This is a genomic window from Lonsdalea quercina subsp. quercina (genome assembly GCF_000688655.1).
Classification (GTDB): Bacteria; Pseudomonadota; Gammaproteobacteria; order Enterobacterales; family Enterobacteriaceae; genus Lonsdalea; species Lonsdalea quercina.
The window spans coordinates 115343-173013 of the sequence record NZ_JIBO01000007.1; the positions used below are offsets into that span (position 1 = coordinate 115343).

At 54.1% G+C, this 57671-nt stretch carries 51 protein-coding genes and 1 other RNA gene (2 of these 52 running past the window's edge); 27 read left to right on the forward strand and 25 right to left on the reverse strand.

Annotated features, from left to right (window positions below):
* Positions 1-1423 carry the 5' portion of a mechanosensitive channel MscK gene (gene mscK / locus RZ35_RS08060; RefSeq protein WP_036152997.1) on the reverse strand. 1856 nt of this gene lie to the left of the window's left edge, so only the first 1423 of its 3279 coding nucleotides appear in the window; its start codon is at positions 1421-1423; its stop codon lies off the left edge, out of view.
* Positions 1424-1616: 193 nt separating this feature from the next.
* On the reverse strand, positions 1617-2273 hold the full coding sequence (gene acrR, locus RZ35_RS08065; RefSeq protein WP_026742845.1) for a multidrug efflux transporter transcriptional repressor AcrR: 657 nt from the start codon (positions 2271-2273) through the stop codon (positions 1617-1619).
* 142 nt (positions 2274-2415) lie between these two features.
* On the opposite strand from acrR, the gene RZ35_RS08070 reads away from it, so the two are divergent.
* The 6 genes from RZ35_RS08070 to RZ35_RS08085 all read left to right on the forward strand — a co-directional run bounded on the left by RZ35_RS08070 (position 2416) and on the right by RZ35_RS08085 (position 8572).
* The gene (locus RZ35_RS08070) at positions 2416-3603 is read left to right on the forward strand and encodes an efflux RND transporter periplasmic adaptor subunit (protein ID WP_026742846.1); all 1188 of its coding nucleotides are present in this window, start codon (positions 2416-2418) and stop codon (positions 3601-3603) included.
* A gap of 16 nt (positions 3604-3619) precedes the next feature.
* Positions 3620-6766: an efflux RND transporter permease subunit gene (locus tag RZ35_RS08075; RefSeq protein ID WP_026742847.1), complete on the forward strand. Its 3147-nt coding sequence runs from the start codon at positions 3620-3622 to the stop codon at positions 6764-6766.
* A gap of 142 nt (positions 6767-6908) precedes the next feature.
* On the forward strand, positions 6909-7160 hold the full coding sequence (locus tag RZ35_RS17320; RefSeq protein WP_071999777.1) for a type B 50S ribosomal protein L31: 252 nt from the start codon (positions 6909-6911) through the stop codon (positions 7158-7160).
* A gap of 18 nt (positions 7161-7178) precedes the next feature.
* Positions 7179-7322: a type B 50S ribosomal protein L36 gene (ykgO, locus tag RZ35_RS17325; protein WP_071999778.1), complete on the forward strand. Its 144-nt coding sequence runs from the start codon at positions 7179-7181 to the stop codon at positions 7320-7322.
* Between the two features lie 624 nt (positions 7323-7946).
* A complete protein-coding gene (tomB, locus tag RZ35_RS08080) occupies positions 7947-8315 on the forward strand; it encodes an Hha toxicity modulator TomB (protein WP_026738849.1) in 369 nt (122 codons plus the stop codon).
* Between the two features lie 53 nt (positions 8316-8368).
* A complete protein-coding gene (locus RZ35_RS08085; protein WP_009114000.1) occupies positions 8369-8572 on the forward strand; it encodes an HHA domain-containing protein in 204 nt (67 codons plus the stop codon).
* A gap of 348 nt (positions 8573-8920) precedes the next feature.
* On the opposite strand, the gene ffs is transcribed toward RZ35_RS08085, so the two are convergent.
* Positions 8921-9017: signal recognition particle sRNA small type (gene ffs, locus RZ35_RS17330), an RNA gene on the reverse strand.
* A 164-nt stretch (positions 9018-9181) separates the two neighbouring features.
* On the opposite strand from ffs, the gene RZ35_RS08090 reads away from it, so the two are divergent.
* Complete coding sequence (locus RZ35_RS08090) at positions 9182-9502, forward strand: MGMT family protein (protein ID WP_026742848.1); 321 nt, start codon at positions 9182-9184, stop codon at positions 9500-9502.
* A gap of 32 nt (positions 9503-9534) precedes the next feature.
* Here the strand turns inward: RZ35_RS08090 and RZ35_RS08095 are convergent, their stop codons facing one another.
* Positions 9535-10107 (reverse strand): YbaY family lipoprotein, encoded by a 573-nt coding sequence (locus tag RZ35_RS08095; RefSeq protein WP_071999779.1) that lies wholly within the window; start codon positions 10105-10107, stop codon positions 9535-9537.
* A 206-nt stretch (positions 10108-10313) separates the two neighbouring features.
* Between RZ35_RS08095 and tesB the strand changes: the two genes are divergently transcribed.
* The gene (gene tesB, locus RZ35_RS08100) at positions 10314-11177 is read left to right on the forward strand and encodes an acyl-CoA thioesterase II (protein ID WP_026742849.1); all 864 of its coding nucleotides are present in this window, start codon (positions 10314-10316) and stop codon (positions 11175-11177) included.
* A 101-nt stretch (positions 11178-11278) separates the two neighbouring features.
* Here tesB and amtB read toward each other — a convergent pair whose 3' ends face one another.
* From amtB to RZ35_RS08125, 5 genes are all read right to left on the reverse strand, one after another.
* Positions 11279-12571 (reverse strand): ammonium transporter AmtB, encoded by a 1293-nt coding sequence (gene amtB, locus RZ35_RS08105; RefSeq protein WP_026742850.1) that lies wholly within the window; start codon positions 12569-12571, stop codon positions 11279-11281.
* Between the two features lie 39 nt (positions 12572-12610).
* The gene (gene glnK / locus RZ35_RS08110; RefSeq protein WP_026742851.1) at positions 12611-12949 is read right to left on the reverse strand and encodes a P-II family nitrogen regulator; all 339 of its coding nucleotides are present in this window, start codon (positions 12947-12949) and stop codon (positions 12611-12613) included.
* 313 nt (positions 12950-13262) lie between these two features.
* Complete coding sequence (locus tag RZ35_RS08115) at positions 13263-15038, reverse strand: SmdB family multidrug efflux ABC transporter permease/ATP-binding protein (protein ID WP_026742852.1); 1776 nt, start codon at positions 15036-15038, stop codon at positions 13263-13265.
* Positions 15031-16800, reverse strand: a complete 1770-nt coding sequence (locus tag RZ35_RS08120; protein ID WP_026742853.1) for a SmdA family multidrug ABC transporter permease/ATP-binding protein — start codon at positions 16798-16800, stop codon at positions 15031-15033. The genes RZ35_RS08115 and RZ35_RS08120 overlap by 8 nt, the downstream gene beginning before the upstream one ends.
* 81 nt (positions 16801-16881) lie before the next feature.
* Complete coding sequence (locus RZ35_RS08125) at positions 16882-17343, reverse strand: Lrp/AsnC family transcriptional regulator (RefSeq protein WP_026742854.1); 462 nt, start codon at positions 17341-17343, stop codon at positions 16882-16884.
* A 120-nt stretch (positions 17344-17463) separates the two neighbouring features.
* Here RZ35_RS08125 and RZ35_RS08130 point away from each other — a divergent pair, with 120 nt between their 5' ends.
* Both RZ35_RS08130 and queC read left to right on the forward strand, forming a co-directional pair.
* Positions 17464-18537 carry a PLP-dependent cysteine synthase family protein gene (locus RZ35_RS08130; RefSeq protein ID WP_026742855.1) on the forward strand — a complete coding sequence of 358 codons (1074 nt, stop codon included), beginning with the start codon at positions 17464-17466 and terminating at the stop codon, positions 18535-18537.
* Between the two features lie 110 nt (positions 18538-18647).
* A complete protein-coding gene (queC, locus tag RZ35_RS08135) occupies positions 18648-19343 on the forward strand; it encodes a 7-cyano-7-deazaguanine synthase QueC (protein ID WP_026742856.1) in 696 nt (231 codons plus the stop codon).
* 251 nt (positions 19344-19594) lie between these two features.
* Here queC and RZ35_RS08140 read toward each other — a convergent pair whose 3' ends face one another.
* The 8 genes from RZ35_RS08140 to bolA form a co-directional block, all read right to left on the reverse strand.
* The gene (locus RZ35_RS08140) at positions 19595-19963 is read right to left on the reverse strand and encodes a ComEA family DNA-binding protein (protein WP_026742857.1); all 369 of its coding nucleotides are present in this window, start codon (positions 19961-19963) and stop codon (positions 19595-19597) included.
* A 138-nt stretch (positions 19964-20101) separates the two neighbouring features.
* Complete coding sequence (gene ppiD / locus RZ35_RS08145; protein ID WP_026742858.1) at positions 20102-21982, reverse strand: peptidylprolyl isomerase; 1881 nt, start codon at positions 21980-21982, stop codon at positions 20102-20104.
* A 236-nt stretch (positions 21983-22218) separates the two neighbouring features.
* Positions 22219-22524: a nucleoid-associated protein HU-beta gene (gene hupB, locus RZ35_RS08150; protein ID WP_051625511.1), complete on the reverse strand. Its 306-nt coding sequence runs from the start codon at positions 22522-22524 to the stop codon at positions 22219-22221.
* Between the two features lie 161 nt (positions 22525-22685).
* Positions 22686-25046 (reverse strand): endopeptidase La, encoded by a 2361-nt coding sequence (gene lon / locus RZ35_RS08155; RefSeq protein WP_026742859.1) that lies wholly within the window; start codon positions 25044-25046, stop codon positions 22686-22688.
* Positions 25047-25234: 188 nt separating this feature from the next.
* A complete protein-coding gene (clpX, locus tag RZ35_RS08160) occupies positions 25235-26509 on the reverse strand; it encodes an ATP-dependent protease ATP-binding subunit ClpX (RefSeq protein ID WP_026742860.1) in 1275 nt (424 codons plus the stop codon).
* Positions 26510-26673: 164 nt separating this feature from the next.
* Complete coding sequence (gene clpP, locus RZ35_RS08165; protein ID WP_026742861.1) at positions 26674-27297, reverse strand: ATP-dependent Clp endopeptidase proteolytic subunit ClpP; 624 nt, start codon at positions 27295-27297, stop codon at positions 26674-26676.
* Positions 27298-27675: 378 nt separating this feature from the next.
* A complete protein-coding gene (gene tig / locus RZ35_RS08170; RefSeq protein ID WP_026742862.1) occupies positions 27676-28980 on the reverse strand; it encodes a trigger factor in 1305 nt (434 codons plus the stop codon).
* Between the two features lie 287 nt (positions 28981-29267).
* On the reverse strand, positions 29268-29582 hold the full coding sequence (gene bolA / locus RZ35_RS08175; protein WP_026742863.1) for a transcriptional regulator BolA: 315 nt from the start codon (positions 29580-29582) through the stop codon (positions 29268-29270).
* A 346-nt stretch (positions 29583-29928) separates the two neighbouring features.
* Here bolA and RZ35_RS08180 point away from each other — a divergent pair, with 346 nt between their 5' ends.
* From RZ35_RS08180 to putA, 11 genes are all read left to right on the forward strand, one after another.
* A complete protein-coding gene (locus tag RZ35_RS08180) occupies positions 29929-30507 on the forward strand; it encodes a lipoprotein (protein ID WP_026742864.1) in 579 nt (192 codons plus the stop codon).
* A gap of 51 nt (positions 30508-30558) precedes the next feature.
* Positions 30559-32028: a muropeptide MFS transporter AmpG gene (ampG, locus tag RZ35_RS08185; protein WP_026742865.1), complete on the forward strand. Its 1470-nt coding sequence runs from the start codon at positions 30559-30561 to the stop codon at positions 32026-32028.
* Positions 32029-32447: 419 nt separating this feature from the next.
* Positions 32448-33395, forward strand: coding sequence for a cytochrome o ubiquinol oxidase subunit II (gene cyoA, locus RZ35_RS08190; protein ID WP_026742866.1), 948 nt, complete (start codon positions 32448-32450; stop codon positions 33393-33395).
* A gap of 20 nt (positions 33396-33415) precedes the next feature.
* Entirely contained in the window at positions 33416-35410 is a 1995-nt protein-coding gene (cyoB, locus tag RZ35_RS08195; protein WP_026742867.1) for a cytochrome o ubiquinol oxidase subunit I, read from the forward strand.
* On the forward strand, positions 35400-36014 hold the full coding sequence (locus tag RZ35_RS08200) for a cytochrome o ubiquinol oxidase subunit III (RefSeq protein ID WP_026742868.1): 615 nt from the start codon (positions 35400-35402) through the stop codon (positions 36012-36014). The genes cyoB and RZ35_RS08200 overlap by 11 nt, the downstream gene beginning before the upstream one ends.
* On the forward strand, positions 36014-36346 hold the full coding sequence (locus tag RZ35_RS08205) for a cytochrome o ubiquinol oxidase subunit IV (RefSeq protein ID WP_026742869.1): 333 nt from the start codon (positions 36014-36016) through the stop codon (positions 36344-36346). Before RZ35_RS08200 ends, RZ35_RS08205 begins: the two co-directional genes overlap by 1 nt.
* A gap of 16 nt (positions 36347-36362) precedes the next feature.
* Complete coding sequence (cyoE, locus tag RZ35_RS08210; RefSeq protein ID WP_026742870.1) at positions 36363-37253, forward strand: heme o synthase; 891 nt, start codon at positions 36363-36365, stop codon at positions 37251-37253.
* Positions 37254-37398: 145 nt separating this feature from the next.
* The gene (locus tag RZ35_RS08215; RefSeq protein WP_026742871.1) at positions 37399-38778 is read left to right on the forward strand and encodes an MFS transporter; all 1380 of its coding nucleotides are present in this window, start codon (positions 37399-37401) and stop codon (positions 38776-38778) included.
* Positions 38779-39245: 467 nt separating this feature from the next.
* Entirely contained in the window at positions 39246-40082 is an 837-nt protein-coding gene (locus RZ35_RS08220) for an ABC transporter substrate-binding protein (protein WP_081825707.1), read from the forward strand.
* A 259-nt stretch (positions 40083-40341) separates the two neighbouring features.
* Positions 40342-41883, forward strand: a complete 1542-nt coding sequence (locus RZ35_RS18525; RefSeq protein WP_026742872.1) for an amino acid ABC transporter permease/ATP-binding protein — start codon at positions 40342-40344, stop codon at positions 41881-41883.
* Positions 41884-41964: 81 nt separating this feature from the next.
* Positions 41965-45744 carry a trifunctional transcriptional regulator/proline dehydrogenase/L-glutamate gamma-semialdehyde dehydrogenase gene (gene putA / locus RZ35_RS08230; protein WP_051625512.1) on the forward strand — a complete coding sequence of 1260 codons (3780 nt, stop codon included), beginning with the start codon at positions 41965-41967 and terminating at the stop codon, positions 45742-45744.
* A 48-nt stretch (positions 45745-45792) separates the two neighbouring features.
* On the opposite strand, the gene RZ35_RS08235 is transcribed toward putA, so the two are convergent.
* A complete protein-coding gene (locus tag RZ35_RS08235; protein WP_026742874.1) occupies positions 45793-46284 on the reverse strand; it encodes a YajQ family cyclic di-GMP-binding protein in 492 nt (163 codons plus the stop codon).
* 190 nt (positions 46285-46474) lie between these two features.
* Here RZ35_RS08235 and panE point away from each other — a divergent pair, with 190 nt between their 5' ends.
* A complete protein-coding gene (gene panE / locus RZ35_RS08240; RefSeq protein WP_026742875.1) occupies positions 46475-47398 on the forward strand; it encodes a 2-dehydropantoate 2-reductase in 924 nt (307 codons plus the stop codon).
* Positions 47361-47951, forward strand: coding sequence for a protein deglycase YajL (gene yajL, locus RZ35_RS08245; protein WP_026742876.1), 591 nt, complete (start codon positions 47361-47363; stop codon positions 47949-47951). Before panE ends, yajL begins: the two co-directional genes overlap by 38 nt.
* A gap of 59 nt (positions 47952-48010) precedes the next feature.
* Here yajL and thiI read toward each other — a convergent pair whose 3' ends face one another.
* Entirely contained in the window at positions 48011-49459 is a 1449-nt protein-coding gene (gene thiI / locus RZ35_RS08250) for a tRNA uracil 4-sulfurtransferase ThiI (protein WP_026742877.1), read from the reverse strand.
* 235 nt (positions 49460-49694) lie between these two features.
* Between thiI and xseB the strand changes: the two genes are divergently transcribed.
* The 3 genes from xseB to dxs all read left to right on the forward strand — a co-directional run bounded on the left by xseB (position 49695) and on the right by dxs (position 52752).
* Complete coding sequence (gene xseB / locus RZ35_RS08255; protein WP_026742878.1) at positions 49695-49937, forward strand: exodeoxyribonuclease VII small subunit; 243 nt, start codon at positions 49695-49697, stop codon at positions 49935-49937.
* 7 nt (positions 49938-49944) lie between these two features.
* A complete protein-coding gene (gene ispA, locus RZ35_RS08260) occupies positions 49945-50856 on the forward strand; it encodes a (2E,6E)-farnesyl diphosphate synthase (protein WP_026742879.1) in 912 nt (303 codons plus the stop codon).
* Positions 50857-50889: 33 nt separating this feature from the next.
* On the forward strand, positions 50890-52752 hold the full coding sequence (gene dxs, locus RZ35_RS08265) for a 1-deoxy-D-xylulose-5-phosphate synthase (protein ID WP_026742880.1): 1863 nt from the start codon (positions 50890-50892) through the stop codon (positions 52750-52752).
* A gap of 112 nt (positions 52753-52864) precedes the next feature.
* Here the strand turns inward: dxs and pgpA are convergent, their stop codons facing one another.
* The 6 genes from pgpA to nrdR form a co-directional block, all read right to left on the reverse strand.
* Complete coding sequence (pgpA, locus tag RZ35_RS08270; RefSeq protein WP_026742881.1) at positions 52865-53380, reverse strand: phosphatidylglycerophosphatase A; 516 nt, start codon at positions 53378-53380, stop codon at positions 52865-52867.
* Complete coding sequence (gene thiL / locus RZ35_RS08275; RefSeq protein WP_026742882.1) at positions 53361-54335, reverse strand: thiamine-phosphate kinase; 975 nt, start codon at positions 54333-54335, stop codon at positions 53361-53363. The genes pgpA and thiL overlap by 20 nt, the downstream gene beginning before the upstream one ends.
* A gap of 61 nt (positions 54336-54396) precedes the next feature.
* On the reverse strand, positions 54397-54810 hold the full coding sequence (gene nusB / locus RZ35_RS08280; protein WP_026742883.1) for a transcription antitermination factor NusB: 414 nt from the start codon (positions 54808-54810) through the stop codon (positions 54397-54399).
* A gap of 25 nt (positions 54811-54835) precedes the next feature.
* On the reverse strand, positions 54836-55312 hold the full coding sequence (ribH, locus tag RZ35_RS08285; protein WP_026738812.1) for a 6,7-dimethyl-8-ribityllumazine synthase: 477 nt from the start codon (positions 55310-55312) through the stop codon (positions 54836-54838).
* Between the two features lie 119 nt (positions 55313-55431).
* Complete coding sequence (ribD, locus tag RZ35_RS08290; protein ID WP_026742884.1) at positions 55432-56547, reverse strand: bifunctional diaminohydroxyphosphoribosylaminopyrimidine deaminase/5-amino-6-(5-phosphoribosylamino)uracil reductase RibD; 1116 nt, start codon at positions 56545-56547, stop codon at positions 55432-55434.
* A gap of 44 nt (positions 56548-56591) precedes the next feature.
* Complete coding sequence (gene nrdR / locus RZ35_RS08295) at positions 56592-57041, reverse strand: transcriptional regulator NrdR (protein ID WP_026742885.1); 450 nt, start codon at positions 57039-57041, stop codon at positions 56592-56594.
* Between the two features lie 473 nt (positions 57042-57514).
* On the opposite strand from nrdR, the gene mgtA reads away from it, so the two are divergent.
* Positions 57515-57671 carry the 5' portion of a magnesium-translocating P-type ATPase gene (gene mgtA, locus RZ35_RS08300; RefSeq protein ID WP_026742886.1) on the forward strand. The gene runs 2546 nt beyond the window's last position, so only the first 157 of its 2703 coding nucleotides appear in the window; it begins with the start codon at positions 57515-57517; the stop codon falls past the right edge of the window.

Genomic DNA, 57671 nt, shown 5'->3' on the forward strand with positions numbered 1-57671 from the left:
CAAACTGTTCCGATTTGACTGCGATATGGATGCCGTGCAGCTGCTGTTTAAGCGAGGACGGAAATTCTTTCAGCCAGCTCCAGTCCATCGGCTTGTTGCTGTTAACCCAGAAGATCTGCTGAGTCAGCGTTCTTTGCAGCGAGGCATTCACGCTGCCGAGCTGCTGTCGGTTGATTTGCAGGTTGATTGCGAGCATGAGCTGGTTGCCGAGCTGCTTGTTCAACTGGTCGAGCAACTCCCGGCGCATGTCCAGAATCTGCTCCAGCGCGTCGGTCACTTCGCTGTTGGAGACCGTATTGTTGCGCGCCAGCAGCTTCTGGATATATTCATCGCCGCGAAACAGCTCATCGCGCTGCTGGTTGATGTCGAACTGCTCCAGGCGCAGATCGGCGATCTGCGTGCTCATGTCACTCAGTTCATCTGCCGAAGGGAGGTTTTGCTGCTGCTGATACAAGATGCGTGACAATAACAGGCTGCCTTTAAGTACGGTGACCTGCTCTTTCAGATTACGCTCGGACTGCGTGGCGCGATCCAACCAGTTTTTGACCTGAATGCTTTGCTGCACCAGCGTATTTCCGGCTTCGGTCGCGGCAATCAACCGCTGACTGAGCTGACGGTTGATCTCCATTTCCGTCTTAACCAGGGGGTTTTCCTGAATGCGTTGCAGCTCGCCGGATGTCTGAGCCTCTTTGGCCGTTTTCTCTGACAGGTTAAGACGTTTGTGGCTGACCACATTTTGCAGCGCCTGTACCATGCGTTCTTGCTGATTAATCTGAGCCGCAGTGTAGTCACGCTGCTTTTGCAACAGATCCTGAAGCGTCGTGTTCACTTCCAGACTTTTGCGCTGTTGCTCCATCTGAGCGCTTAACAGGGCCTGTTCCGTCAATAGCAACGTTTGCTGGCTCGGACGCAACGTCGCCTGTTCCGGGTCCAGACCATTGAGCTGATTGCGTAGCTGCTGACTGCGCTGCGATGCCGTCAGCATGGCGCTCTGTACTCTTTCCGGCTGCGTCTGCAGCGAAATCAGCTGACTATTGTAATTAGACAGGTTTTCCTGCGCCGACTGCAGGCCAGCCAGCGTATCATTTAACCGCGACTCCAACTGTTTGATAGATAAGGATTCGAGGGTAGAAAGAGAGACTTCCGACGACGAAGTCAGGGCCGCCAAATCATCGCTCGTCTGCCGTAGCTTGGCCGGGGCTTGTGCCGCCTGAAGTTTTAACTGAGCGGTTTCCTGCTTAACCCTGTCTATCGCGTCCAGCACGTCAAGCGTTTTGGTGTAATCCTCTATAACCAGCTTATCGGCCGGAGATTGGCTTTTTTGTTTATTCAGAGTGTCGAGGCGGTTTTGAATATCGCTTCGGGTCGGCAAATCATTTGTCAGCGCCAACGCTGGCGCGCTTACGGCCAGCGCCAGACACATCGTTAGAAGAAGTGCCGACAGCGAGCGCAGGGCGGAATCCGACACGCGGGAAAAAGAGGCGTAAAAATGGCGCAAAATAGAGAAGCTGGAACTCATGACACATCATCGTATAAGCGGAGATATGCCAAGTTTATCACGCCTCGGTCGAGCCGAGATATGTGAATCCGTGGGGAAGCGTAACGGTATTTACGATCTATAAACAATTTTCAGGTCGATAAACCTGACGCATCGCAGGGCTGAAACGCAGCATATCAATGAGGCCATCGACTAAAAATGGCGCTTCGTGACTCAATGCGAAGCTTTCCGGCATAAATAACCAGTTTTCCATCACGCCAGATAGGTAGGCGCGCAGCGCAATCGCCGCCCGATGGGCATCAATATCCTCAGGCAGCTTGCCGGAGTGAATGCAGCGCCCCAACAAAACGTCCACTTTATTGTAACAATCAAGATGGATTTCTTTGCGTCCGTGGCAGGTCGAGCGAATTTCGCCGCTAAACTCGCATTTATGGAAAATAATCTCCATCATCGCGCGCCAATCGCCGTCACACTCGATCTGCTTCAGCATATAAATAAGGACTTCCCGCATAACATGAAGTGGATCATCCGGAAATTTTGCATGATACTCAGTTTCAAACTCGGTCATTTTTGTTTCTGAACGCGCCCAGATTTCTGCAAACAGTTCGGCTTTGTTTCTGAAATGCCAGTAAATAGCACCTCGTGTTACACCCGCAGCGACCGCAATGTCGGACAATGACGTCGCAGAGACACCGTGCTCGGAGAAGAGGCGTAGTGCCGTCTCCATAATGTGCTGGCGGGTTTCCTCAGCCTGTTTTTTGGTTTTTCGTGCCATAGCATTATTTTAACTGAAAGGTGTGATTTACATACATTCGTGTATGTATGTAACATAGCATGAACTGAATATTATCGCAGCAATGGGTTTGGGCTTGTCATCCATTGATCAATTTTCGAATCGGAATCTTGAGGTTTATTTTATGAATAAAAACAGAAGGCTTTTGCCTCTGGCGGCGGTGCTAATGCTTTCTGGCGGCTTAGTTCTCACTGGATGTGATAATAAGGATGAAAACCAAGGCAATGCGGCAGGAAACCCGCCAGCGGTAGATATTGTCACCATAAAAGCACAACCTCTGAATATCATCACCGAACTGCCGGGACGCACCAATTCTTACCGGGTGGCAGAAGTCCGTCCTCAGGTCGGCGGCATTATCCTCAAGCGTAATTTCGTGGAAGGCGGCGACGTCCAGGCCGGCGTATCACTGTACCAAATCGACCCTGCGCCTTATCAGGCACAGCTTAATAGCGCGAAAGGCACGCTGGCGGAAGCGCAGGCGAACGCCGAAGTCGCGCGTTTGACCGTCAACCGTTACAAACCGCTGTTAGGCACTAACTACATCAGCAAGCAGGATTATGATCAGGCCGTCGCGACTTCCCGTCAGGCCGACGCAACGGTCGTTTCCGGCAAAGCCGCCGTAGACTCCGCCCAAATCAATCTCGATTACACCAAAGTCACTGCCCCGATTTCAGGCCGCATTGGTAAGTCCACGGTCACTGAAGGCGCCTTGGTTTCCAGCGCTCAAACGACCGCGCTCACCACCATTCAGCAACTTGACCCCATTTATGTGGACGTGACGCAGTCCAGCAACGATTTTCTGCGGCTCAAGAATGATTTGAACAGTGGCACTATTCAGGCGACCAACGGTAAAGCCAACGTCCGTCTGTTGCTAGAAAACGGTACCGAATACGATCAGCAGGGTACGCTGGAGTTCTCCGACGTCACTGTCGATGAAACGACCGGTTCCATCACTCTACGCGCCATCTTCCCGAACCCTTCACACAACCTGCTGCCCGGTATGTTCGTTCGTGCGCGTCTGGATGCCGGCGTGAATCAAAACGCGATTCTGGTTCCTCAGGAAGGCGTGACCCGCACTCCGCGCGGCGATGCTTCCGCATTGGTTGTGGGTGAAGGGGATAAAGTTGAAGTCCGTTCGGTCACCACGGCTCAGGCCATTGGCGACAAGTGGGTGGTGACTTCAGGCATTAAACCTGGCGATCGCGTGATTGTTTCCGGCTTGCAAAAGATTAAACCCGGTATCGTGGTGACAGCGCAGGAAGTCAAATCTGACAGCACTCAGCAGCCTCAAACTCAACCCGCCAAGTCTTAACAGGAGCCGGTAATCAATGGCTAAGTTTTTTATAGATCGCCCCATCTTCGCATGGGTCATTGCCATTATGGTGATGCTGACCGGGCTATTGGCGATAACGCAGTTGCCGGTAGCCCAGTATCCGAGCATTGCGCCACCGTCGGTTGAAGTGACAGCCTCTTATCCGGGCGCTGACGCCAAAACGGTGCAGGATACAGTCACCCAGGTCATCGAACAGAACATGAGCGGCATCGATAATCTGCTGTACATGTCATCGAACAGCGACTCGTCCGGTAACGCTCAAATCACGTTAACCTTTGACTCCAAAGCTAATCCTGACATCGCGCAGGTACAGGTGCAGAACAAGCTGCAGCTCGCCATGCCGCTTTTGCCGCAGGAAGTTCAGCAGCAAGGCGTCAGCGTACAGAAGTCCAGCAGCAGCTTTCTGATGGTAATTGGTTTCATCAGCGATGATAAAAACACCACCCAACAGGATATTGCGGACTACGTCGGCTCCAGCGNCAAAGACCCCATCAGCCGCGTCACCGGTGTCGGTGACACTCAGCTGTTTGGTGCCCAGTACGCCATGCGTATCTGGCTTGACCCCAATAAACTGACCAATTATCAGATGACCACGTCAGACGTGGTTTCAGCGATTACGGTGCAGAACACGCAGATTGCCGCCGGTCAGTTAGGCGGGACGCCGCCAGTGCCGGGACAAAAACTGAACTCGTCAATTATCGCTCAGACAAGACTTAATAATACCGAACAGTTCGGCAATATCCTGATCCGCGTAAACCAGGACGGTTCGCAGGTTCGGCTGAAAGACGTCGCCCGAATCGAACTGGGGGGTGAGGACTACAGCGTCGTGGCTCGTTATAACGGCCAGCCGGCTTCCGGCCTCGGCATCAAACTGGCAACCGGGGCTAATGCGCTGGATACGGCCAACGCCGTTAAAGCCGAGTTAGCTAAGCTGCAGGCGCAGTTTCCTTCGGGTTTGAAAGTGGTCTATCCGTACGACACCACTCCGTTCGTTAAGATTTCTATTAACGAAGTGGTGAAAACGCTGATTGAAGCTATCGTGCTGGTATTTCTGGTTATGTATCTGTTCCTGCAGAACTTCCGTGCGACGCTCATCCCGACCATCGCGGTACCGGTCGTCTTGCTGGGGACGTTCGCCATCCTCTCGGCATTTGGCTACTCCATTAATACCCTGACCATGTTCGCCATGGTGTTGGCGATCGGTCTTCTGGTGGATGACGCCATCGTCGTCGTAGAAAACGTCGAACGTGTCATGGCGGAAGAAGGACTATCACCAAAAGAAGCAACGCGAAAATCCATGGGGCAAATTCAGGGCGCTCTGGTGGGGATCGCGCTTGTGCTATCCGCCGTATTTGTGCCGATGGCCTTCTCCGGCGGTTCTACCGGCGCCATTTACCGTCAGTTCTCGGTCACCATCGTATCTTCCATGGTGCTGTCCGTCCTGGTGGCATTAATCTTGACCCCAGCCCTGTGCGCCACACTGCTTAAACCTGTTGATAATCAAGGTCACGGCAAAACCAAAGGCTTCTTCGGCTGGTTCAACCGTCTTTTTGAAAAGAGTACGCATCACTACACCGATAGCGTTGCCAACATTCTGCGCAGTACCGGTCGCTATGTCCTGATTTACCTGCTGCTGGTCGTTGGACTCGGTCTGATGTTCTTGCGTCTGCCCAGTTCGTTCCTGCCCCAGGAAGATCAGGGCGTGCTGCTCACCATGGTGCAACTGCCTGTCGGCTCCACGCAGGAAAGTACCCAAAAAGTGCTGGATCAAGTGGATTCGTACTACCTGAATAATGAAAAGGACAACGTGAACTCCGTCTTTACCGTCAACGGTTTCGGATTCGCCGGACGCGGGCAGAACATGGGGATAGCCTTCGCCAGCCTGAAAGATTGGGATGAACGTAGCGGAGCGGCCAATAAGGTCGATGCTATCGCCGGCCGAGCTTACGCCGCCTTCTCGCAGATAAAAGAAGGATTGGTCATTCCGTTCAACATCCCCGCCATCGTTGAGCTGGGTACCGCCAGCGGCTTCGACTTCCAGCTGGTTGACCAGGGAAATTTGGGCCATGACAAGCTGATGCAGGCTCGTAACCAGCTGTTAGGGTTGGTCGCGCAGCACTCGGATACGCTGGTGAGCGTGCGTCCGAACGGCATGGAAGATACACCGCAATATCGTCTGGATATCGACCAGGAGAAAGCGCTTGCTCTGGGCGTTACGCTGGATGAAATCAATTCGACGCTGGCGACCGCGCTGGGGGGTAGTTACGTCAACGACTTCATCGACCGCGGTCGGGTGAAAAAAGTCTACGTTCAGGCGGATGCGAAATTCCGTATGCTGCCCGGCGATATTCAGAACTGGTATGTCCGCGGTACTGCTGGGCAAATGGTTCCATTCTCCGCCTTCGGCTCGGCACACTGGGAATATGGTTCACCTCGTCTGGAACGTTACAACGGCTTACCCTCCATGGAGATTCTGGGGGAGGCCGCGCCAGGAAAAAGTACGGGTGAAGCAATGGCGCTGATGGAAGAGCTGGCTTCGCAGTTGCCTGAGGGGATCAACTTTGACTGGACGGGCATGTCTTACCAGGAACGTCTGGCAGGAAACCAGGCGCCAGCGCTGATTGTTATTTCCGCCATCGTCGTATTCTTGTGTCTTGCCGCACTGTACGAAAGTTGGTCTATTCCCTTCTCCGTCATGCTCGTCGTACCGCTCGGAATTCTGGGGGCAGTTGTTGCAGCCAGCATGCGCGGGTTGGAAAACGACGTGTATTTCAAGGTGGGAATGCTCACCACTATTGGGCTATCCGCCAAAAACGCCATCTTGATCGTGGAGTTTGCGAAAGACCTAATGGAAAAAGAAGGAAAAGGCTTGGTGGAAGCAACGCTCGATGCCGTACGGATGCGTTTGCGCCCCATTCTGATGACCTCACTGGCCTTTATTTTGGGTGTCGTGCCGCTGGTTATCAGCTCAGGCGCTGGCTCCGGCGCGCAGAACGCGGTGGGGACTGGGGTCATGGGCGGGATGTTGACCGCCACCATTTTGGCTATCTATTTCGTGCCCGTCTTTTATGTCGTCGTCAGCCGACGCTTCAGTAAAAAGAAAGGCGCTGAGAATACGGAACATCAGCCAGACCAGCACTAATCCACATCTTGAAGTTTCAATAGGCCGCTCAAGCGGCCTATTTTTTTCTCTCAACTCATCCATTCATGCAAACCACAGTTGATCGTCGAATAAAAAAAGCGCAGAATAAATGTTATGTTATAACATAAACTATAGGTGTGTTATGAAATCCAATATACATCCCCACTACCGTACCGTGCTTTTCCACGACACCAGCGCAAATACGTTCTATACCGTAGGATCAACAATCGCGACGGAAAGAACTCATGAATATGAGGGGAACATTTATCCCTATGTCACCATTGAAGTTTCTGCAGCCTCACATCCCTACTACACCGGCAAGCAGAAAGAGTATTCAAAAGAGGGAAGCGCAGCACGCTTTCAAAAAAGATTCGGCCATTTTCTAAAATCTTAGAGACGGGAGAAATGCTATATGCAGGTATTAAGCTCACTAAGCAGCGCCAAAAAACGCCACAAGGATTGTATCGTCGTTAAACGGCGAGGCAGAATTTACGTTATTTGTAAAAGCCATCCTCGCTTTAATGCAGTTCAAGGCCGGAAAAAGAAAAAACACTAATGAATAACTCATCGGACCTTTACGCCGACCTCAATAAACAAACAATTAAGCCTGAAAGAACTTTTCTTACTCCTTCGGATTTAAACAGGTTTTAACACTTAGGTAACTCACTGACTGTTAATGATTCGGCGTATTGCACTCTATCACCTTTAAAAGCGGTTTGGCTTTTGACCGCTATAGGGGAGCATCCTCCCCTATCCCACCTACCGTTCAGTCAACACCTTTGAGATTGAGTGATGCTATTTTTGTTACATTTTATATGGATACCTTACATTCGATTCTGGAAAAACTAATTACCATAGTAAATGTAGTACGTTTAAAAAGAGACGCTTAATAGTCCTGTATCCCAATTAATACATTACAAAATTTGAACGATGAGTTCGATAGCAGCAATTACGACAGAAAATGTCCGCGCAGTGCGAACCTAGGTGTTCTTTGCTATAGTTGATGCAGAATGACTTTTACATTGATGTGAGGACATTCTTTACATTCACCGTGTTATCCTTGGTTGGTCTATTTGAGGACAGCGGAGTGTAATCTCTCTTATGCAATTCATCACGTTACCTGCTAAAGCAGGAGTAAACCCTAAGTAAGACTGAACCATGGCTTAACGGAGGGATTGAAATGGATGAGTACTCACCTAAACATTATGATATTGCCCAACTCAGATTCTTGTGTGAGAATCTGCGCGACGAAAGTATCGCGACGCTAGGTGACAGCAATCACGGCTGGGTGAATGATCCGACCTCCGCAATAAATCTTCAGCTCAATGAGCTTATTGAGCATATTGCGGCCTTTATTGGCACCTATAAAATTAAATACCCGGATGATGAAGAGTTGTACATGCGGGTTGAAAAATATTTAGACGATACTTATATTCTTTTCAGTAATTACGGCATTAATGATGCCGAGCTGCGGAGATGGCAAAAGTCTAAGTCACAATTATTCAGAATGCTCTCAGAAAAGAGCAGCTATGCAACAGTAAGAACTTAAGCAATTATTTGCCTTATACTTATTTTAACCCAGGAAAATTCATAAAGGTTATTATGAAAAAAATAGATTACTTGATGCGTTTGCGCAAATGCACAACCATTGACACTCTCGAACGAGTTATTGAAAAAAACAAGTATGAACTCTCTAACGATGAGTTAGAAATGTTCTATTCTGCGGCAGACCACCGTCTGGCCGAGCTGACCATGAATAAGCTCTACGACAAAGTCCCTACCGCTGTATGGAAATACGTACGTTAATACGTATTAATCCTCTAGCGTTGAGCTAAAAGTACATTGAGCCGATATCATGATCGGCCTTTGTCTTATTAGAAAAATTAAGCAATATGCTAAAACGAGTAACAACGTATATGTACATATTTCCGCCTTAATTCATCAGAGATGACTGGGTCCTCATTTTATTAAACAACTCCCTACCGATAGAGATAAGTCTTTTTATAAACTTATCCTCAATGGCGTTCAATGCTTAAACCCGATAGCGCCCAATAAATAAAATGCGAAACAACGCCAAGTTTCTAAACAAAGATTATCCAGAAAGCAAAAATAAGAAGGGTAAGAAGGGGTAGGAACCATCTGAAATGGTGGAGGCCCCGCCAGCTACATCCCGGCACACACGTCGCCTGCTGCGGCTGCTTCCTTCCGGACCTGACCGAGTCCACAGGTTAGTGTTGCGGGAGAACCAACAGGGCCTCCATTGACGGCTCCGCACTGCGAAGCGGTGGGCATTATCAGCGATGACCTGCTCAATTGCAAGCCGACACGGCCTAACCGCCGTTTTCTTACCCACTACCGACTTGATACCATGCACTATCGATAAATCTCATGGCAAACAGGAGTCTCCCTACGGCTATGTCGCCACATGAAGATAATTTTCGACAACGCGTGTTCCAGGTCATCGCGGCGGTCCCTTTTGGTCAAGTCACAACCTACGGAGACATCGCGCTTTTAGCCGGCTCGCCCCGCGCTGCGCGCCAAGTCGGCGCTATATTGCGTAATCTGCCTGAAGGAACCGCGCTCCCCTGGCACCGTGTGATTAATCGAAAAGGCCAGCTATCGTTGACGGGCCCCGATTACCAGCGCCAAAAGCTGGCGCTGGNTGCGGAAGGAATAAGATTTAATTTAGCTGGTAAAATTGACCTCAACCAGTTTCGGTGGCAACCAACGACGTAAATCTGATCGCTCGCCGCTGGTTCCCCCCTTGATTACTGCATCGGGGAAACGGCCGTACCTGAAACAGGGGGCACCGTCGCTCCGCTATGGATATCCGTCCCTGCCGCTAAAGGTACTGACGGATTAGCCGGTACAGGCACAGACTCCACCGGCACCAAAGTCAACTCGGCGGAACGAACGCCATTGGTAATCACAGGCACTACCCTTTCCGTAATCAGCGTGACGCGATGATTGATGGTAACTGCCGCGCTCAAAAGCACACGCGCTTTAGGTTGGATATCGTTCGGGTTATAGGGCAGAACGAAGTGGAAAGGCGACTGTTTTCCATGAGTCAATGTCACCCGCTGGGTAATGATTTTCGCCGGAGCGTCGGCCAGCGAGGCATCTGAAACAGTCACTGTTAATTCGGCATCCGCTGGCAGTGCTATTTTTTGTCGAATATTCACCGTGCCGGTCACGGAAGGCTGAGCAATGCCGGGTAGATAGCTGCCACTCGCCGGAATAGGACCTCTGACGTCCGGAGCTACACCACTATCACTTTTATCCGCACACCCAACCAAGCCGATCGATACCATGATACCGCCCAAGATATGCCATAATTTCATTTGGTAAGTCTCCCTTTATCATTTATATGGCCTTCGGCGAAAACCGATGACCGCTAAGTAGCAAGAACCACTCGGCGTTTTAATTATGGTTCAATATCTTGGTATTTTCATAAGGGATGACATAAAGGACCAAAACAAAAAGTGGGGTCCCGTGGTTATCGCACCAGGACCCGCAACATAGCGTACTAGCGACAAGGCTGATAATGATGAGTCAGGCATTACAACAGCTTCTCGATTTGCTGAATCTGGAAAAAATCGAGGGAGGTTTATTTCGTGGTCAAAGTCAGGAGTTAGGACTGAGACAGGTCTTTGGCGGCCAGGTTGTCGGTCAGGCGCTTTCGGCGGCGAAACAGACGGTTTCCGAAAAACGTAGCGTGCACTCTTTTCACTGTTACTTTCTTTTGCCAGGAGACAGTCAAAAGCCCATTATCTATCAGGTTACTACCTTACGAGAAGGCAAGAGCTTCAGTACCCTACGCGTAGATGCCATTCAGAACGGCCGCCCTATTTTTCATATGACCGCCTCATTTCAGCGACCCGAGCCGGGGTTTGAACACCAGAGCGTGATGCCGCAGGTGCCGATGCCCGAAAACTTGCCTTCAGAGCAAGACATAGCTCAGAGCCTGGCTCATTTGCTGCCGCCTCAGTTGAAAGAGATGCTTACCAAACAACGTCCTATCGAAATGCGGCCGGTAAAATTCCATAACCCGCTGAAAGGAGAAGTTGAGCCACCAATCCGCCATGTCTGGTGCCGAGCTAACGGTAAGTTGGCTGACGATGAACGCATTCACCAATACCTTTTGGGATATACCTCCGACTGCAACTGTCTGCTAACGGCGCTCCAACCTCACGGCGTTGGTTTTCTCGAACCCAACATGCAGGTGGCCACTATCGATCACGCGATGTGGTTCCACCGACCATTCCGTATGGATGACTGGCTGCTTTATGCCGTCGACAGCCCATCGGCCTCCGGCGCCAGAGGGTTGGTTCGAGGTCAGTTCTACACCCGAGAAGGCGTGCTGGTTGCCTCCAGCATGCAAGAAGGCGTTATCCGGCGACACAGCGCGTAGCCGCTCTTCCTTGTAATTACCCCAATAAAAAAACCACCCGCAGCAAACTCACGGGTGGTTTTTTCCGGTCGAGGCGTGTATTACACGCCCCGGGATACTGATTATTGGTTGTAAGCGTTTTCGCCGTGGCTGTTAACATCCAGCCCTTCACGTTCTTGCTCTTCCGGTACGCGAAGACCCACAGCCATATCAGCGATTTTGAAGGCAATGAATGCGGCCACGCCAGACCATATGATACAAACGATCACGCTGAACAGCTGAACCCAAACCTGATGAGCCATGGTGACGCCTTCCGCGTACCCCACGCCGCCCAGCGAAGACGAGGTGAAGACGCCCGTCAAAATGCAGCCGACGATACCGCAGACGCCGTGAACGCCGAAGACGTCGCATGGATCGTCAACACGCAGCCAGCGTTTCAACACGGTTACGCCCCACAGGCCAGCGAAGCCGCCCGCAAAACCGATGATCATCGCACCACCAACGCCAACCGTACCCGCCGCAGGCGTAATGGCAACCAGACCTGCGATACAGCCGGAGCACGCGCCCAGCAGAGAAGGCTTGCCACGCAGAACCCATTCGCCGACGACCCAGGCCAGAATCGCTGCCGCCGTAGCGATCACCGTGGTCAAAAATGCCAGACCCGCGATATTGTTGGCTGAGCTAGCGGAACCCGCGTTGAAGCCGAACCAGCCGATATACAGAATAGCGGTTCCGATGCACACCATCGGCAGGTTATGGGGTTTGAACGCTTCTTTGCCGAAGCCGACGCGTTTACCCAGCAAGGTTGCGCCAACCAGCCCCGCAACCGCGGCGTTGATGTGCACTACCGTGCCCCCGGCGAAATCAAGCGCCCCGTCTGCGGCCAGATAGCCGCCGCCCCACACCATGTGAGTCATTGGGAGGTAGGACAATGTCAGCCACAGAACCACAAAAATCAGTGCTGCGGAAAAGCGAATACGCTCCGCCAGAGCACCAATCACCAGGCCAACAGTAATGCACGCGAAGGAGCCTTGGAAAGCGACGTGGATGTACTGGTAGAACGTGCCGTTCTGAGAGTTGATATCAATGCCATTCAGCATGAAGTTACTCAGGCTGCCGAAAAATTCGTTGCCGGAGCTGAACGCAACGCTGTAACCATAGATAACCCACAACAGACAAACCAGCGCGAAAGCAACCACCACTTGAGACAGTACAGACAGCACGTTTTTGGAACGAATCAGACCGCCGTAAAACAGTGCGATGCCAGGAATGGTCATAAAAAGCACTAAAGCGGTACAAATCATCATGAAAGCGTTATCGGCTTTATCGATCACTGGTGCTGCAGTCTCAGCCAAGGCGCATGCCGGTAACATGGCTACGGTACCCAGACCAGACAAGAAGGATAGTTTCTTCATTTCATTCATCCCTATTTATAAGGCTAAATCAGGTAGTTGTTATAGTGCAGCTTCATCTGTTTCGCCGGTACGGATGCGAATGACGCGCTGTAGTTCGGCGACAAAGATTTTACCGTCGCCAATCTTGCCGGTGTAGGCGGCTTTGCTGATCACATCGATCACTTCATCGAGCTGATCTTCGGCGATAGCGATATCTATTTTTACTTTAGGCAAGAAATTGACGCTGTATTCCGCGCCACGGTACAGTTCCGCATGGCCCTTTTGCCGTCCGAATCCCTTTACCTCTGTTACGGTAAGGCCTTGAATACCAATGGAAGAAAGGGCTTCGCGCACGTCTTCCAGCTTGAACGGTTTGATTACCACAGTCACCAATTTCATTCTCATCCCCCTAACCCGTTAAGTTCAGGCCTGCGCCGTCACTATCAAATGTCTATACGCCATCATTGAAAGCAATTGATGTGCCATAAATGATTAGACGAGGGAAAAGCGGTGAAAGATGATGAATGCGCGTATCGCGCAAACCGGGCTTGAATAAAGAATGGACTATCAGGAATCAAAGCGCACATATCCAGCGCACCATTTTAGTGCGCAACGCCTGATTCCAGTGCGCCTTACCCTAAGAGCAGGAAAATGTCTGCTAGGTTATGGTGCGTGCCGAAAATCAGGCGAAGTTTTGAGGGAGTTTAGGAAGTCATCTCAGCAATATCGTAACGTTTGACTCTGCAAGGGCCTGCCCTGCCAGTTGTAGCTGATACATCTGATAATAGCGCCCTTGCTGGGCCAGCAGTTGCGAGTGTGTCCCCTGCTCGGCCATTTCGCCGTGGTTAAGCACCAGAATATTGTCCGCCTCGACGATCGTGGATAAACGGTGAGCAATAACCACCAGCGTAGTTTGCGCGCGGATTAGGCGTAACGCCTTCTGGATAGCCTGCTCTGTCCCTGAGTCGATATTGGCCGTCGCTTCATCGAGAATCAGCACTTTCGGCGAATTTACCAGCACGCGCGCGAGCGCAAGCAGCTGCTTTTGCCCCACGGAAAGGTTATTGCCCTGTTCGCCGATGCGACTGTGAATCCCCTCGGGCATATTCCTGACCAGCTCAGCCATTTGCACCATATCCAACACGCGCCACACACTTTCTTCATCAATATCACGGCCCAACGTGATGTTGGCATAGACAGAATCCGCCAGGACTACCGGGTCCTGTTGAACCATCGCCACATTGCTGCGCAGAACCTGATGAGACAACGTCGGCAGCGGACGCTGATCCAGCCGAATAACACCGTGTTCGGGGGTGTAATACCCCATCAGCAGGTTCGCCAGCGTACTTTTGCCGCTGCCGGTATGGCCCACCAATGCGACAAATCCCTTATCAGGGATCTGCAGGTTGATGTTACTCAATACCGGCTTGCCGCCGCGGTATGAGAAGGTCACGTCGTCGATATCGATGCGTCCGCTAGTCAGGGGATCTAAATCGTCGCCATAATCCTGACGCTTACCATCCATCAACGCGAAAATACGCTCGCCGGCCACGACGGCTTGCTGAAGCATCGACTGCTGAGTCGTTAGCTCAATCAAAGGTTCGTTAAGCCGACCAAGGTAGTTGATGAAAGCATACAACACGCCGACACCCACCGAGCCGACCGAGCTGAAACCGAACTGCAGAAGGAGTCCGCACAACACCAGCGCAGAAAACAGGCTCAACAGCGGACGTAACAGGAACCCCTCCAGACGCAGCGTTTGCATTCGCGCCAGATAGTGCTTTTGGCTGACCTCACTCAGGCGTTTACCAAACCGCGCCTGCTGACGAAATTGCTGAATGACGCTCATACCATTGATGACTTCGTTGAAGCCATCGTTGATATCCGCCAGATAGCTACGCACACGGCGTACAATTGACGTGCTATAGCGCTGGTAAATCACCATCACCACCATCACAGCAGGAAAAATGGTTAGCGCGACGAGCGCCATACGCCAATCAAGGCTGAACATCGCCACCAGCATGGCGCTGATAAGCGCAGCGCTACGCAGCACCGTCGCCACCACCATCACGTAGAGATCCCGGACCACTTCCGTATCATTCGTCACCCGGGAAATCAGTTGCCCGACAGGCTGGGTATCGAACGTCGACAGCGGTTGACGTAATGCGGCGTCCATCACATCGATGCGCAATTGTTGTACGACGCCCACCGCAACCCGATTAAAGGTCAACGATTGCAGGTAGTGCAGTGATGCGGCGAGAAGTTGCAGCAACACGTAAACTGCCGCCAAACCGCTGGCCAACATCAGCGGGAACTGCCCTTTTGAGACGAGATGGTCGATAAAATAACTGATGAGTATTGGTCCTGCGACTTCAGCCGCCGCCGCAACCCAGAGCATCACCATGCCTACCGCCAGCGGCTTGCGCCAGGGTGACCCATAGGCCAGCAGACGTTTCAGCGTCGGCCAGAGCGGATGTGAATTACTCACCTTTGACCTCCTCAAGCGACGTCGGCTCGTCCAATGCGGCTTCGAGTTGCTGATAACGATACATATCCCGATACCAACCTGATTCCTGTGACAACGACTGATGATTGCCGCGCTGCGCCACTTGGCCCTGTTGCAGCACGAGGATTTCATCCGCGTTGACCAAGGCGGAAAGCCGGTGTGCGCTGATAATCAGCGTGCGCCTTTCACCCCACTCACGTAGGTTGTTCAATATTTCGTGTTCGGTGCGTCCGTCCACGGCAGACAGGGCATCATCCAGCACCAGCACCTCAGCCTCCAATAGGAGCGCACGGGCGATGGCGATTCGCTGCTTCTGTCCACCGGATAGCATGACGCCGCGCTCGCCCACCTCTGTCTTGTATCCCTGCGGCAAACGCAGAATGTCGTCATGAACATGAGCCAGACGCGCCGCTTCCTGAATTTGCGCTTCCGTCGCATCCGGACGGCCCAAGGCGATATTGCCCGCGACCGTATCGGCAAACAGGAACGGTGTTTGTCCAACGACGGCAAACCGGCGCCTCAGGTCATCCAGACGAAGGCTCTTGAGCGGGAGGTCATGATAAGAAATCCGCCCGTTCTCCACGTCAAAGGAACGCAGCAACAAAGCGATCAGCGTGCTTTTCCCTGAACCGGTGGGGCCACATAGCCCCAGCATTCTGCCAGGTTGCAGCCTGAAACTGACGTCATGCAGCACAGTCTGACTATGCTGCGGATAGTGGAATGTCTGGATATCTGCCGCCAGCGTTCCGGGCTTGTCCGGCAAAGACTGAGCACCGTCGAGCACCACCGGCTTCTCAGACAAGAGCTGACGGATACGGCTGTACCCAGCGCTGCCGCGTTCCACGATATTCAACATCCAGGCCAACGCCAGCATCGGCCAAATCATCAGGCCCAGATACATGACGAAACTGGTCAGTTCGCCCAACGTCATCGTCCCATGGATTACCATCCAACTCCCGCCTCCAATCGCCAGCAGATTAGACAATGCGACAGCAATATAAATTGTTGGGTCGAACCGCGCATCCACGCGTGCCACTCGCATGTTTTTGGCCCCTGTGTCGGCAGCGACTTCGGCGAAACGCTGAGACTGATAATCTTCCAGTCCGAACGATTTGATCATGCGGATGCTGGTCAAGCTTTCCTGCGTCTGGTTATTCAGCATAGAGAACGCGGCCTGAGCGGCTTTGAAGCGGTGGTGCAACTGCGTGCCGTAGTGTTTGATAATGACGGCCATGATTGGCATCGGTGCCAACGACAGCAACGTCAGCTGCCAGCTGAGTTGTGTGCACATTACCACCAGTACGGCACATCCCATCATCAGAGAGTCGACAAACGTCAGCACGCCTTCACCTGCGGCAAACACCACTCGGTCGACGTCATTGGTGGCTCTCGCGATTAAGNCTCCGGTGCGGTGACGTAGATAAAAGGCAGGATGCTGACGGCTCAGCTGACGATAAAAGTCTCCACGTAATTCCACCGCCAGTTGATAAGACGCGCCAAACAACAAAACGCGCCAGAAATATCGCAGCAGGTAGGTCAGAACCGCGGACAACGCCATAAGCCCAATCCACCCCATCGCGGTAGCGGCAGGCATCTTATGTTGCGTTACGCCGTCGACAACAATCCCGACAAGAGCCGGAGGCAGCAATTGCAGTATTGCGATAACGATTAAGAGGATCACCGCCCCCAGATAACGCTTCCATTCACGGCGGAAATACCATCCTAGTTGAACAAAAAGTCTCACGCGGTCTTCATTCCAAAGCTAGTAGCATCATTATTATTTCGGGCAGAACAATAGTATACATGATTGCCCTGATGGATAAATTTAGACCTTAATCGGCAATGCCGTTGTATGTTTAATCTCTTCCATCGCAAAGCTGGACGTGACGTCCACCAAACCGGGAATACCGTTGACGAGACGCTTGTAGAAGTTGTCATAGTTTTTCATATCCTCTACCCGAACCTGCATCAGATAATCATACTCACCGGCCATGCGATAAAAAGACAACACTTCGGGCATATCGGAAACGAAACGGCAGAAGTCTCGATACCAGTCGCTGTTGTGTTGCTGAGTTTTCAAAAGCACAAATGCCGTTAAGCCCAGTCCTAGCCGCTCGTTATCCAGCAGAGCGACACGCGCCTTGATATACCCAGACTCTTCCAGACGCTTCAGCCTTTTCCAACAAGGTGTCGATGTAAGATTGACAGCCTCAGCCAATGCTTGCAGCGAAAGCGTACAATCATGTTGAAGGAGAGAGAGCAACGTGCGATCGATTTTATCTAGCATGTGGAATAACCATAGAAAAATTTTCCACTATTTAGGCCAAATAAAGAAAATTATGCAATATTTTTTCCTCATGACCACGGTAATCTAAGCGTATCCTTCAGAAACAACGGAAGTTCCCTTATGACCAACTTATGGGTAAAAAATNCCGTCAGCGCGATTGAAGCTGACTTTCAACGTTCCGCCGACACGCATCTCATGCGCCTGACGCTACCCGCCTACCCCGGCATCTTTTTTTATCTGAAAGACGAGAGTACTCATCCTACCGGGAGCCTTAAACACCGGCTGGCACGCTCACTGTTTTTGTTTGGCCTCAGCAACGGGTGGATCAAGGAAGGCACGACGATCATCGAAGCCTCCTCCGGCAGTACCGCCGTCTCCGAAGCTTACTTCGCCCGCCTGCTGGGGCTGCCGTTCATAGCCGTAATGCCTGCTTGCACAGCGAAACGTAAAATTGAGCAAATTACGTTTTATGGCGGCCGTTGCCACTTCGTTGAGCAGTCAGGACAGATCTACGCGGCATCGGAGCAGTTGGCCCGCGACCTTAACGGCCATTATATGGATCAGTTTACCTACGCTGAGCGGGCGACTGACTGGCGGGGCAACAACAATATCGCCGACAGCATTTATCACCAGATGTCCAGAGAGCCTTTCCCGGTTCCTGATTATCTGGTGATGAGCGCGGGCACCGGTGGAACCTCAGCGACCCTCGGGCGTTATATTCGCTATAAAGGCCTGGATTCGAAATTGGTGGTTGCCGACCCCGAGAACTCCGTGTTTTACGACTGCTATCATCAGCAGGATCGAACGCTGACCGCAGATTGCAGCAGCAGAATCGAAGGTATTGGCCGCCCGCGGGCCGAACCGTCTTTCATTCCCAGTGTGATAGACGAGATGATTAAAGTGCCTGACGCCGCCAGCGTGGCGACCTTACTCTGGCTGGAGAGCGTTATTGGCCGTAAAGTCGGTCCTTCGACCGGCACCAATGTCTGGGCCATGTTGCAGCTAGCCGAAAAAATGAAATCCGAAGGGCGGCAAGGCGCCATTGTGACGCTGCTGTGCGACAGTGGCGAGCGCTATCTGGATACCTATTTCAACCCTGAGTGGGTAGCGGCGCACATCGGTAATCTGGCGCCTTACATCCGGCAACTTGCCTCGGAACCGCAGCAGAATAGCCTATCGCCTTGTCCCGTATGATGTCATTTACTGCGCTGAAGCGAGGACGGATTTGAGTTACCATATCCCCTTCGTGACATGTTAAACCGTAGTCTGTATCTACGGCCCCCTGCTCATTGAGGTGAACCAGCATGACAAGCGCAGTAGTTGTTTTTAGCGGTGGACAGGATTCCACAACCTGCTTAATACAGGCTCTCAAGCAATACGATCACGTGCACTGCGTGACGTTCGATTATGGACAGCGACATCGGGCTGAAATCGACGTAGCTGCCGAACTAGCTCAACGCTTGGGCGCCTGCGCCCACAAAGTGTTGGACGTTCGTTTGCTGAATGAACTCGCTGTCAGCAGCCTAACGCGGGACAACATTCCCGTGCCGGACTTCGACGAGAACCAGGACGGTCTTCCTAGCACGTTCGTTCCCGGTCGCAACATCCTTTTTCTCACGCTGGCCGCCATCTACGCCTATCAGGTCGGCGCCGATACGGTGATTACCGGCGTCTGCGAAACCGACTTTTCCGGCTACCCGGACTGCCGCGACGAGTTCGTCAAAGCACTTAACGAAGGCGTCGCGCTCGGATTAGCCAAAGATATCCGTTTTCTTACGCCGCTGATGTGGCTGGACAAAGCCGAAACCTGGGCGTTGGCCGACTACTACCAGCAGCTAGACACAATTCGTCACCATACACTGACCTGTTACAACGGCATCAAAGGCGACGGCTGTGGTCAATGTGCCGCTTGCCATCTGCGCCAGAAAGGGCTAGAGCAGTATCAGCAGAACCCCGAAAGCGTCAGAGCGTCACTGTCCAAGAAAACCGGGCTGAAGTAACTCACTCCGCCAACGCATTGCCGACCGGTGGTTATCCATTGACGAACTCACGGATAACCACCATCAACTCCTGCTAATTAACTCAGCCCAGACTCATTGCTTAATAAAGCGAGCGCCATGACGATATCTCTCTGTGGTTAACTTCATCCTGCGTCAAGAGCCGCTTTGTGGGCTTCATTCAACCAATGTCATCTCCTGAACAGAAGTTTCCGCCCCCGTAACGACTCACCTATCCGTTTTTTAACTTAGCGTCAGAGCCGTAACCGGGTGTGATTCCGTTCAATCAGTGAAGCACCGATCCCTGGAACTTCCTGTAGCTGATCAACCTGCGTGAATGGACCGTTTTGCTCCCGATAACTCACGATAGCCTGCGCTTTTTTCAAACCCACGCCGTTAAGAATATCGGCCAGTTCCTCCGCCGATGCCGAGTTGATACTCACTTTTTCTTCATCGCTGGCCGACGGCATGACCGGCTCGATCTTCTTGCCCGGCGCATCCTGCTGCAAAGTCGCAACCGCTATATCCGCGTTCACTTTTGTCGCGGCTTGAGCAAGTGCAGGCAGGCTCGACAGGGTCAGACCCACGACGAAGCACATAGCCTTGATTCCTGATTTTTTCATGCTGTTGTCTCCTTGTGTTTGACAGCACGCCCACCTTGCCTGAAGGGGAAATCAGCAACAATACGCCGTGTTCAAATGTGGAAAAGGCCGCGAAAGCGGCCTTTATCTGTTGCAGTGCGTTACATTCTCTTGCGAGGGTTATTCCTGCTGTTGAGCGGCATTCCCCAGCTTGATTTTCGCTTCACTGCGCAGGCTGGTAATCAAGACGTCAAACAGAGAGCCGACCGCATTCTGTTTCACCTGATTAGCAAACTGCTGTTTCTGCTGATCTTGCAGCGTGTGCGGCTGAATGCTGTCCAACGCCACAATCACCACATTGCCCGCCTGATCCTTCGATAAGCCGTAAGAAGGCTTGTCCTTCTGAGGGATTGGCAAAGCAAAGATCGACTCAGCCATCACTTCGTTCTGGTTTAAAGAAGATAGTGTCTTTGGCGCGCTGAAGCTCAGATTAGCGGCTTTCAGACTGTCCATCTTCCCTTCTTTCAGGTCGGCGAGGATTTTCTCAGCCTCAAGACGCGCCTGTTGATCCGCCTTCTGGCGTTTCAAGGTTTGAACAACCTGATCGCGTACCTGATCCAGCGCTTCGGTGCTTTCCGGTTTGTGTTCGCTGATGCGCACGACAAAAGCACGATCGCCATCGACGCTGATCACATCCGAATTGCTGCCCGGGGCGCCATTTTCGCCTAACAGAGAACCGCCGAAAATGGCCTGGGTAACCGGCTGAAAGTTCAGCGCGGCGGGAACTTTATCCCGGCTAAACCAGTCGGTCTGTACCGATTTAACGCCGGCAGCTTGTTCTGCGGAAGCCAGCGACTCATTATCGTTGCTGGCCGCTTCGCTGACTTTCTGCTGCAGCGCATAAAACGCATCCAGCGCTCTTTCGTGTTTCACCTTCTCAGCCAGCTCAGCGCGAACGTCAGCCAGCGGCTTGATTTGCTGCGGCTGCATATCGTCCAGACGGACAATCAAGTAACCCACAGAGGATTTGATGACGCCGGAGAGCTGTCCTTTTTCGGTCAGTTTTGCCTGCTTCAGTTCGTCCACGGTTGAATTGTCGTCCATCCAGCCCAGGTCGCCGCCGTTGCGGCGAGAAACGACGTCGGTTGAGATCTGTTGAGCCAACGCGGAGAAGTCGGTGCCGTGCTGCAGCTTATCCAATGCAGCTTTGGCTTCCGCCTCTGTTTTTACCTGAATGAGGCTGTATTTTTTGCGTGCGCCCTGAGTGAAATCGTTTTTGTGCTGATCGTAATAGGCGGCGATAGCCGCATCATCCACCTTGGTTTTGTCCATGATGGCGGCCGCATCCAGCAGAATGTAGCTGACCTTGAACTGTTCAGGCGCCAGATAACGGCTCTTGTTCTGATCGTAGAAACTCTGCACTTCAGCATCGCTGACCGTTTGCGACTCGGCGCGGTCGGCGGCATTGATGGTCGCCGTGCGGATGGTGCGATCCTGCGCCGCCAGTTGTACAAGGCGGTCAAGCTCTTGGGGCAAAAGGAACTCGGTGCCCCCAAGGCCACGGACCAACTGCTGAGTGGTCAACTGCTTGCGCAGCATTTGGGCAAAAGTCTCTGGACTCAGGCCAAGACGACGCACCTGGGTCAGATATTTTTCGTTATCGAAGCGGTTATCGGTTTGGAATTCGGGGATAGCGAAAATGGCCTGCTTGATCTGCTCGTCGCTGATGCTTAAACCCAGCGTGTGAGAATACTGGNCCAGCAGCGTTTCATCAATCAGCTGAGACAACGCCTGTTTACGCAATTGCTGCATGTAACCTTCGTTGCTCGCCAGAATAGAGAAGTTCTCTCCCAGCATCTGCTGCTGTCGGTTACGTTCGTTTTGTACAGCCTGTTCCAACTGGGAACGGGAAATTTCCTGCCCGTTGACCTTCGCTGCGTAATCACCTGACCCGCGAATCAAGTAATCACCTACGCCAGTCAGTACGAATGAACCGATGATCAGGGCCAGAATAATTTTAAGCACGACGTTATTCGCGGCCGCGCGTAAATTGTCCATCATAATGTGACAACACTCCGCTGTAGAATGGATGAAACTCCCTGCGCAGGCCGCAGCCATGCTTCCTTGCGATGCTATAGCCGCAAAACGGCCAGGGCGCACTCAGGCGACTGCCTGATGATAGTAATCCGGATTTCCGGTAAAAAAAGGCACATCATTGAATGATGCGCCCCATATCTTACCTTACCCACATCGTGACGTCAGGTAATGTTTAGGGGAGACATTCTCCCCTAAGACAATTAATTTACGGCGTCTTTCAGCGCTTTACCTGCGCGGAAGCCCGGTACTTTAGCGGCAGGAATACTGATTTCCTTTCCGGTCTGCGGATTGCGGCCTGTGCGAGCTGCCCGCTCGCGCACCGCAAATGTTCCAAACCCAACTAAAGCAACGTCATCCCCTTCTTTTAGAGATTCAGTGACAGATCCAATAATGGTATCCAACACACGCCCTGCCGCCGCTTTGGAAATATCAGCATCCGCAGCGATTTTGTCGATCAGTTGTGACTTGTTCNCTCTTTCATCCCCTCTGAAATCCTGTGGCTGCATCCCTTATTTTATGGCGCAGCATTAGCTTTTAACATTCAGTTAAATCCACGGAGGTTAGCCGTACGATTAACAGTGCTCTAACTTAGCCGCACAAAAAAAGGCTGGCAAGCATCATTACACTTACCAGCCTTTATTTTATGTACGGTTTATGTAACAGGTCACTATTTCGCCGCCGCAGTCACCACCTTCATGCCATGAGGCGAATTTTGCAGCGCCAATTCCAGCACCTCTTCGATACGTTTTACCGGATGAATATCCAGATCGGCAATCACGTTTGCCGGAATCTCTTCCAGATCACGCTTGTTTTCATCTGGAATCAGCACGGTTTTAATACCACCGCGATGAGCCGCCAGCAGTTTCTCCTTCAAACCGCCGATGGGCAGCACCAAACCACGCAGCGTAATCTCCCCCGTCATCGCCACATCGGCTCTTACCGGGTTCCCCGTCAGGCATGAGACCAGTGCGGTGCACATGGCGATACCCGCGCTCGGACCGTCTTTCGGCGTCGCACCTTCCGGTACGTGAACGTGGATGTCGCGCTTCTCGTAGAAGTCAGAGTTGATACCCAGAGAGTCAGCGCGCGCGCGTACCACGGTCAATGCGGCTTGAATCGATTCCTGCATGACTTCGCCTAGTGAACCGGTGTAAGTCAGCTTTCCTTTACCTGGCACACAGGCGGTTTCGATCGTCAGCAGCTCGCCGCCGACTTCGGTCCACGCCAGGCCAGTCACCTGACCGATGCGGTTCTCATCGTCCGCACGACCGTAGTCGAAGCGCTGAACGCCAAGGAACTCTTTCAGGTTGTCGCCATTGATCTCAATGTGCTTAAGGGACTTGTCCATCAGCAGCGATTTGACCGCCTTACGACATAGCTTGGAAAGCTCACGTTCCAGACTACGTACCCCCGCTTCACGGGTGTAGTAACGGATGATGCCGATAATCGCGCTGTCATCTACTTTCAGCTCATTCTTCTTGAGGGCGTTGCGCTCAATTTGTTTCGGCAACAGGTGTTCCCGCGCGATGTTGAGCTTTTCGTCCTCGGTATAGCCAGACAGACGGATCACTTCCATACGATCCAGCAGCGGGGCTGGGATATTCATGGAGTTGGAAGTGGCCACAAACATGACGTCCGAGAGGTCGTAATCCACTTCCAGATAGTGGTCGTTAAACGCCACGTTCTGTTCCGGATCGAGCACTTCGAGCAGCGCAGAAGCCGGGTCGCCTCGCATGTCCGAAGACATTTTGTCGATCTCATCCAGCAGGAAAAGCGGGTTTTTTACCCCGACCTTCGCCATCTTCTGGATCAGTTTGCCCGGCATGGAACCGATGTAGGTGCGACGATGACCGCGGATTTCCGCCTCATCACGCACGCCGCCCAGCGCCATACGGACATATTTACGTCCGGTCGCTTTGGCGATGGACTGTCCCAGAGAGGTTTTACCCACCCCCGGCGGCCCTACCAGGCACAGAATCGGCCCCTTAATTTTACTGACACGGCTCTGTACCGCCAGATATTCAAGGATGCGCTCTTTTACGCGTTCCAGGCCATAGTGGTCGCTATCCAGCATCTGCTGGGCTTTGGCCAGATCCTTTTTGACTTTACTGCGTGAGTTCCAGGGAACCTGCACCATCCAGTCGATGTAGCTGCGCACGACGGTAGCTTCCGCGGACATCGGCGACATCATCCGCAACTTCTGCAGCTCCGCCTCGGTTTTTTCCCGGGCTTCTTTCGGCATGTTAGCCGCTTCAATCTTGCGTTTTAGCGCTTCATTTTCGTCCGGCGCGTCATCCATCTCGCCCAGCTCTTTCTGAATGGCTTTCATTTGCTCATTCAGGTAATACTCGCGCTGGCTTTTTTCCATCTGCTTTTTGACGCGGCTACGGATGCGCTTTTCAACCTGGAGCAAGTCGATTTCCGACTCCATCATCGCCATCAGGTATTCCAGACGTTCCGTCACGTCAAACATTTCCAGGACCGACTGCTTATCGGACAGTTTTAACGGCATGTGTGCGGCAATCGTGTCAGCCAGACGGGCCGCGTCGTCGATACTGTTCAGCGACGTCAGGACTTCAGGCGGGATTTTTTTGTTCAGTTTGATATAGCCTTCAAACTGATTGACCGCCGTGCGCATGAGCACTTCCTGCTCAGGCTCTTCAATTTCAGGCGAGTCCAGATATTCAGCCTGCGCGGCAAAATGCTCTCCACTGTCAGACAGCGTGGTGATACGCGCTCGCTGTAAGCCTTCGACCAGTACCTTAACGGTACCGTCAGGCAATTTCAGCATCTGAAGAATGGAGGCTACCGTCCCAACCGAGAAAAGATCGTTAACACCTGGCTCATCCGTTGAGGCCTCTTTCTGTGCAACCAGCATGATCTTTTTATCGTGATCCATTGCGGCTTCAAGGCACCGAATTGACTTCTCCCGACCAACAAACAACGGAATGACCATGTGCGGATAAACCACCACATCGCGCAGCGGCAATACGGGGATTTCTATGCGTTCGGAACGCTCAGGGTTCATAGAGCTCTCTCTTAGTTTCATTTCCGCCAGGTTAAGGGAATCTCGTGAAACAGGCTCTTCACGGTTTCGCCTCTAGATATTCGAGTATATGGGGATAAATATCCTACATTCAACGATAGATCGCGCTGAAAAAGGAATGGGGGGCTAACACCCCCCATTTTGTTCTTCTAAGATGATTTTTAGGCGAATTATTCGCCAGAGGCTTGTTGCGCTTCGTGTTTGCCATAGATCAGGAGCGGCTCGGACTGACCCGCGATGACGGATTCATCGATCACGACTTTGTCCACGCTGTCCTGAGAGGGCAATTCATACATGGTTTCCAGCAGCGCGGCTTCCACGATGGAACGCAGGCCACGTGCTCCGGTCTTGCGCGCCATAGCTTTTTTCGCGATGGCCGTCAACGCATCGTCACGGAACTCAAGCTCGACGCCTTCGAGTTTGAACAGCGCCTGATACTGCTTGGTCAGTGCATTCTTCGGCTCACGCAGAATCTGAATCAGCGCGGCCTCATCCAGCTCTTTCAGCGTCGCCACTACTGGCAGACGACCGATGAACTCAGGAATCAGACCAAACTTGATCAGATCGCCCGGCTCTACCTGGCCCAACAGCTCGCCTTCTGTCACTTTCTGCGAAAGACCTTTTACCGTCGCATTGAAGCCAATCCCGCGACCGGTGTCTGTACGCTGCTCGATAACCTTATCCAATCCTGCGAACGCACCGCCGCAGATGAATAGGATCTTCGAGGTATCCACTTGCAGGAACTCCTGCTGCGGATGCTTACGACCGCCCTGAGGCGGAACGGCGGCGATGGTCCCTTCAATCAACTTCAGCAGGGCCTGCTGCACGCCTTCGCCAGAAACGTCACGCGTAATCGACGGGTTATCCGACTTACGAGAAATTTTGTCGATTTCATCGATATAAACGATGCCGCGCTGCGCTTTCTGTACGTCGTAATCACATTTCTGCAGCAGTTTCTGGATGATGTTCTCAACGTCTTCACCCACGTAACCGGCTTCGGTCAACGTCGTGGCATCAGCCATGGTGAAAGGCACGTCAAGGAATCGAGCCAGTGTTTCTGCCAGTAGGGTTTTACCGCTACCGGTGGGGCCGATGAGCAAAATGTTGCTTTTGCCCAGCTCAACGCCATGACTGCTGTCACCGTTGCGTAAACGTTTGTAGTGGTTGTATACGGCCACGGCCAGAACTTTCTTAGCCTGCTCCTGACCAATCACGTAATCGTCAAGGTGATGACGAATTTCGTGCGGAGTCGGCAACGCACTACGTTCACGATGCGGGGCCACTTCTTTAATCTCTTCGCGAATAATGTCGTTACATAAGTCAACACATTCATCGCAGATATACACTGACGGCCCGGCAATCAGCTTACGAACCTCGTGCTGGCTTTTGCCGCAGAAAGAGCAGTACAGCAACTTTCCTGAACCGTCTTTGCGCTTATCTGTCATCAGTAAACCTCTTCTTTAGTCTCTTGCCCGCAGGCTAACCATACAGCGATAGCGCTACAGCGAACGCCACTATTTTATAGCCAATAAGCGCAATCACACTCGCACAAAAGACTATCGGCCGAACACCGTCTACAGCTATACAGAACGACCATCATCAAATGGATTTAGTCGCGATGAGTCAATACAGAATCGACTAATCCATAGTCTACTGCCTCATCGGCAGAGAGGAAACGGTCACGTTCCGTGTCTCTTTCTATTTCATCAAGAGACCGTCCCGTATGTTTAGCCATCAGTTCATTCATCCGTGACTTCACTTTCAGGATTTCTTTGGCGTGAATTTCAATATCCGTCGCCTGTCCCTGATAACCGCCCAGCGGCTGGTGAATCATAACGCGCGAGTTCGGCAGGCAGAAACGTTTGCCTTCCGCACCGGAAGTCAGCAGGAACGCCCCCATTGAGCACGCCTGTCCCATACAGATAGTACTTACGTCCGGCTTGATGAACTGCATGGTGTCATAGATGGACATTCCCGCGGTGATCACCCCACCCGGCGAGTTGATGTACAAATAAATGTCTTTCTCAGGATTTTCAGCTTCCAGAAACAGCATCTGAGCCGTAATAAGATTCGCCATATGGTCTTCGACCTGACCGGTCAGGAAGATCACACGCTCTTTCAATAAGCGGGAATAGATGTCGTAAGAACGTTCCCCACGTGCTGTCTGCTCTACTACCATTGGCACCAGGGCCATATGCGGAGCCTGTTTTACTTGTTCGCCACTGTATGACATCAACGTCTCCTAGATAAAATGCATTTGGCGCATCTTGCCCGATTCTACTTGAGATACGAAGTGAAAACCACGCCCAGACCTTGGATGGCTGCCCTACCTTGAGTACTCAGAATATCCAGCGATACGTCATCGATTATCGGACAATTAGGCGTCTTGTGTCGATTTTCAAGCTTACATCACCGATTATTTTCGATTCACCCAGCATTACTCTGAAAGAAGCGCTGTGGATTCGGCTTACGCTAAGATTAATGATAGTGCAAATAAATGCTTAGCGGTCGTAATTTCAGGAGAAACCGTTACATAATCAGGCAGAAAAAAAACCCGCAGCGTTAAAACTGCGGGCTGTATTAGACCGACATCCTCGAAAGGTTAACGCGATTACGCGTTGTTAGTCTGGTTCATCAGATCATTGAACCCGACTTCTTTCTCAGTCACTTTGGCCTGAGACAACAGCGTTTCAATCGCTTGCTCTTCCAGAGCGACGTTACGCATGTTGTTCATCATTTCTTTGTTCTTTTTGTAGAACTCGATCACTTCCTGCGGATCTTCGTAGGCAGCTGCCATTTCGTCGATCATCGCGGAAACACGGTCTTCATCGGCTTTCAGCTCATTGGTGCTGATCACTTCACCCAGCAGTAGACCGACAACAACGCGACGTTTAGCCTGTGCTTCAAACAGTTCGCGCGGCAGTTCCAGAGCCTGTTTTTCGTCGCCACCGAAACGCTGTGCGGCCTGACGGCGCAGTACGTCGATTTCACCGTCGACCAGCGCAGCCGGAACATCGATGTCGTTAGCGTCGACCAGACCGTCGATAACCTGTGTTTTCACACGGTTACGCACAGCAGACTTCAGCTCACGTTCCATGTTTTTGCGCACTTCGGTACGCAGGCCGGCGACAGAACCATCTTCAACGCCGAAACGTTTGATGAAGTCAGCAGTCAGTTCCGGCAGCTCACGCTCTTCGACTTTTTTCAGTACGATAGCGAACTGAGCGGCTTTACCCTTCAGGTTCTCTGCGTGGTAGTCTTCCGGGAAGGTGACTTCGATAGTGAACTCTTCACCCGCCTTGTGGCCGACAACACCGTCTTCGAAGCCCGGGATCATACGGTTCTGGCCCATCGCCAGTACGAAGTCGGAGGCTTTGCCGCCTTCAAACTCTTCACCGTCGACAGAACCGCTGAAGTCGATAGTTACGCGGTCTTCAGCTTCTGCTGCGCGTTCAACCTCTTTCCAAGTCGCCTGCTGCTTACGCAGGGTGTCCAGCATGGCGTCGACGTCTTCGTCTTTAACTTCCACCAGCGGTTTTTCGACTTCGATGCTATCCAGACCTTTCAGCTCTACTTCTGGATACACTTCAAACTCGACGCTATAGGTAAAATCAGATCCCGCATTGTATTCGCCCGGAACATACTTCGGCGCGCCTGCGGGAGTGATATTTTCCTTGATGATTGCATCAACAAACTGACGCTGCATCAAGTCGCCCAGCACGTCCTGACGCACGGAAGCGCCATAACGCTGAGCAACGATATTCATCGGCACTTTGCCTTTACGGAAGCCGTCGATACGAACTTTTTTTGCCACGTTGACCAGCTCGCTCTTAACAGCATTCTCGATGCTGTCAGCAGCAACGGTAATCGTTACGCGGCGCCCAAGGCCTTGGGTGGTTTCAACTGAAACTTGCATCTTGTTACCTCAAAAAATCACAGTGCTCGGTCAACCTCAAAAGCCGTTTTCACAAAGCGCCCGAAGGCAGGCTTTCTGATCACAGACTCACATCACCAGGACGGCCTCGCGAACCAGACCCGTTCCTTGTAGTCAGAAGCGTCCCGAATACATTCAGGAAAAATAAGACGCGGCATTATAGCGGCATAGGCTGACCGAGTCGAGGAGAGTCACCCTCGTATTGCCCCACGAGGAATTACCGCTTTGGATATGATACGGGGAGACTTTACGCCGTGGCATCACCGGCGTTAACGGTCGATTCCCGCACCGCCGCAAGCTGGTGATGCAGGGGCGATTTGGTGCTGATCGCGCCACTCCTGCGGAGTGTAAATGTACAGCGCGAGCGCATGCACGGCACCCGCCATCTCCTCAGTCAGCAGCTCATAGACCGCGCGATGGCGCTGAATCAGACGTTTACCGTCAAAACGATCGCTGACCAGCACCACTTTGAAATGACTCTCCGCCCCCGCTGGCACCCGATGGCGATGACTTTCGTTGATGACCTCAAGGTGTTGCGGCGCCAATCCGGCATGCAGCTTGGCTTCAATGGTTTCACGGATCATGAATTAACCTTTAGTAACAGTTTGGGAACCGGACAACATAGATATCATTTTACATGGCCGGTGTGTGCGATCACGGGAATTTTCTCTCGCTGGCGACGCCGCCGGGCTATGTTTTCACAGGGGAAACAGCATGCAGAATAATCCGCTAATGCCGGTACTGAGGGGACTCCGACAAGGTGCGGCATATCTTTTCTTCAGGAAGTTATGATAAAAACAGAATCGGTTGTCCTACAGGCGAAGAACTTGCGACGCGGACGATTCACCGCTCTTTCTCTTGCCTAAGTCAATGGTATGATATCGCGCGTTTTTAACGTTTAACCTTCTTATTATTACTGAGAACATTCGCATGTTTAAAAAAATTATTTTTCCGCTGCTCGCCATCATGGCGCTGGCGGGCTGCGCAGGCAAAGGTAATACGCTAAATATTAACCCTAACATCGCGTTGCCTTCTCAGGATCCCAGCCTGATGGGCGTGACAATAAGCATTAACGGAGCCGATCTGCGTCAAGATCAAGCACTGGCTAAAGTGAACCGCGATAGTCAGTTAGTCACACTGCTCCCCTCGCGCGATCTCCGTTTCCTGTTGCAGGAAGCATTAGAGAAACAGATGTCCGCGCGCGGCTACATGATCGGCACCGGCGGTCCGGTCGCGCTGCAAATTGTGGTGAATACGCTGTATGCTGACGTCACTGAAGGCAACTTGCGCTACACCATCACCACCAAAGCGGATATTTCGATCATCGCTCAAGCCGCCAATGGCAATAAGCAGGTCAAAAACTACCGCTCCACTTACAATGTACAAGGTGCGTTGACGGCCACCAACAACAAGATCACCACTGCGGTGAATCAGGTATTAGGCGATGTGATCAGCGATATGGCGCAAGACACTAGCGTCAACGAATTCATCAAAACCAACGCCCATTAATTTTACGCAGGTTCCCTTGCCCCGTCCCCGGGGCAAGTAAAAGGATGTTGCATGCCTAGTCAGCTCCCTACGCTTTTCAAGCAACGTAATTCACTGATCCTGCTTATTCTGGGTTTTGCCTCGGGCCTGCCTCTGGCATTGACCTCCGGCACGCTACAAGCCTGGATGACCGTGGAGAACGTCGATCTCAAAACCATCGGCTTCTTTTCGTTGGTCGGCCAGGCCTATGTCTTTAAATTCCTTTGGTCGCCGATGATGGATCGCTATACGCCGTCTTTCTTCGGTCGACGTCGCGGCTGGCTGCTGCTCACGCAATTGGGCCTCGTGGCGGCTATTGCGGCCATCGGGACATTAACCCCCGCGCAGGATCTCTGGTGGCTGGCGGCGCTAGCCGTCGTTATCGCTTTCTTCTCCGCATCCCAGGATATTGTCTTCGACGCCTATAAAACAGATTTATTGCCTCCACAGGAGCGCGGCAGTGGGGCTGCGGTCTCCGTGCTGGGCTATCGGCTGGCGATGCTGGTCTCCGGCGGGCTGGCGCTGTGGATTGCCGACCGCCTGCTGGGTTGGCAGTCAACTTATTGGCTGATGGCGGGTCTGATGCTGCTATGTACGTTGGCGACCTGGCTGGCCCCGGAGCCGAACAATACTCAGCCCGCGCCGCGTTCGCTGGAACAGGCCGTGATGGCGCCGCTGCGTGATTTCTTTGGTCGTAATAACGCCTGGCTGATTCTGCTGCTGATAATTTTTTATAAACTCGGCGATGCCTTCGCGGTCAGCCTGAGCACCACGTTTCTTATTCGCGGCGTGGGCTTCGATGCTGGCGATGTCGGCCTTATCAATAAAACGCTCGGCCTTTTCGCCACCATCGTCGGCGCGTTATACGGCGGGATACTGATGCAGCGCTGGTCGCTTTTCCGGGCGCTGATGATTTTCGGACTGTTGCAGGCAGTCTCCAATGCGGGCTACTGGCTGCTGGCGATCACGGACAAGCATTTGTTCTCCATGGGCGCCGCCATTTTCATTGAAAACCTGTGCGGCGGTATGGGGACGGCGGCGTTCGTCGCTCTGCTGATGGCCCTGTGCAACAAATCGTTCTCCGCCACACAGTTCGCCCTGTTGTCCGCTCTGGCCTCCGTGGGCCGAGTTTATGTCGGTCCGCTGGCCGGTTGGTTCGTCGAAGATTACGGCTGGGCCTGGTTTTATCTGTTCTCTGTCGGGATCTCTTTCCCCGGTCTGCTGCTGCTCTTACTGTGCCGCCGCACGCTGGAATACACCCAGACTCACGATGATTTTCTGCCGCGACGCGCCTACTCTCGCGGGTATACGCTGGCGGTGCGCACGCTGTTTTCCGGCGCCGCATGCTTCGCGCTCGGGGCGGCGGTTTGGGGTATGTTCGCACTGGGATGGCTGCATAGATCATCGGCGGCTGAAGCGTTAATGACCATGGGCGTGGCGTTGGCTGCGATCGGACTCATTATGGGCAGTCTATTAGATTATCTGTCGCTCAGGCGTACGTAAGCAGTACTAAAGAGGCTGCGTCATAGCAGCCTCTTCTTGCCTTTTTTCTCATACTCCCGACCCAATGTTATCCACAGCCGACATCGCATGGCCGTTGTATTTCGGCCGTCGTCATCTTCTTTTTCCACCTTTTTTACGTTGACAAACCGTCATCTCGCACTAGACCTTAATAACGGTGGCACGATAATTTTGAGGACGCGTTGTCATTTTTCATACGGACATGCCATTTTCTGTAGAAACTATTACCCACTGTTTTTAATTATATTTTTTCACAAACCTCCACACTGGTGACACAAAGAGAAAATCAGAGCAACAAGCAACTGACAACACTTTAATCATGTTTACAGTGTGGTAACCTTCCCGTAAAATGCCCGCTCGCGTGAATAACAGATAGAGCCCCTTGTCATTGAGGTCGCTAGATGAGACTCAGGAAATACAATAAATTTTTGGGGATGTTCTCTTTATTTGCAGCCACCCTGCTCCTTAACGGCTGTGATATGGCACTGATGAACCCCAAAGGACAAATTGGGCTTGAACAACGTTCGCTAATACTGACTGCCCTCGGGCTGATGTTGATCGTTGTCATCCCCGTGATCATTATGACTATCGTATTTGCCAGGAAGTACAAAGCTTCCAACGATAAGGCCAAATACACGCCAAACTGGTCACACTCCAACAAGATCGAAGCCGTTGTTTGGACAGTACCCATCATCATCATCGTCATCCTCGCCACCATTACCTGGAAGACAACCCATCAGCTTGATCCTTACAAACCGTTGGATTCCGACGTCAAACCCATTAACGTCGAAGTCGTATCGCTTGACTGGAAATGGCTGTTTATTTACCCCGACTTGGGTATTGCCAGCGTGAACGAACTCGCCTTCCCGGCCAACGTTCCCGTCTCGTTCAAAATCACCTCAAACTCCGTCATGAACTCGCTGTTTATCCCTCGCCTCGGCGGACAGATTTACGCCATGGCCGGTATGCAGACGCAGTTGCACCTGATTGCGAATGAACCCGGCAAGTACGACGGTATTTCCGGTGCTTATAGCGGCAAAGGTTTTTCCGGCATGAAATTCACCGCTATCGCGACGCCGAATCAACAAGCGTTTGACCAGTGGGTGAATACGGTGCGTCAGTCCTCCCATACGTTGAGCAACATGGGCGAATTTGAAAAACTGGCTCTCCCCAGTGAATACCATCCCGTCGAGTACTTCTCGCAGGTACAGCCGAACCTGTTCCGACAGGTGATTACTAAATTTACTGGCAACGAAATGCACATGCAGCACCATGCAGAAAGCGCGCCGAAAGATGAAGGCATGCAATCTCATGAAGGCATGGACATGAGCGAGCACTCCTCTCATTAAAGGAGCCGAGGGATAATACGATGTTCGGAAAATTAACTCTTGATGCGGTTCCGTACCATGAACCTATTATCATGGTCACCGTGGCAGCAATTATTCTAGGTGGGCTGGCGTTGCTGGCCTTGATCACCTATTTTGGCAAATGGAAATGGCTGTGGACCGAATGGTTCACGACCGTCGACCATAAAAAAATCGGCATCATGTATGTTATCGTCGCGCTGGTGATGATGCTGCGTGGCTTCGCCGACGCCATCATGATGCGTACTCAGCAGGCTCTGGCCTCGGCAGGTGAAGCAGGTTTCCTGCCACCTCATCACTACGACCAGATCTTTACCGCGCACGGCGTGATCATGATCTTCTTTGTGGCGACGCCGTTCGTGGTCGGCCTGATGAACCTGGTCGTTCCGCTGCAAATCGGTGCTCGTGACGTTGCCTTCCCTTTCCTGAACTCACTCAGCTTCTGGATGTTTGTCGCCGGAGTCATCCTGGTCAATATCTCGCTGGGCGTGGGCGAATTCGCTCAGACGGGTTGGGTCGCCTATCCTCCCCTTTCGGGTAAGGAGTACAGTCCCGGCGTCGGGGTCGACTACTGGATATGGAGTCTACAGATATCCGGGCTAGGCACCACGCTGACCGGCGTGAACTTTTTCGCCACCATCATGAAAATGCGCGCGCCCGGCATGAGCATGATGAAGATGCCGGTGTTCACCTGGGCGTCACTGTGCACCAACGTTCTCATCATCGCTGCATTCCCTATCCTGACGGTCACCATTGCGTTACTGACGTTGGACCGTTATCTGGGCACCCATTTCTTCACTAACGATATGGGCGGCAACATGATGATGTATATCAACCTCATCTGGGCCTGGGGCCATCCTGAGGTGTACATCCTGGTGCTGCCGGTCTTCGGCGTGTTCTCCGAAGTGACCGCAACCTTCTGTCGTAAACGGCTGTTCGGCTATACGTCCCTGGTGTGGGCGACCATCGCCATCACCGTGCTGTCGTTTATCGTGTGGCTGCACCACTTCTTCACGATGGGGTCGGGCGCGAACGTGAATGCCTTCTTCGGCATCGCCACCATGATTATTTCCATCCCGACCGGGGTGAAAATCTTCAACTGGCTGTTCACCATGTATCAGGGCCGCATTCAGCTTAACTCGGCGATGCTGTGGACTATCGGCTTCATCATCACCTTTTCTATCGGCGGGATGACCGGGGTACTGCTGGCCGTACCGGGCGCGAACTTCGTGCTGCACAACAGCCTGTTCCTAATCGCCCACTTCCATAACGTCATCATCGGCGGCGTGGTGTTCGGCTGCTTCGCAGGGATCACCTACTGGTTCCCGAAAGCCTTTGGCTTCACCCTGAACGAAACCTGGGGTAAGCGTGCCTTCTGGTGCTGGATTATCGGCTTCTTTGTCGCCTTTATGCCGCTGTATGCGCTGGGCTTCATGGGCATGACCCGTCGCCTGAGCCAGCAGATCAATCCGGAATTCCACCCACTTCTGCTGGTTGCTTCCGCCGGCGCCGCGCTGATCGCGCTGGGTATTCTGTGCCAGCTGATTCAGTTCGTCGTCAGTATCCGCGACCGCGAACAGAACCGCGATCTGACCGGCGACCCATGGGATGCGCGTACGCTGGAGTGGGCGACGTCCTCCCCTGCCCCGTTCTACAACTTTGCGGTCGTCCCGCAGGTTCATGACCGTGATGCGTTCTGGGAAGAGAAAGAGAAGGGCGAGGCTTATCGCCGACCAAACGGCGGCTATGAAGAGATTCATATGCCTAAGAACACTGCCGCGGGCCTGGTCATCTCCGCCTTCGCTCTGGTCTTCGGATTCGCCATGATCTGGTACATCTGGTGGCTCGCCGCCGTCGGTTTCGTCGGCATGATAGCGACCTGGATTGTGCACAGTTTCAATCAGGACGTGGACTACTACGTTCCCGTGGAAGAAATCGAGCGCATTGAAAACGCAAATTTCGAGAAACTCAGCAAGGCAGGCGNGAAAAATGTCCACTGATACTTTGAGTCACACAAATACCGCCCATGCAGAGCATGGGCATCACGATGCGGGAGCGACGAAAGTCTTCGGCTTCTGGATCTACCTGATGAGCGACTGTATCCTGTTCGCCTCGCTGTTCGCCACCTACGCCGTCCTGGTCGATGGCGTTGCCGGAGGCCCGACGGGCAAAGAGATCTTCGAACTGCCGTTCGTGCTGGTCGAAACTTTTGCCCTGCTGCTCAGCAGCATCACCTACGGCATGGCGATGATCGCCATGAACAAGGGCGATAAGTCGCGGGTTAACCAGTGGCTGGCGATGACGTTCCTGTTTGGTCTGATCTTCATCGGTATGGAACTTTATGAGTTCCATCATCTGATTGCGGAAGGATACGGACCCGATCACAGCGCATTCCTGTCCGGTTTCTTCGCTCTGGTCGGCACACACGGTATTCATGTCACCAGCGGTTTGATCTGGCTGGTTATCATGATGATTCAGGTCTCACGCCGCGGTCTGACCGCGACCAATAAAACCCGTCTGATGTGCCTCAGCCTGTTCTGGCATTTCCTGGACGTGGTGTGGATCTGCGTCTTCACCGTTGTTTACCTGATGGGGGCGATGTAATGAGCCATTCTACGCATGACAGTGCGGGTGCCAGCCACGGCACCGTCAAGTCCTATCTGACCGGCTTTATCCTGTCGATTATCCTCACCGTGATCCCCTTCGCGATGGTGATGACCGACGCCGCGGCGACGCACATCATTATGCTGACCGTGGTCGGCTGCGCCGTCGTACAGATTCTGGTCCATCTGGTGTACTTCCTGCACCTGAACACGTCGTCGCAAGAGCGCTGGAACGTTGTCGCGCTTGTCTTTACCGCCCTGATTATCGCGATTGTAGTTGGGGGTTCTATATGGATTATGTGGAACACCCATCACAACATGATGATTCAGTAACTGGACCGTCACCATGATGATTAAGCAATACCTACAGGTCACCAAGCCGGGCATTATTTTTGGCAACCTGATTTCTGTCATCGGGGGATTTTTACTCGCGGCCAACGGCAGCATTGATTATCCCCTGTTTATAGCGACGCTCCTCGGCGTGTCGCTGGTCGTGGCTTCCGGTTGCGTTTTCAACAACGTGATCGACCGCGATATCGACAAAAAAATGGAGAGGACCAAAAACCGCGTTCTGGTGCGAGGGCTGATTTCGCTGAAGGTAACGTTGGCTTATGCCGCGCTGCTGGGTATTGCGGGCTTTGCCTTGCTGTATGTCGCCGCCAATCCGCTAGCCATGTGGCTGGCGGTAATTGGCTTCATTGTTTATGTCGGCGTCTACAGCCTCTACATGAAACGGCATTCTGTTTACGGCACGCTGATTGGCAGCCTGTCTGGCGCGGCTCCGCCGGTCATCGGCTACTGCGCCGTCAGCAACCAGTTCGACGCTGGCGCGCTGATCCTGCTGCTGATTTTCAGCCTGTGGCAGATGCCCCACTCTTACGCTATCGCTATCTTCCGCTTCAAAGACTATCAGGCCGCGAATATTCCAGTGCTGCCAGTGGTGAAAGGGATCTCCGTCGCGAAGCATCATATTACGCTGTATATTCTGGCGTTTATGATCGCCACATTGATGCTCTCTCTGGGCGGCTACGCCGGATACAAATATCTTGTGGTCGCAGCGGCGGTCAGCCTGTGGTGGCTGGGCATGGCGCTCTCTGGTTATAAAAACCTGAATGACGATCGCCTTTGGGCCAAAAAGCTGTTCGTGTTCTCGATTGTCGCCATCACCTCGCTGAGCGTGATGATGTCGATCGACTCTATTACGCCCGCTCAGGAAGCGATGCTGACTTACCTCCGCTAAGGACGTCAGCTTGCAGAAAAAGACAGACGGCATGCCGTCTGTCTTTTTATTTCTCTCCGACTCCGCAAATCAGGCAACGAAACGCGCATTTACGCGCGTGCGCAAGAGGCTCTAAAATAGAGCCAGAAAAACACCCGAGGTATAGATGAACGATAACCGAATGACGCCTGCCGAGTTAAGGGCCACGTGGGGGCTGGGAACGGTCTTTTCACTTCGCATGCTGGGCATGTTCATGGTCCTCCCGGTGTTGACCACATACGGTATGGCGTTACAAGGAGCCAGCGAATTCCTGATCGGTGTCGCCATCGGTATCTATGGCTTAATGCAGGCGATCTTCCAAATTCCATTCGGATTGATGTCAGACCGCATCGGCCGAAAACCCCTCATCGTCGGCGGTCTGCTGATGTTCGCCATCGGTAGCGTTATCGCCGCTCTCAGCGACTCTATTTGGGGCATTATTCTCGGCCGCGCACTCCAAGGTTCGGGAGCAATCTCCGCTGCGGTCATGGCCTTGCTGTCGGATTTAACGCGGGAACAGAACCGCACCAAAGCGATGGCGTTTATTGGCGTCAGTTTTGGGGTCACCTTCGCCATCGCAATGGTGGTCGGCCCTATCGTCACCCACGCGCTGGGGCTGCATGCGCTCTTCTGGGGGATCGCGATGCTTTCCGTCATCGCGATAATCATCACGCTCGCCTTTATCCCGAACGCCGCACAGCACGTGCTGAATCGTGAGTCGGCGATTGTGCGCGGCAGCGTCAGAGAGGTGCTGGCAAATAGCCGACTGCTGAAGCTGAATATCGGCATCATGTGCCTGCATATTCTCCTGATGTCGAGCTTCGTGGCGCTGCCGCGCGCAATGGAGCAAGCGGGACTTCCGCCTCAGGATCATTGGAAAGTGTATCTGGCGACAATGCTGATTTCATTCGTCGCCGTCGTGCCTTTTGTCATTTATGCCGAGCTGAAGCGCCGCATGAAGCAGGTATTTGTCGTCTGCATCGTCATTCTGATCGCTGCCGAACTGGTACTGCTGAGTGCGGATACCAACCAGCTGTGGCGAATTATCATCGGTATTCAGCTGTTTCTGCTGGGATTCAATGTGATGGAGGCCCTGCTACCTTCGCTGATCAGTAAAGAGGCCCCGGCCGGATACAAAGGGACCGCCATGGGCGTTTACTCCACCACGCAGTTTATCGGCGTTGCGATTGGCGGCAGTCTGGGCGGCGCGCTGTTTGACTTGCACGGCGCCGCGCTGGTCTTTAGCGCCGGCGTCATCATCGCGCTCGGCTGGCTGATACTGAGCTTTACGATGCAGGAACCGCCCTATCTCAGCAGCCTGCGGATCGCCCTGTCCGATCAAACGCTGCAAGACCCTCAGCTGGAGCAAAAAATGCGCGGCCTGCCGGGCGTCGCCGAGGTCATCATTGTGCCTCACGAGTTCAGCGCCTATGTCAAAATCGACAACAAACAGACCAACCGTCAGACACTGGAGCAGTGGCTCCATACCGCATCGGCGTCGGTCTAATACCGATGTGCTGACCGTGTCGATTGTGCCATCGCCTCTCTCACCTAAGCGTAAAACGCCCCGTTTATCGAGGGGCGTTCCTCCCTCTTCAAGCCAAAAAACCCGTTAATTCAGGCACCTTTTTCTGCGCGTCCGTTGCNCCATGCGATGCACCGCCCTTGTGCAGACGCACAACGAAGAGACATATCCCGTTCCTCCTAGAACCGCTCATTTGCACATTGAGGCTGAGACAGACGACATTCCCGCTCTGCCGCGCGTCTGGCAAACCCAAGATCGCCGGAGCTATATTGATTAATTTTTCTTAACTATCCCGAACAATGGGCGCTGCCTTGTCGCTATTCGTTGGCCGCATTGCAGACGGGGAGCCGTGCAGAGGAACGAGGCAATAAAATGGCACGGTATATGCTTAACAAATAGGAATCGCACCCACACAGCAGGCTGACTTACCGCACAATAAGGAAATCATCATGACTGGGAAAAAACCTTTCAACTCTGCTTTTTTTACGCTCAGAAAGGCTCTGTATTTCTGCGCCGCACTCAGCGCCCTGTCGAACGCCCCGGCCTTTTCCGCACCGCTGAAAGTCGGCGCCGACCTTACCTATCCTCCCTATAACTATCTCGATAATCATAAGCCCGCAGGGTTCGATGCCGAGTTCATCCAGCTCGTGGCAACAGAACTCAAAACCAAGCCCGAGTTCATCGATACGCGCTTCGCCAACCTGATTATGGGATTGAATACGGGCAAATTTGACGTGATCGCGTCTTCACTCTACATCACGCCTGAACGCGCCAAACAGATCGATTTTATTCCCTATGTCAAAACCGGCGGCGTTCTGATCGCGAGAAAAGGCGACCCGTTTCAGCCAACGGAACTTGGCATGCTGTGCGGTAAAAAAGTCAGTTCCATCAGCGGGGCGGCATGGGTGTTGAAAATGTCGCAGGGTTCCAAGACGCTGTGCGTGGATAAAGGGCTAAAGCCCATCGATATCCGTGAATTCCCCACCGCGCCTGAAGCCAGTCAGGCCGTGCTGTCACGCGCGGTAGACGTCCAGTTTGACGATGCGGCGGTGGCTTTTGACGTCGCCAACAAAACTCAGAAACTGACGGTCAGCAGCGGCATCGTCTATCCCATTCTGATTGGACTGGGCGTGAAAAAAGGCAACCAAGAGAAATTCAGCAGCCTGAATACCGCCGTCCAGACGGTCATCAAATCACCGGAATACCAGCAGCTATTGGAAAAATACAATTTAAAGGCGTATTCCCCCAACGAAGTACAGGCCGCGTTAAACGGCACGCTGCAATAGATCATTATCCCGTTCCCTTCCCCACATGTGCAGAGGTCTGACCGTGTGGGAAAGGGCATCATCAGTCAGGCTTCCTTTGCGCCTTGACCGGATTTTACGGCTTATGCCGTCGTAGCGAACAGGACGTCGCCGATTCGCCGTCGTCATATCATCGCGAACAGAAAGCACGGTCGTCGCTATTCATCATGCGTGTTATTCCGGTGAACCATCCAGATGCATGATCGCTGATGCCAGCGTCAATTTCATCACAGGATAAACTATGGATTTTGATACTCATTATTTCTTTGAACTGTTCTCTTATTCTGACTTCTGGCAAGCCACGCTCGTCGTGATTGCGCTCAGCGTCGCCTCCTGGGTCGGCGGCAATATTTTGGGCCTCATTCTGGCGCTGGCGAAACAATCCCATTTCCTGTTTCTACGCGCTCTCGCCAAGGTCTATATTTGGTTTTTCAGAAGCTTACCGCTCCTGGTTTTGATTATCCTGATCTATAACCTGCCGCAATTTTTTACCTCGACGTCAGATCTTCTGTCATCGCCGTTTATTTCCGGTCTGATCGCGATGGTGCTGTGCGAATCCGCGTTTATCGCTGAGATTTATCGCGGCGGGTTGATGTCCGTGCACAAAGGGCAACTGGAAGCGGCGAAATCCCTCAATATCAATTATGCCGGTATACAGAAGCGCATCATCATTCCGCAGGCGATGCGCATCGCGCTTCCCGCGTTGGCGAATGAATTCATCGTCATCGTCAAACTGACGTCGTTGGTGTCCGTGATTTCATTAGGGGAAATTCTTCTGGTGGGACAACGACTGTATACCCAGAACTTCAAGGTCATCGAAACGCTGCTCGCCGTGTCGTGCTATTACATCTTCATCGTAACCGTCTTCGACCGGCTGGTGACCGCGCTGGAAAAATGGCTCGATACCAGCGGCAGAAAAGCCCGGGGTTTAAGCGATCACGAACTCGCCTTGCTACAGGCGCAACCGCCCGCTCCCGCGCCGCAGTCCGCCCGCAAATATGCCAGCGACAAGCACCGCGTAACTTTGGCATTGGAAGGCATCTGCAAACGCTACGGCAATAAACCGGTGCTGAAAAACATCAACCTGGCGATCAAAAAAGGCGAAGTGATCGCCATCATCGGCCCATCCGGTTCGGGAAAAACCTCGTTAATTCGGACCATGAACGGTCTGGAGTCGCTCGATGCGGGGAAAATATTACTGGATGACCAGCCTTTCCTTCACCCCACGGATAACGGCAGGCCGACGCAACATTATTACCAGCAGGCCGAGAAAATCGGCATGGTTTTCCAGGGGTTCTATCTTTTCCCGCACATGACCGCGCTGGAAAATGTGATGTTCGCGCCGCTCTACCATCATACCGGCGCCAAAGACGACATTCTGGCTCAGGGGTTAACGCTGCTAAAGAAAGTCGGGCTGCTTGAACACGCGCACAAATACCCCCACCAGCTCTCCGGCGGCCAGCAACAGCGCGTGGCGATCGCCCGTGCGCTGGCGATGACACCTTCCATCATGCTGTTCGACGAACCGACTTCGGCGCTGGACCCGGAGCTGGTCGGCGATGTGCTGAAAGTCATTGAAGACCTCGCTAACGAGGGGATGACGATGGTGATCGTGACGCACGAAATGTCCTTCGCATTCAAAATCTCCGATCGCATCGTCTTTATGGAAGAAGGTGAGATTCTCGCCGTCGGTTCACCGAATGACATCCTGCATTCCACGGACGAGAGATTAGTGAAATTTCTCCACAATCAGAAGAGTGCGCTAACGACACTCGCGCTATAGCCAAGAACGATGGACGGGCTAAATTCACCGTAGCGGCTGCTTTCCCGCCGTAGACTAAGATTAAGTAACGTGAGGTTTACTATGGCTATCGATACCGTAAGAGATGATGTTATGGACAGAGAAAAAGTTTCGCCGTTCGCTGAATTATCTACGCATTGGACCTCCAGAGATCACAAGAGACAAGCCATCGCGCTGGTCTGGGACCAACCTGAGCAGGAAGTGGTGTCCTCTCTGTTTGAGACCCTTAACATACCTGACGACATAGACCAAAAGACCCATCAATTGGCCTATACCTTGGCCTCATCGTTACGTAAGAAGAAAGTCAGTAAAAATCGCGAAACGATGATCCAGAACTTGTTGCAGGAATACTCCCTGTCTTCACGAGAAGGCGTCGCGCTGATGTGTCTGGCCGAAGCCCTATTGCGTATACCGGATGACGACACCCGCGACCTACTGATTCGCGACAAACTCTCAGGACAGAACTGGAAGTCTCACCTGGGTAAAAATTCATCTCTGTTTATCAATGCCGCGACGTGGGGACTGCTCGTCACCGGTTCGGTCGTTAGTTATGGCGACAAGCACGCCTTGTCCCACAGCATGAATACGATTATCGCTACCGCCTCTTCCGCGCTGATCCGTAAAGCGATGGACGTCGCTATGCATGTCATGAGCGAACATTTCGTCACCGGAGAAACTATTTCGCAGGCGTTGCAGTCGATCACTCCCATCGAGAAAGCCGGGTTCACCTACACCTTTGACATGCTGGGCGAAGCGGCGCTGACCCAGCGAGACGCCGACAACTACGTTCAACGCTGTCAGGAAGCGCTGCACGCCATTGGCAAGCACAGCCAGGGGAAAGGCATTTATGACGGCACGGAGTTTTCACTCAAACTTTCGGCGCTGCATCCCCGTTATACGCTGCACCAGTATGAACGGATGTTCAGCGAGCTATATCCCACGCTGAAGTCGCTGGTGCTCCTCGCCAAATCCTATGATGTGCCGATCACCATTGACGCCGAAGAGGCCGACAGACTCGACATCTCGCTGGATTTACTGACGCGGCTGTGTGAAGAGCCGGAACTACAGTCCTGGGACGGCATCGGCTTCGTCGTCCAGGCCTACCAGAAGCGCTGCTTCAGCGTGATCGACTACCTGAAAGATTTGGCACGACAAACCCAGCGCCGCCTGCGGGTACGACTGGTGAAAGGCGCTTATTGGGACAGTGAAATCAAACGCGCGCAGGTCGCCGGCCTTGGCGCGTATCCGGTGTTTACGCGCAAGGTCTACTCCGATGTTTCCTTTCTGGCCTGCGCGAAAGCTCTTTTGTCCGAGCCGGAACTGTTCTACCCCCAGTTTGCGACACACAATGCTCACTCGTTGGCGGCTATCTTTTATCTGGCGGGGGAAAACGTTACCCCGCATCAGTATGAGTTTCAGTGCCTCCACGGCATGGGCGTCCCGCTCTACCGGGAAGTCGTGGGCGAAGAGCGCCTGAATCGCCCCTGCCGCATCTATGCGCCGGTCGGTTCGCACGAAACCCTGCTGCCTTATCTGGTCCGTCGTTTGCTCGAAAACGGCTCCAACAGTTCATTCGTGAATCAGATCGCCGACCCGAACGTTTCTCTCGACAGCCTGATCGCAAACCCCGTCAATGTCGTCGCAGCGCTAGCGAAAACGGAAAGCCAGCTCGGATTGCCGCACCCCCGCATCCCGTTGCCGCGACATATCTACGGCGCATCCCGAGAGAACTCGCGGGGGCTGAACCTGTATAGCGAAGTCTGTTTGCATGAACTGTTCACAACCCTGACGCACAGCTCGCAGGAGAAAATTCATGCGCAGCCCCTCACGGCGACAGGTTCCCCACTTGGGACGCCAATCGATATCATCAATCCGGCGAACCCGCGCGATATCGTAGGCACCGTTTGCGAAGCGACCGACATCGATGTCGCTCATGCGCTGGCTGCCGCGCAACAGGCGACGCGTCAGTGGTCCGCCGTTGCGCCCTCGGACCGTGCGGAAATATTGATCCGTGCCGCCGAATTGATGGAGCAACGCATTGGCGAACTCATCGGCGTGCTGGTCAGAGAGGCGGGAAAAACCTACAGCAACGCCATCGCCGAAGTTCGCGAAGCCGTGGATTTTCTCAACTATTACGCCTTGCAGGTTCAGCAGACGTTCGAAAATGACAGCCACGTGCCGCTGGGCGTCGTCGTCTGCATCAGCCCCTGGAATTTCCCGCTGGCCATTTTCACCGGCCAGATAGCCGCCGCGTTGGCGACCGGCAATACGGTGATTGCCAAACCGGCCGAGCAAACGCCGCTTATCGCCTACCTTGCCGTGAATATTCTGCACGAAGCCGGTATTCCAAACGACGTCTTGCAGATGCTGCCGGGACGAGGCGAAACCGTCGGCGAGCCGCTGATCGCCGACGAGAACGTCAAAGGGGTGATGTTTACTGGCTCTACCGCCGTCGCCCTATCGATAAACCAAAAGATTGCGGGACGCCTGGACGACGCCGGACGTCCTATTCCCCTGATTGCGGAAACCGGTGGCATCAATGCCCTGGTTGTCGACTCGTCCGCTTTGCCGGAGCAGGTCATTATCGACTGCATGACCTCCGCGTTCGATAGCGCCGGTCAGCGCTGCTCCGCGTTAAGACTGTTGTGTATCCAGAATGACGTCGCCGAGCCGCTGCTCGAAGCCTTGCGCGGCACGATGGTCGAATATCAGATGGGCAACCCTGAACAGCTGTCCACGGATATCGGTCCGGTTATCGATGAAGAAGCCATGGGCGGAATCCGCGCGCACATCAGCTTAATGCGGGACAAAGGCTTCCCCGTGTTTCAAGCCAGTCATACCTCGATGGGCGACGCCGCAGACGATGCGCAAGGCTACTTCATCACACCCGCGCTCATTGAAATCAACGCGATCGAAGATTTGAAAAAAGAGGTGTTCGGCCCCGTGCTGCACGTACTGCGTTACGACAGCCGCCAGTTGCCGGAGTTGGTGAATAAAATCAACGCATTGGGATATGGCCTTACCTTCGGCATTCACTCCCGCATCGACCGCACCATTAATAAAGTGACGGAAAACATCAAAGTGGGCAATGTCTACATCAACCGTAATGTCGTGGGCGCGGTGGTCGGCGTTCAGCCCTTCGGGGGCGAGGGACTCTCCGGCACCGGCCCCAAGGCGGGCGGGCCGCTGTACCTGTATCGTCTGCTAAGCCAGTGCCCTGCCGATGCCTCGCTGCGAGGATTGCGCTACACCGCAGTCGCCGGACCGGAAGCCATGCCGACGGAGCCTGGCACCTTCAACGCCTTTACGGCACTGAAAGCGTGGGCGGAGCAGCAGCAAAACAGCGAGCTGCTGCACTGTTGCAAAACGTTCAAAGAAAATAGCGCCGGGTATACCGTTAGCGCGCTTCCCGGCCCCACCGGCGAAGATAACGACTACCGGCTCCTGCCCCGAGAACGCGTTTTGGGGCTGGCGCTGAATTCCCAGGATTTGCTGATTCAACTGGCGGCCGTCGCCAGCGTGGGCGGCAAAATGCTGTGGCCGGACGCCTCCATGAACATTGCGCTCTACGAAAAGCTGCCCACTGACGTTAAATCGGCTATCAACATCGCGCCCGCTTCGACGCTTTACGAACAGCCTTTCGACGCGGTTATCCATCACGGTAATGCCGTTTCGCTACAGAATGTCTGTACTCAGTTGGCCGCCAGACACGGCCCGATCGTATCGGTGCAGGGCTTGAGCAGCGGAGACCGCGCCATTCGGCTTGAGCGCCTGCTGATTGAGCGCGCAGTCTGCACCAATTCGGCGGCGGCGGGAGGCAATACGCGTCTGATGACGCTTTAGAACAGAAAGGCCAGCTTAGCTGGCCTTTTGCTTCTGGGAGAAGTCCGCTTAGTCGCGAAAATTATTGAACTGGAAAGGCTGACCCAGATCCGCGCCGCGCACCAGCGCCATCACGCTTTGCAGATCGTCACGGGACTTACCGGTCACTCGCACCTGCTCGCCCTGAATCTGCACCTGAACTTTCAGCTTGCTGTCTTTGATCAGCTTGACCAGTTTCTTCGCCTGAGCCGTCTCGATTCCCTGCTTCAGCCCGGCCTCCACACTGTAGGTTTTACCGCTGTGCTCCAGCTCTTCAGGCACCTCTACCGCGCTGCCTTCAATGCCACGTTTGGCCAGCTTCTCCCGCAGAATATCCACCAGTTGCTTAACCTGGAAGTCGGACTCGCTCGCCATCTTGATGGTTTGCGCTTTCTCATTCAGATCAAAGCTGGCGGGCACGTTGCGGAAATCCCAGCGGGTGCTCAGCTCGCGTGACGCATTCTCTACCGCATTGCGGACTTCCTGCATATCAATTTCCGAAACAATATCGAAAGATGGCATGATTTATCTCCTGACACAAAAAGGCTGCCGAGCATGATACCTGCTCGCCAGTCATAAGCAAAATGCACGCAGGAGCACGATACAGAACGCCAAGCGCAGGCGGCGAATACGCCGGACAAACCAATGAGCGATGGCTTATCATGTATGAAGTGATGTAGATCACATTTTCATTTTACCCTGGGAGAGAGGCATGAATATTACCGTCCTCGGCTGCGGCGCTATCGGGCAACTTTGGCTTGCAGCGCTTCATCAGCAAGGGCACGACGTACAAGGCTGGCTGCGCATTCCCCGTCCCTACTGTCCGGTGAATGTGATCACGCTCAACGGAGAGCACCGCAACCTGAATCTCACCGCCAACGATCCCGAACATCTGGCGCAGAGCGAGCTGTTGCTGGTGACGCTCAAAGCCTGGCAGGTCTCTGACGCCGTCTCCACCCTCCTGCCGCGTCTGCGTCCGAACTGTACGATCCTGCTATTGCACAACGGCATGGGAACGCTGGAAGAACTTCCGACGTTAACCCAACCGGTGCTGGCCGGCATCACCACCCACGCCGCACGCCGCGATCGCACGGCCGTCACCCATATCGCCGCAGGCACGACCCATATCGGCCGCGTCAGTATCGGCGGCGTCAATGACATTGACGACCAGAGCTCGCTGGCGGAAATCCTGCAACAGGCCCTGCCGGACGTGGCCTGGCATAACAATATCACCGCTACCTGCTGGCTGAAGCTGGCCGCCAACTGCGTGATCAACCCGCTGACCGCGCTGTTGCGCTGCACCAACGGTGAGCTGGCGTTCCATGCGCAGGCATTGACGGCGCTGTGCCAGGAGATAGCGCAGGTCATGGACCGGGAGGGCCTGCACACCTCGACCGAAAGCCTGTTACTCTATATCCATCAGATCATCCACAACACGGCCGCCAATACCTCCTCAATGCTGCAGGATATATTGGCGCAGCGGCACACCGAGATTGATTACATTACCGGCTACCTGCTGAAACGCGGACGAGCTCACGGCTTAACGCTGCCGGAAAATCGCCGCCTGTTCGAACAGATTAAGCAAAAGGAGAGTGAATATGAGCGCATCGGTACTGGTTTGCCTGGCCCCTGGTAGCGAGGAAATCGAAGCGGTCACCACGATTGACCTGCTGGTCAGGGCGGGGATTCAGGTGACGACCGCCAGCGTCGCCGGCGACGGCGATCTGAACATCATCTGCTCGCGCGGCGTCCGTATTCTGGCGGAGGTCCCGCTGGTGGCCGTGGCTGACCGCGCCTTCGACGCGGTGGTTTTGCCGGGCGGACTGGAAGGGGCTGAGTGCTTTCGCGACAGCCCGCTGCTCATCGAACGCCTGCGCCAGACGCATCTGGAGGGCAACATCGTCGCCGCGATCTGCGCCTCCCCCGCCGTGGTGCTGGAGTATCATCAGCTCTTCCCGGTAGGGAATATGACCGGCTATCCGGGATTGAAATCGCAAATCCCGGAAGAGAAATGGCTCGACAAACGCGTCGCCTTCGACCCGCGTGTCAACCTCCTGACCAGCCAGGGACCGGGCACCAGCATCGACTTCGCCCTGAAACTGATTGNCCTGCTGGTCGGCAAGGCAAAGGCGGCCGAGGTAGCCGCTCAGCTGGTGCTGCCCCCGGGCATCTACAATTATCAGGACTGATTTTCATGCATTAAAAAAGGCGCCGAAGCGCCTTTTTTTACCTACATCGCTTCGCCCAATCAGGGGCGATACACCTTCACATTATTAAAGCCCTGCTCGCGCAGATAAAGCGCCTGTAGACGGCTCATCACGCCGCGTTCGCAATAGAGCAGATAGGTTTTGCTCTGGTCCAGATCGCCGAATTGGGTCGCCAGCTTATAGAACGGCAGCGACCGGATTTCGACCTGTTCCAGCGTCAGCGGACGATCGTCCTGTTCATCCGGCGAACGGATATCCAGCAGGATGTCGTTGGCGGCGAACGCGTCCACCGTTTCGACTTCCACCACTTCCTGCGTGGTCTGCTCAGCAATTTCACGAATATCCAGATTGCGCGCCTCGCTCACGACGCGATCGAGAATATCGAAGTCGAAGTGNCTCTCTTCGTGTTCGATTTTCGCTTTGACCGCTTTAACCGTCGGACTCTTGGAGATCACGCCGCAATACTCCGGCATGGTCTTGGCAAAATCTTCAGTGCCCAGCTGACGCGCCATATTGATGATGTGTTCTTTATCGTGCGAAATCAGCGGACGCAGAATCAGCGTATCCGTCGCGTTATCAATCATACGCAGATTGGTGAGCGTCTGGCTGGAGACCTGTCCCAACGCTTCGCCGGTCACCAGCGCCTGCACGCCATAGCGTTCGGCCACTTTCGAGGCCGCCCGCACCATCATACGTTTCAGCACAACGCCCATCTGGCCGTCGTCGACTTTCTCAAGAATTTCGCCCACCACCGGTTCAAAATCGACGGCGACGAAGCGAACGCGATGCGAGCTGCCGAAGCGGTTCCACAAATAGTGCGCCACCTGCTTAACGCCGATTTCATGCGCGGCGCCCCCCAGATTGAAGAAGCAAAAGTGCACGCGGCAACCGCGACGCATCAGCATGTAGCTGGACACGCCGGAGTCGAAGCCGCCCGAAATCAGCGACAGTACATCTTCCTGCGTCCCGATCGGGTAGCCGCCAATCCCTTCGTAGCGGCCTTTAATCAGCAGCAGACGATCCTGTTCGATTTCCAGATGCACGGTAACCTGCGGCGAGGTCAAATTGACGCGCGCGCTCTCGATGTGCTGGTTCAGGCCGCCACCGACATAACGCTCAACGTCCTGAGAGCTGAAGTCGTGCTTGCCGCGACGTTTGACCCGCACGCAGAAGGTTTTGCCTTCCACCTGATCGCGGTACATGGCCAGCGTTTGCTCGAAGATATTGTGCAAATCGGTATAGTCGTGCTCTTCCACTTCGAGGACATGGTGAATCCCCGGGATACGCGTCAGGGCATCACGTATAATGACGCGCTGACTTTCGTCCTGAGCACGAACTTCGATATGATCCCAGTGACGGACAACCGCCAGCGTTTCATCATACTGTTTTAAAACGTTTCGGATGTTCCCTGTGAGGATTTTGATAAAGCGCAACCGCACAGATTGGCTTTTGATGGTGATTTCCGGGAACAATTTAATGATAAACTTCATGGTGGCTGTCGTTACTTGATCGTAAAGGCGTAAATAATTTTACCCTGAGGCTAAAATCACGTTATCGGTAAGACCGACGTTGCTCCGGCGGTCTTACCAATAGCATCCAGGGCGCGGAGTATATCACTTAATTGCGGCATACGGCGCGTCTTAACCGCACAAATGCACCATGCGGCACGACGAGCTACGGCCCCCTTTTGCGCGCCGATATGTAGGAACAGGNCCCAAACCGACTATGCCGAAAAAAAACGAACCACCCGTGAGTTTCGAAAGTTCACTGAACGATCTGGAGCAGATCGTCGCCCGACTTGAGTCAGGCGATCTGCCGTTGGAAGAGGCGCTGCAGGCGTTTGAACAAGGGATTCAGCTGGCGCGTCAAGGCCAGTTGAAGTTGCAGCAGGCGGAACAGCGCGTGCAAATCCTGCTCAACGATGAACCCGAAGCGGCCTTGACGCCTTTTACCCCGGACAACGAGTAGTCACGCTATGACAGAATTCTTTGAGCAACTGCGTGCCCACCACCGGCGCACGGACGCCACGCTGAGTCAGTTTATCGCCGCCCTGCCATTTCAGAATACTCCGCTGGTTGACGCTATGAACTATGGGGCATTACTGGGGGGTAAACGGCTACGTCCGTTTCTGGTCTATACGNCCGGACAGCTTTTCGGACTGAAACTGGAAAGTCTGGACGCGCCAGCGGCGGCCGTCGAGTGTATACACGCCTACTCATTGATTCACGACGACCTGCCTGCGATGGACAACGACGATCTGCGCCGAGGCCAGCCGACCTGCCACATTCGGTTCGGCGAAGCCAGCGCGGTCCTGGCTGGAGACGCGCTGCAAACGCTGGCGTTTTCGATTCTGGCGGATGCGCCGATGCCGCGGGTCAGCGACCGCGACCGTCTGGCGATGGTCTCCGAACTGGCGCAGGCCAGCGGCGTCGCGGGCATGTGCGGCGGCCAGTCGCTGGATTTGGTCGCCGAAGGGCATCAGGTCGATTTAGCCTCGCTGCAACAGATCCACAGTCACAAAACCGGAGCGCTGATCCGAGCCGCCATACGGATGGGCGCGCTGGCCGCGGGCGAAGTGGGCCGAGAGGCATTGCCTTGTCTCGACCGTTACGCCGCCGCCATCGGCTTAGCCTTTCAAGTACAGGATGACATTCTGGACGTCGTCGGCGACAGCGCCACCACCGGCAAACGCCAGGGAGCCGATCAGCAATTGGGTAAAAGCACCTACCCGGGGCTGTTGGGGTTGGAGAAGGCGAAAGACAAGGCGCAGCGACTCTATCAGGACTCTCTGGAGGCGCTAGACGATCTGGTCAAAGTCAGTTCCCTTAGGCTGGACGTTGCGCCGCTGCGGGCGCTGGCGAGTTACATCGTTGAACGCGATAAATAATTTCAACATAAGACACCGCTTAATGAGTATCCGATGACCCTTGATATAGCGAAATACCCCACGCTGGCGCTGGTGGAAACCCCGGACGAACTGCGCCTGCTGCCCAAAGAAAGTCTGCCGAAACTGTGCGATGAGCTTCGGCAATACCTGTTGGACAGCGTCAGCCGTTCAAGCGGGCATTTTGCCTCCGGTCTCGGTACGGTAGAACTGACGGTGGCTCTGCACTATGTCTACAACACGCCGTTTGATCACGTGATCTGGGACGTGGGCCATCAGGCCTATCCGCACAAAATTCTGACCGGCCGACGCGAGCGTATTGCGACCATCCGGCAGAAAGGCGGCCTGCACCCGTTCCCCTGGCGTGAAGAGAGCGAGTTCGACGTGCTAAGCGTCGGCCACTCCTCCACCTCCATCAGCGCAGGCATCGGCATGGCGGTAGCCGCCGACCGTGAGGGATTGGGCCGTCGTACCGTATGCGTGATCGGCGACGGCGCCATCACCGCGGGGATGGCGTTTGAAGCCATGAACCATGCGGGCGATATCGACCCGGATATGCTGGTGGTGCTGAACGACAACGAGATGTCGATCTCTGAAAACGTGGGCGCCCTGAACAACCATTTGGCGCAGCTGCTGTCCGGCAAACTGTATTCCACGCTGCGCGAAGGGGGCAAAAAAGNGCTGTCCGGCATGCCCCCCATCAAAGAGCTGGTTCGCCGCACCGAAGAACATCTCAAGGCGATGGTCGTGCCCGGCACGTTGTTCGAGGAGCTCGGCTTCAACTACATCGGCCCCATCGACGGTCACGACGTCAACGTGTTGACGCAGACGCTGAAAAACATGCGTAACCTGAAAGGGCCGCAACTGCTGCACATCATGACCAAGAAAGGCCGTGGCTATGCGCCCGCCGAGCAGGATCCTATCAGCTGGCACGCCGTACCCAAGTTCGATCCTGCCAGCGGGATGCTGCCGAAGAGCAAGGAAGCGCTCCCGACCTACTCCACAATCTTCGGCCAGTGGCTGACGGAAACCGCCGCGGGCGACAGTAAGCTGATGGCGATCACGCCCGCCATGCGCGAAGGCTCCGGAATGGTCGAGTTCTCCCGCCAATATCCCAAGCAGTATTTTGATGTGGCGATTGCCGAACAGCATGCCGTCACTTTTGCCGCCGGACTGGCGATCGGCGGCTACAAGCCGGTCGTCGCGATCTACTCCACCTTCTTGCAGCGGGCCTACGATCAGGTCATTCATGACGTCGCCATTCAAAAGCTGCCAGTGCTGTTCGCCATCGACCGCGGCGGCATTGTCGGCGCCGACGGACCGACGCATCAGGGCGCGTTCGACCTCTCATTCCTGCGCTGTATCCCTAATATGGTGATCATGACGCCGAGCGACGAGAACGAATGTCGCCTCATGCTGCACACCGGCTATCACTATCAGGATGGGCCGGTCGCCGTTCGCTATCCGCGCGGCAGCGGTCTGGGCGTAGAACTGACGCCGCTGGCGTCCATTGCTATCGGCAAAGGCATTGTGCGCCGTGAAGGCGAAAAGCTGGCTATTCTCAACTTCGGGACGCTGCTGCCTGAAGCGCGTCAGGCGGCGGAAAAGCTGAATGCGACGCTGGTCGATATGCGTTTCGTCAAACCGCTGGACGTGGAGCTGCTGGACACACTGACGGCAAACCACGACGCGCTGGTGACGCTGGAAGAAAATGCGGTGATGGGCGGAGCCGGCAGCGGCGTGAACGAATGGGTAATGGCGAATCGCCGCCCCGTTTCGGTTCTGAATCTGGGCCTGCCGGATCGCTTTATTTCTCAGGGGTCGCAGCAGGAAATCCGGGCCGACTTGGGACTGGATGCGGCGGGCGTTGAACAACGCATTCGGGAATGGCTGGCCTGATCTCAGGCTCGGCGCAGGTTCCCCGCCGACATCACTGCGTCAGGTGGGGAATATCCGGAGTCTCAATCGGAAACGGCAGAGCAAAAGAACGTGCGCACGTGGNGGCGCACGCTTACCACGGCAGAGAGTGACCCAACAGGTAGATCAGGGACGCCGCCACAACGCCGGCAATCACATCGTCCACCATGATCCCCATTCCGCCATGCACGTTTCGGTCGAACCAGCGAATGGGCCAGGGCTTCCAGATATCGAGGAGCCGAAACAGCACGAATCCTGTAGCCACCCATGCCCAATGCATGGACGGCACGGCCATCAACGTAATCCACATCCCGACGAATTCGTCCCACACGATACTGCCGTGATCGTGAACGCCCATGTCTTTCGCGGTAAGCTGACACAGGTAAACGCCGATGCCGATACTGAACATGACCACCAGCGAGTACAGCTGCCACGGCAACAGAATCATCAGATACCATAACGGGATCGCCGCCAACGATCCTGCCGTTCCCGGCATCCAGGGCGAGAGTCCGCTTCCCAACCCGGTCGCCAGAAAATGCCACGGGTTCAGCATTCGCAGGCGGCTTTTCGCCTCACGCGAACCTTTATTTTCACTCCCCAAAGTGGTCATAGCCTTTGAGATCGATGTCGACAGGTTCGTCCTGTTGGAAGAAACGCAGCCCTTCGGCTGCCGGACACATCTGTCCAATGCAGGTGTAGCGCACGCCAAGGTGGCTGAGCGCCATATCCAACGCGCCCCGATTCAGCTCGGGCACGGTGAAGCAAAGCTCATAGTCCTCTCCCCCGCCCAACGCCCAGCGTCTGGCGCAGTCGGCATCCGCCGACTGTTGCAGCGCTCCGGAGTACGGCAGCATATCCAGATTGATGTGTGCGCCGCATTGGCTGGCGGCAAGGATATGGCGGAGATCGGAAGCCAGACCGTCGGACAGGTCGATGGCGGAATGAGCCAGGCCGCGAAGCGCCTGCCCTTGCAGGATGCGCGGCTGAGGCCGCAGATGACGTTGCAGCAGGTAGCGTCGCCGTTCGTCGTCCTCGACCTGTAGGCGATCCTGCAAAATAGCCAGACCCGCAGCGCTATCGCCCAGCGTCCCCGTGACGTAGATCCAGTCGCCGACATGCGCGCCGTCGCGCCGCAAGGCTCGTCCGGCGGGCACCAGCCCCTGAATCGTCATGGTAATACTCAGCGGGCCGCGGGTGGTGTCTCCACCAACCAGTTGCATATCGTAGTAGTCAAGCAGTTCAAACAGGCTGTCGCTATAGGCCTCCAGCCAGCCGCCGTCGATAGACGGCAGTGTTAAGGCAAGGGACACCCACGCCGGATCGGCGCCCATAGCGGCAAGATCGCTGAGATTGACGGCCAAAGATTTGTAGGCCAAGTCCGCCGGATTGATGTCCGGCAGGAAGTGTACGCCGGCAACCAGCGTGTCGGTACTGACCGCCAGCTGCGTTTTATCAGCCACCGTCAGCAGCGCGCAGTCGTCTCCGATGCCCAGTTCAACGTCCCGGCGCGTTGTTCTCACCCGGTCAAAATAACGAGCAATCAGATCGAATTCACCAGCAACCATATCTCGTCCAGGCCGTCCCGACGTTCAAACTTTCGGGACGGGTAATCCGGTCCCGAATAACTTATTTCTTGCGCAGGCGCGGGGCCGCTTTATCCAGCACGCCGTTGACAAATTTGTGGCTGTCTTCAGCACCGAACACTTTAGCCAGTTCGATAGCTTCGTTAATGGCCACTTTGTAGGGCACATCGTCACGTCGGCTCAGTTCGAAAAACGCCAGACGGAGAATCGCTTTTTCCACCTGACCCAGTTCTTCCAGCTTGCGGGACAGGTATGGCGTCATCAACTCATCCATACGGTCGGCCTGCGTCGCCACCCCGGTCAACAGCTCGCGGAAATAGGTGATGTCAACGCCTTTGACATCCTGCTCGCTCAGGAATTCTAGTTCAACATCGGCAATATCGTTTTTAGATAACTGCCAGGAATAAAGCGCTTGAACCGCACATTCACGGGCGCGGCGACGAGCAGCAGGTTTCACGGAAATACCCCTTACTTAATCAGGCTTACTTGATAGCGTGTAATACATTAATCATTTCAAGCGCGGTCAACGCAGCTTCTGCGCCTTTATTACCCGCTTTGGTGCCGGCGCGTTCGATAGCCTGCTCAATGCTTTCCGTCGTAAGTACGCCGAAAGCCACGGGAATGTCGCTGTTCATGGCAACCTGCGACAAACCTGAGCTGCATTCGCCAGCCACAAATTCAAAATGGGCTGTTCCACCGCGGATCACCGTTCCCAGCGCCACTACGGCATCATAACCGCCGTTTTGAGTGCTTTTGGTCAACGCGCGTACCGCTAGCGGTAGTTCGTAGGCTCCCGGCACCCAGACCACGGTGATGTTCTCTTCCTTCACCTGGCCGATGCGTTTCAGAGCGTCAACGGCGCCTTCTAACAGGCTGTCGTTGATGAAATGGTTGAAGCGGGCAATTGCAATCGCCACGCGGGCATTAGGAGTAGCAACAACACCTTCAATAACGTTCATAGCTTTCCTTTGACTGGTTTGAGTGCCCCGCAGGGGGGCGGATTCTATCATATTCTTCCGGACCCGTGTCCGGTTTTGTCAGCTGATATTTTGTACTACGCGACGCCCGTGCCGTGGTCTCAGGACTGCGGTTTGAGAGTCAGACGCAGATCGGGGCCGACCTGCGCCACCTGAGCCAGCGAAAACTCCGGCGCCTGGGACAACTGGGACAATCCCGGCAAGACGCAAAGCGGACGCGCCGCCTCTCCCAGCAGCTTCGGCGCGAGATAGAGCAGCACTTCGTCCACCACGTTGGCGCGCAGTAACGCTCCGGCCAGCCGTGCGCCTGCCTCGACCCACACCGAGTTGATCTCGCGTTTGCCCAGCAGCATCATCAGCGCGACCAGATCGATCCCTTCGCCTTGCAACGGCAACGCCAACTGTTCGACAGACGACGGCCAGGCCTGCGCATCAGCCTTCTGGCGCGCCAGCCAGGTTGAGCCGGGCTGCTGGATCAGGCGATGACGAAATGTGACTCTTTCCTGACTGTCCACGACCACCCGTACGGGCTGACGTAGCTGATCCTGCGGATAGGCGCGCTGCGTATCCGGGTCAAGCTCTTCCCAGCGCACGGTCAGAGAGGGGTCATCCGCCAGCACGGTCGCGCTGCTGCTCAGGATGGCGGCACTTTCGGCGCGAAACCGCTGCACGTCCTGGCGCGCCTGCGATGACGTGATCCATTGGCTTTCGCCGGAAGCCATCGCCGTGCGTCCATCCAGAGACGCCGCCATCTTGAGCTGTACGTAGGGAAGTCCGGTGCGCATACGTTTGAGAAAACCGCGATTGAGCTGTTCCGCTTCCGCCGCCATTACGCCGTAGCTGACATCAATGCCGGCCTGATGCAATCGCGTCAGCCCACGGCCAGCCACCTGTGGATTGGGATCCTGCATAGCGGCCACCACCCGCTTCACGCCAGCGGCGATCAGCGCATCCGCGCAGGGCGGCGTCCGCCCTTGATGGCTACAGGGTTCCAGCGTGACGTAGGCCGTTGCGCCGTACGCACGGTCACCGGCCATGCTCAGCGCGTGAACTTCCGCATGGGGACCGCCCGTTTTCTGGTGATAGCCCTCGCCGACGATCTCGCCGTCGCGGGAGATGACGCAGCCTACATTAGGATTGGGCGCGGTAGTGAAACGCCCACGGCGCGCCAGTTCCAGCGCTCGTGCCATATAAAACTCATCCGACGGTAATGTCATTCCCAGCCTCTCTTTTCAGCGCCGACGGTGCGGCATGACAGGGGTTAGTCCTGTAGACGGGCGATTTCTTCCCCGAATTCTCGGATATCCTCAAAGCTACGGTAAACCGAGGCAAAGCGAATGTACGCGACCTTATCCAGCTTTTTCAGGGCATCCATCACCAGATTCCCTAGCATCTTGGCGGTGACTTCTCGCTCTCCAGTGGCGCGCAGCTGCGATTTGATATGGTTGATCGCCATCTCCACGTCATCGGAGCTGACCGGCCGTTTTTCCAGCGCTTTTTGCATACCGCTGCGCAATTTTTCCTCATTGAATGGCTCCCGGACATCGTTGCTTTTGACGATACGAGGCATCACGAGTTCCGCCACTTCGAAGGTGGTAAAACGTTCATTGCAGACCAGACACTGACGACGTCGACGTACCTGTGCTCCCTCACTAACCAGACGGGAATCAATCACTTTGGTATCAACTGCAGAACAAAATGGGCAATGCATAACCTTTCCCGCTCCCTCCGTTTATCATGAGAATAGTTTACCCTGAATTAGCGGCCTAACCCAGCCTCCTTATGGCGCAACGCGGCCATATGCGTCTCCTTGCCACCGGCGCCGCCCTGCCATCGGTTTAGATTGGGTTGAGGATTGATCTGCTAGATTGTGACTCCGCATGCTGGCGCACCCTCCGTTCACCGGCAATCTCGTAAATTGAAATTAGCCTCCTGAGCGTATATTCGCGTCATTTGGAATGGCATCACCCACCGGAGAAAATTGATGGAACCAGAACCTCACCCTGCGCATGCAGGACTTCTTCGGTAAGGCAACCCCGCTTTTTTTCGCTGCCTTACCGACCGATATGTAAGGCAGCGACGTTCAGATATCGTCCCTGCTCATTTTAGAAACCGATGCGCCGGCGAATACCCCCTGCGCGTCAGCACGCTGCGACGTCACCCCGTCGTGGCGGAGGGACTGCTATGCTATTTACTCGCCTCACCCGACAGTGGCTCGCCCAAATCAGGCGCCATCTGCCTTCTCGTTTGTTTCATCGCGCGCCCATGCCGAACGGCCAGGCAAATGCGATTCCGGAGCGTCTCGCCCGTCAGTGCCATCACTACGCCTGGCAGAATGAAG

What these genes read in the sequence shown, in the direction of transcription:
- acrR (WP_026742845.1), bottom strand. Translation starts at nt 2,273, where the DNA reads ATGGCACGAAAAACCAAAAAACAGGCTGAGGAAACCCGCCAGCACATT.
- RZ35_RS08070 (WP_026742846.1), top strand. Translation starts at nt 2,416, where the DNA reads ATGAATAAAAACAGAAGGCTTTTGCCTCTGGCGGCGGTGCTAATGCTT.
- RZ35_RS17320 (WP_071999777.1), top strand. Translation starts at nt 6,909, where the DNA reads ATGAAATCCAATATACATCCCCACTACCGTACCGTGCTTTTCCACGAC.
- ykgO (WP_071999778.1), top strand. Translation starts at nt 7,179, where the DNA reads ATGCAGGTATTAAGCTCACTAAGCAGCGCCAAAAAACGCCACAAGGAT.
- tomB (WP_026738849.1), top strand. Translation starts at nt 7,947, where the DNA reads ATGGATGAGTACTCACCTAAACATTATGATATTGCCCAACTCAGATTC.
- RZ35_RS08085 (WP_009114000.1), top strand. Translation starts at nt 8,369, where the DNA reads ATGAAAAAAATAGATTACTTGATGCGTTTGCGCAAATGCACAACCATT.
- RZ35_RS08095 (WP_071999779.1), bottom strand. Translation starts at nt 10,107, where the DNA reads ATGAAATTATGGCATATCTTGGGCGGTATCATGGTATCGATCGGCTTG.
- tesB (WP_026742849.1), top strand. Translation starts at nt 10,314, where the DNA reads ATGAGTCAGGCATTACAACAGCTTCTCGATTTGCTGAATCTGGAAAAA.
- amtB (WP_026742850.1), bottom strand. Translation starts at nt 12,571, where the DNA reads ATGAAGAAACTATCCTTCTTGTCTGGTCTGGGTACCGTAGCCATGTTA.
- glnK (WP_026742851.1), bottom strand. Translation starts at nt 12,949, where the DNA reads ATGAAATTGGTGACTGTGGTAATCAAACCGTTCAAGCTGGAAGACGTG.
- RZ35_RS08125 (WP_026742854.1), bottom strand. Translation starts at nt 17,343, where the DNA reads ATGCTAGATAAAATCGATCGCACGTTGCTCTCTCTCCTTCAACATGAT.
- queC (WP_026742856.1), top strand. Translation starts at nt 18,648, where the DNA reads ATGACAAGCGCAGTAGTTGTTTTTAGCGGTGGACAGGATTCCACAACC.
- RZ35_RS08140 (WP_026742857.1), bottom strand. Translation starts at nt 19,963, where the DNA reads ATGAAAAAATCAGGAATCAAGGCTATGTGCTTCGTCGTGGGTCTGACC.
- lon (WP_026742859.1), bottom strand. Translation starts at nt 25,046, where the DNA reads ATGAACCCTGAGCGTTCCGAACGCATAGAAATCCCCGTATTGCCGCTG.
- clpX (WP_026742860.1), bottom strand. Translation starts at nt 26,509, where the DNA reads ATGACAGATAAGCGCAAAGACGGTTCAGGAAAGTTGCTGTACTGCTCT.
- clpP (WP_026742861.1), bottom strand. Translation starts at nt 27,297, where the DNA reads ATGTCATACAGTGGCGAACAAGTAAAACAGGCTCCGCATATGGCCCTG.
- tig (WP_026742862.1), bottom strand. Translation starts at nt 28,980, where the DNA reads ATGCAAGTTTCAGTTGAAACCACCCAAGGCCTTGGGCGCCGCGTAACG.
- bolA (WP_026742863.1), bottom strand. Translation starts at nt 29,582, where the DNA reads ATGATCCGTGAAACCATTGAAGCCAAGCTGCATGCCGGATTGGCGCCG.
- RZ35_RS08180 (WP_026742864.1), top strand. Translation starts at nt 29,929, where the DNA reads ATGTTTAAAAAAATTATTTTTCCGCTGCTCGCCATCATGGCGCTGGCG.
- ampG (WP_026742865.1), top strand. Translation starts at nt 30,559, where the DNA reads ATGCCTAGTCAGCTCCCTACGCTTTTCAAGCAACGTAATTCACTGATC.
- cyoA (WP_026742866.1), top strand. Translation starts at nt 32,448, where the DNA reads ATGAGACTCAGGAAATACAATAAATTTTTGGGGATGTTCTCTTTATTT.
- RZ35_RS08200 (WP_026742868.1), top strand. Translation starts at nt 35,400, where the DNA reads ATGTCCACTGATACTTTGAGTCACACAAATACCGCCCATGCAGAGCAT.
- RZ35_RS08205 (WP_026742869.1), top strand. Translation starts at nt 36,014, where the DNA reads ATGAGCCATTCTACGCATGACAGTGCGGGTGCCAGCCACGGCACCGTC.
- cyoE (WP_026742870.1), top strand. Translation starts at nt 36,363, where the DNA reads ATGATTAAGCAATACCTACAGGTCACCAAGCCGGGCATTATTTTTGGC.
- RZ35_RS08215 (WP_026742871.1), top strand. Translation starts at nt 37,399, where the DNA reads ATGAACGATAACCGAATGACGCCTGCCGAGTTAAGGGCCACGTGGGGG.
- RZ35_RS08220 (WP_081825707.1), top strand. Translation starts at nt 39,246, where the DNA reads ATGACTGGGAAAAAACCTTTCAACTCTGCTTTTTTTACGCTCAGAAAG.
- RZ35_RS18525 (WP_026742872.1), top strand. Translation starts at nt 40,342, where the DNA reads ATGGATTTTGATACTCATTATTTCTTTGAACTGTTCTCTTATTCTGAC.
- putA (WP_051625512.1), top strand. Translation starts at nt 41,965, where the DNA reads ATGGCTATCGATACCGTAAGAGATGATGTTATGGACAGAGAAAAAGTT.
- RZ35_RS08235 (WP_026742874.1), bottom strand. Translation starts at nt 46,284, where the DNA reads ATGCCATCTTTCGATATTGTTTCGGAAATTGATATGCAGGAAGTCCGC.
- panE (WP_026742875.1), top strand. Translation starts at nt 46,475, where the DNA reads ATGAATATTACCGTCCTCGGCTGCGGCGCTATCGGGCAACTTTGGCTT.
- xseB (WP_026742878.1), top strand. Translation starts at nt 49,695, where the DNA reads ATGCCGAAAAAAAACGAACCACCCGTGAGTTTCGAAAGTTCACTGAAC.
- pgpA (WP_026742881.1), bottom strand. Translation starts at nt 53,380, where the DNA reads ATGACCACTTTGGGGAGTGAAAATAAAGGTTCGCGTGAGGCGAAAAGC.
- thiL (WP_026742882.1), bottom strand. Translation starts at nt 54,335, where the DNA reads ATGGTTGCTGGTGAATTCGATCTGATTGCTCGTTATTTTGACCGGGTG.
- ribH (WP_026738812.1), bottom strand. Translation starts at nt 55,312, where the DNA reads ATGAACGTTATTGAAGGTGTTGTTGCTACTCCTAATGCCCGCGTGGCG.
- ribD (WP_026742884.1), bottom strand. Translation starts at nt 56,547, where the DNA reads ATGACATTACCGTCGGATGAGTTTTATATGGCACGAGCGCTGGAACTG.
- nrdR (WP_026742885.1), bottom strand. Translation starts at nt 57,041, where the DNA reads ATGCATTGCCCATTTTGTTCTGCAGTTGATACCAAAGTGATTGATTCC.